This window comes from Filomicrobium sp. (assembly GCF_025698805.1).
In the GTDB taxonomy this organism is placed as follows: domain Bacteria; phylum Pseudomonadota; class Alphaproteobacteria; order Rhizobiales; family Hyphomicrobiaceae; genus Filomicrobium; species Filomicrobium insigne.
This window is the reverse complement of sequence record NZ_JAILWT010000001.1, coordinates 1-57671: the sequence shown is the minus strand read 5'-3', so window position 1 is coordinate 57671 and position 57671 is coordinate 1. Positions and strand designations below refer to the sequence as shown.

General features: G+C 58.8%; 49 protein-coding genes, 2 tRNA genes and 1 pseudogene (1 of these 52 running past the window's edge). 22 read left to right on the top strand and 30 right to left on the bottom strand.

Translation table 11 applies throughout. The annotated features are described in order from the left end of the window. Nucleotides 1–330, bottom strand: the 5' portion of a protein-coding gene (locus K5845_RS00260) for a hypothetical protein (RefSeq protein WP_046477920.1). The gene continues 1557 nt to the left of window position 1, outside the view; the window shows 330 of its 1887 coding nt (coding positions 1–330); its start codon is at nucleotides 328–330; its stop codon lies beyond the left edge, outside the window. 753 nt (nucleotides 331–1083) lie between these two features. Between K5845_RS00260 and K5845_RS00255 the strand changes: the two genes are divergently transcribed. Beyond that, complete coding sequence (locus tag K5845_RS00255) at nucleotides 1084–2676, top strand: BCCT family transporter (RefSeq protein ID WP_046477921.1); 1593 nt, start codon at nucleotides 1084–1086, stop codon at nucleotides 2674–2676. Between the two features lie 16 nt (nucleotides 2677–2692). After that, complete coding sequence (locus tag K5845_RS00250; protein ID WP_046477922.1) at nucleotides 2693–3619, top strand: diacylglycerol/lipid kinase family protein; 927 nt, start codon at nucleotides 2693–2695, stop codon at nucleotides 3617–3619. A 28-nt stretch (nucleotides 3620–3647) separates the two neighbouring features. On the opposite strand, the gene K5845_RS00245 is transcribed toward K5845_RS00250, so the two are convergent. The 3 genes from K5845_RS00245 to K5845_RS00235 form a co-directional block, all read right to left on the bottom strand. After that, the gene (locus K5845_RS00245; protein WP_090226326.1) at nucleotides 3648–4709 is read right to left on the bottom strand and encodes a glycosyltransferase family 4 protein; all 1062 of its coding nucleotides are present in this window, start codon (nucleotides 4707–4709) and stop codon (nucleotides 3648–3650) included. Further along, entirely contained in the window at nucleotides 4710–5504 is a 795-nt protein-coding gene (locus K5845_RS00240; RefSeq protein ID WP_287957948.1) for a UDP-2,3-diacylglucosamine diphosphatase, read from the bottom strand. A 172-nt stretch (nucleotides 5505–5676) separates the two neighbouring features. Then, complete coding sequence (locus K5845_RS00235; protein WP_082101071.1) at nucleotides 5677–6534, bottom strand: ABC transporter substrate-binding protein; 858 nt, start codon at nucleotides 6532–6534, stop codon at nucleotides 5677–5679. Nucleotides 6535–6834: 300 nt separating this feature from the next. Between K5845_RS00235 and K5845_RS00230 the strand changes: the two genes are divergently transcribed. Then, nucleotides 6835–8862 (top strand): putative bifunctional diguanylate cyclase/phosphodiesterase, encoded by a 2028-nt coding sequence (locus K5845_RS00230; RefSeq protein ID WP_046477925.1) that lies wholly within the window; start codon nucleotides 6835–6837, stop codon nucleotides 8860–8862. Between the two features lie 210 nt (nucleotides 8863–9072). After that, the gene (locus K5845_RS00225) at nucleotides 9073–10608 is read left to right on the top strand and encodes a glycosyltransferase (protein ID WP_287957947.1); all 1536 of its coding nucleotides are present in this window, start codon (nucleotides 9073–9075) and stop codon (nucleotides 10606–10608) included. On the opposite strand, the gene K5845_RS00220 is transcribed toward K5845_RS00225, so the two are convergent. From K5845_RS00220 to exbB, 3 genes are read right to left on the bottom strand one after another with little or no spacing between them, the layout of a single operon-like run. Then, entirely contained in the window at nucleotides 10601–11419 is an 819-nt protein-coding gene (locus tag K5845_RS00220; protein ID WP_287957946.1) for an energy transducer TonB, read from the bottom strand. The genes K5845_RS00225 and K5845_RS00220 overlap by 8 nt on opposite strands. A gap of 4 nt (nucleotides 11420–11423) precedes the next feature. Beyond that, nucleotides 11424–11882 carry a TonB system transport protein ExbD gene (gene exbD / locus K5845_RS00215; RefSeq protein WP_090226316.1) on the bottom strand — a complete coding sequence of 153 codons (459 nt, stop codon included), beginning with the start codon at nucleotides 11880–11882 and terminating at the stop codon, nucleotides 11424–11426. A 3-nt stretch (nucleotides 11883–11885) separates the two neighbouring features. Next, complete coding sequence (gene exbB, locus K5845_RS00210; RefSeq protein WP_287957944.1) at nucleotides 11886–13091, bottom strand: tonB-system energizer ExbB; 1206 nt, start codon at nucleotides 13089–13091, stop codon at nucleotides 11886–11888. A gap of 638 nt (nucleotides 13092–13729) precedes the next feature. Between exbB and K5845_RS00205 the strand changes: the two genes are divergently transcribed. Further along, nucleotides 13730–15079, top strand: coding sequence for a globin-coupled sensor protein (locus tag K5845_RS00205; protein ID WP_287957943.1), 1350 nt, complete (start codon nucleotides 13730–13732; stop codon nucleotides 15077–15079). Between the two features lie 213 nt (nucleotides 15080–15292). Here K5845_RS00205 and K5845_RS00200 read toward each other — a convergent pair. Next, nucleotides 15293–15367, bottom strand: a tRNA-Gly gene (locus K5845_RS00200). A gap of 209 nt (nucleotides 15368–15576) precedes the next feature. Here K5845_RS00200 and K5845_RS00195 point away from each other — a divergent pair. Then, entirely contained in the window at nucleotides 15577–16557 is a 981-nt protein-coding gene (locus K5845_RS00195; protein WP_287957942.1) for a radical SAM protein, read from the top strand. 3 nt (nucleotides 16558–16560) lie between these two features. Here K5845_RS00195 and mscL read toward each other — a convergent pair whose 3' ends face one another. After that, nucleotides 16561–16971, bottom strand: a complete 411-nt coding sequence (gene mscL / locus K5845_RS00190; protein WP_287957940.1) for a large-conductance mechanosensitive channel protein MscL — start codon at nucleotides 16969–16971, stop codon at nucleotides 16561–16563. 387 nt (nucleotides 16972–17358) lie between these two features. On the opposite strand from mscL, the gene K5845_RS00185 reads away from it, so the two are divergent. Then, the gene (locus tag K5845_RS00185) at nucleotides 17359–20898 is read left to right on the top strand and encodes a hybrid sensor histidine kinase/response regulator (protein ID WP_287957939.1); all 3540 of its coding nucleotides are present in this window, start codon (nucleotides 17359–17361) and stop codon (nucleotides 20896–20898) included. Between the two features lie 23 nt (nucleotides 20899–20921). Here the strand turns inward: K5845_RS00185 and K5845_RS00180 are convergent, their stop codons facing one another. After that, the gene (locus K5845_RS00180) at nucleotides 20922–21578 is read right to left on the bottom strand and encodes a response regulator (RefSeq protein WP_046480147.1); all 657 of its coding nucleotides are present in this window, start codon (nucleotides 21576–21578) and stop codon (nucleotides 20922–20924) included. A gap of 274 nt (nucleotides 21579–21852) precedes the next feature. Between K5845_RS00180 and K5845_RS00175 the strand changes: the two genes are divergently transcribed. Together K5845_RS00175 and K5845_RS00170 are read left to right on the top strand one after the other, a co-directional pair. After that, nucleotides 21853–22113: a DUF4212 domain-containing protein gene (locus K5845_RS00175; RefSeq protein WP_046477934.1), complete on the top strand. Its 261-nt coding sequence runs from the start codon at nucleotides 21853–21855 to the stop codon at nucleotides 22111–22113. Between the two features lie 66 nt (nucleotides 22114–22179). Then, a complete protein-coding gene (locus K5845_RS00170; RefSeq protein ID WP_090226303.1) occupies nucleotides 22180–24012 on the top strand; it encodes a solute symporter family protein in 1833 nt (610 codons plus the stop codon). Here K5845_RS00170 and K5845_RS00165 read toward each other — a convergent pair. Further along, a complete protein-coding gene (locus tag K5845_RS00165; RefSeq protein ID WP_287957936.1) occupies nucleotides 24006–24479 on the bottom strand; it encodes a secondary thiamine-phosphate synthase enzyme YjbQ in 474 nt (157 codons plus the stop codon). The genes K5845_RS00170 and K5845_RS00165 overlap by 7 nt on opposite strands. A gap of 22 nt (nucleotides 24480–24501) precedes the next feature. Continuing rightward, nucleotides 24502–25050, bottom strand: coding sequence for a hypothetical protein (locus K5845_RS00160; RefSeq protein WP_287957934.1), 549 nt, complete (start codon nucleotides 25048–25050; stop codon nucleotides 24502–24504). Between the two features lie 412 nt (nucleotides 25051–25462). Between K5845_RS00160 and K5845_RS00155 the strand changes: the two genes are divergently transcribed. The 3 genes from K5845_RS00155 (at nucleotide 25463) to K5845_RS00145 (ending at nucleotide 30512) form a co-directional block, all read left to right on the top strand. After that, nucleotides 25463–28300: an SEL1-like repeat protein gene (locus K5845_RS00155; protein ID WP_170832392.1), complete on the top strand. Its 2838-nt coding sequence runs from the start codon at nucleotides 25463–25465 to the stop codon at nucleotides 28298–28300. A gap of 233 nt (nucleotides 28301–28533) precedes the next feature. Next, a complete protein-coding gene (locus K5845_RS00150) occupies nucleotides 28534–29466 on the top strand; it encodes a sulfite exporter TauE/SafE family protein (protein ID WP_046477939.1) in 933 nt (310 codons plus the stop codon). Further along, nucleotides 29466–30512 (top strand): TIGR02186 family protein, encoded by a 1047-nt coding sequence (locus K5845_RS00145; protein WP_082101074.1) that lies wholly within the window; start codon nucleotides 29466–29468, stop codon nucleotides 30510–30512. Before K5845_RS00150 ends, K5845_RS00145 begins: the two co-directional genes overlap by 1 nt. A 25-nt stretch (nucleotides 30513–30537) precedes the next feature. On the opposite strand, the gene pdeM is transcribed toward K5845_RS00145, so the two are convergent. Beyond that, on the bottom strand, nucleotides 30538–31266 hold the full coding sequence (gene pdeM / locus K5845_RS00140) for a ligase-associated DNA damage response endonuclease PdeM (RefSeq protein ID WP_287957932.1): 729 nt from the start codon (nucleotides 31264–31266) through the stop codon (nucleotides 30538–30540). A 96-nt stretch (nucleotides 31267–31362) separates the two neighbouring features. Continuing rightward, entirely contained in the window at nucleotides 31363–33975 is a 2613-nt protein-coding gene (locus tag K5845_RS00135; protein WP_287957930.1) for a ligase-associated DNA damage response DEXH box helicase, read from the bottom strand. Nucleotides 33976–34122: 147 nt separating this feature from the next. Here K5845_RS00135 and K5845_RS00130 point away from each other — a divergent pair, with 147 nt between their 5' ends. Further along, entirely contained in the window at nucleotides 34123–34410 is a 288-nt protein-coding gene (locus K5845_RS00130; RefSeq protein ID WP_046477942.1) for a DUF6460 domain-containing protein, read from the top strand. Beyond that, the gene (locus tag K5845_RS00125) at nucleotides 34394–35767 is read left to right on the top strand and encodes an MATE family efflux transporter (RefSeq protein WP_046477943.1); all 1374 of its coding nucleotides are present in this window, start codon (nucleotides 34394–34396) and stop codon (nucleotides 35765–35767) included. The genes K5845_RS00130 and K5845_RS00125 overlap by 17 nt, the downstream gene beginning before the upstream one ends. Here K5845_RS00125 and K5845_RS00120 read toward each other — a convergent pair. Together K5845_RS00120 and K5845_RS00115 are read right to left on the bottom strand one after the other, a co-directional pair. Further along, the gene (locus K5845_RS00120; RefSeq protein WP_287957926.1) at nucleotides 35764–36855 is read right to left on the bottom strand and encodes a quinone-dependent dihydroorotate dehydrogenase; all 1092 of its coding nucleotides are present in this window, start codon (nucleotides 36853–36855) and stop codon (nucleotides 35764–35766) included. The genes K5845_RS00125 and K5845_RS00120 overlap by 4 nt on opposite strands. Beyond that, the gene (locus K5845_RS00115; RefSeq protein ID WP_287957924.1) at nucleotides 36852–37223 is read right to left on the bottom strand and encodes a DUF952 domain-containing protein; all 372 of its coding nucleotides are present in this window, start codon (nucleotides 37221–37223) and stop codon (nucleotides 36852–36854) included. Before K5845_RS00115 ends, K5845_RS00120 begins: the two co-directional genes overlap by 4 nt. 386 nt (nucleotides 37224–37609) lie before the next feature. Here K5845_RS00115 and K5845_RS00110 point away from each other — a divergent pair, with 386 nt between their 5' ends. Together K5845_RS00110 and K5845_RS00105 are read left to right on the top strand one after the other, a co-directional pair. Further along, on the top strand, nucleotides 37610–39343 hold the full coding sequence (locus tag K5845_RS00110; protein WP_090226284.1) for a DUF262 domain-containing protein: 1734 nt from the start codon (nucleotides 37610–37612) through the stop codon (nucleotides 39341–39343). A gap of 77 nt (nucleotides 39344–39420) precedes the next feature. Then, on the top strand, nucleotides 39421–41340 hold the full coding sequence (locus K5845_RS00105; protein WP_287957923.1) for a DUF262 domain-containing protein: 1920 nt from the start codon (nucleotides 39421–39423) through the stop codon (nucleotides 41338–41340). A gap of 29 nt (nucleotides 41341–41369) precedes the next feature. On the opposite strand, the gene K5845_RS00100 is transcribed toward K5845_RS00105, so the two are convergent. Further along, nucleotides 41370–42986 (bottom strand): lysine--tRNA ligase, encoded by a 1617-nt coding sequence (locus K5845_RS00100; protein ID WP_090226279.1) that lies wholly within the window; start codon nucleotides 42984–42986, stop codon nucleotides 41370–41372. Nucleotides 42987–43339: 353 nt separating this feature from the next. Between K5845_RS00100 and K5845_RS00095 the strand changes: the two genes are divergently transcribed. After that, nucleotides 43340–43750, top strand: coding sequence for a tellurite resistance TerB family protein (locus tag K5845_RS00095; protein ID WP_287957922.1), 411 nt, complete (start codon nucleotides 43340–43342; stop codon nucleotides 43748–43750). A gap of 42 nt (nucleotides 43751–43792) precedes the next feature. Here K5845_RS00095 and K5845_RS00090 read toward each other — a convergent pair whose 3' ends face one another. Further along, a complete protein-coding gene (locus K5845_RS00090) occupies nucleotides 43793–44458 on the bottom strand; it encodes an alpha/beta hydrolase family protein (protein ID WP_287957920.1) in 666 nt (221 codons plus the stop codon). A gap of 129 nt (nucleotides 44459–44587) precedes the next feature. On the opposite strand from K5845_RS00090, the gene K5845_RS00085 reads away from it, so the two are divergent. Both K5845_RS00085 and mepA read left to right on the top strand, forming a co-directional pair. Then, nucleotides 44588–45457 (top strand): sterol desaturase family protein, encoded by an 870-nt coding sequence (locus K5845_RS00085; protein ID WP_287957919.1) that lies wholly within the window; start codon nucleotides 44588–44590, stop codon nucleotides 45455–45457. A gap of 92 nt (nucleotides 45458–45549) precedes the next feature. Further along, nucleotides 45550–46611 carry a penicillin-insensitive murein endopeptidase gene (gene mepA / locus K5845_RS00080; protein ID WP_287957918.1) on the top strand — a complete coding sequence of 354 codons (1062 nt, stop codon included), beginning with the start codon at nucleotides 45550–45552 and terminating at the stop codon, nucleotides 46609–46611. A gap of 31 nt (nucleotides 46612–46642) precedes the next feature. Here mepA and msrA read toward each other — a convergent pair whose 3' ends face one another. After that, complete coding sequence (msrA, locus tag K5845_RS00075) at nucleotides 46643–47305, bottom strand: peptide-methionine (S)-S-oxide reductase MsrA (RefSeq protein WP_287957917.1); 663 nt, start codon at nucleotides 47303–47305, stop codon at nucleotides 46643–46645. A gap of 189 nt (nucleotides 47306–47494) precedes the next feature. On the opposite strand from msrA, the gene K5845_RS00070 reads away from it, so the two are divergent. Then, on the top strand, nucleotides 47495–48367 hold the full coding sequence (locus K5845_RS00070) for a hypothetical protein (protein ID WP_287957916.1): 873 nt from the start codon (nucleotides 47495–47497) through the stop codon (nucleotides 48365–48367). 18 nt (nucleotides 48368–48385) lie between these two features. Here the strand turns inward: K5845_RS00070 and K5845_RS00065 are convergent, their stop codons facing one another. Then, entirely contained in the window at nucleotides 48386–48832 is a 447-nt protein-coding gene (locus tag K5845_RS00065) for a hypothetical protein (protein ID WP_287957915.1), read from the bottom strand. Nucleotides 48833–49072: 240 nt separating this feature from the next. Between K5845_RS00065 and K5845_RS00060 the strand changes: the two genes are divergently transcribed. Then, a tRNA-Ser gene (locus K5845_RS00060) sits at nucleotides 49073–49162 on the top strand. Between the two features lie 576 nt (nucleotides 49163–49738). Here K5845_RS00060 and K5845_RS00055 read toward each other — a convergent pair. The 4 genes and pseudogenes from K5845_RS00055 to K5845_RS00040 form a co-directional block, all read right to left on the bottom strand. Then, nucleotides 49739–50773 (bottom strand): annotated as a pseudogene (locus tag K5845_RS00055) (recombinase family protein); the annotation flags it as partial. A 2-nt stretch (nucleotides 50774–50775) separates the two neighbouring features. After that, nucleotides 50776–51165 carry an HVO_A0114 family putative DNA-binding protein gene (locus K5845_RS00050; protein ID WP_287957913.1) on the bottom strand — a complete coding sequence of 130 codons (390 nt, stop codon included), beginning with the start codon at nucleotides 51163–51165 and terminating at the stop codon, nucleotides 50776–50778. After that, nucleotides 51162–51515, bottom strand: a complete 354-nt coding sequence (locus K5845_RS00045) for a toxin-antitoxin system TumE family protein (RefSeq protein WP_287957912.1) — start codon at nucleotides 51513–51515, stop codon at nucleotides 51162–51164. The genes K5845_RS00050 and K5845_RS00045 overlap by 4 nt, the downstream gene beginning before the upstream one ends. Then, on the bottom strand, nucleotides 51512–51832 hold the full coding sequence (locus K5845_RS00040; protein ID WP_287957910.1) for a hypothetical protein: 321 nt from the start codon (nucleotides 51830–51832) through the stop codon (nucleotides 51512–51514). Before K5845_RS00040 ends, K5845_RS00045 begins: the two co-directional genes overlap by 4 nt. 177 nt (nucleotides 51833–52009) lie before the next feature. Between K5845_RS00040 and K5845_RS00035 the strand changes: the two genes are divergently transcribed. After that, the gene (locus K5845_RS00035; RefSeq protein ID WP_287957909.1) at nucleotides 52010–52993 is read left to right on the top strand and encodes a PDDEXK family nuclease; all 984 of its coding nucleotides are present in this window, start codon (nucleotides 52010–52012) and stop codon (nucleotides 52991–52993) included. A gap of 21 nt (nucleotides 52994–53014) precedes the next feature. Here the strand turns inward: K5845_RS00035 and K5845_RS00030 are convergent, their stop codons facing one another. The 6 genes from K5845_RS00030 to trbK-alt form a co-directional block, all read right to left on the bottom strand. Further along, complete coding sequence (locus tag K5845_RS00030) at nucleotides 53015–53230, bottom strand: DUF2274 domain-containing protein (RefSeq protein WP_287957908.1); 216 nt, start codon at nucleotides 53228–53230, stop codon at nucleotides 53015–53017. Between the two features lie 2 nt (nucleotides 53231–53232). Continuing rightward, nucleotides 53233–54369, bottom strand: a complete 1137-nt coding sequence (locus tag K5845_RS00025) for a TraB/TrbI/VirB10 family type IV secretion system protein (RefSeq protein ID WP_287957907.1) — start codon at nucleotides 54367–54369, stop codon at nucleotides 53233–53235. Continuing rightward, on the bottom strand, nucleotides 54366–55364 hold the full coding sequence (trbG, locus tag K5845_RS00020) for a P-type conjugative transfer protein TrbG (RefSeq protein ID WP_287957905.1): 999 nt from the start codon (nucleotides 55362–55364) through the stop codon (nucleotides 54366–54368). The genes K5845_RS00025 and trbG overlap by 4 nt, the downstream gene beginning before the upstream one ends. Further along, nucleotides 55361–56050, bottom strand: coding sequence for a conjugal transfer protein TrbF (gene trbF, locus K5845_RS00015; protein WP_287957904.1), 690 nt, complete (start codon nucleotides 56048–56050; stop codon nucleotides 55361–55363). Before trbF ends, trbG begins: the two co-directional genes overlap by 4 nt. Then, entirely contained in the window at nucleotides 56047–57408 is a 1362-nt protein-coding gene (gene trbL, locus K5845_RS00010; RefSeq protein WP_287957902.1) for a P-type conjugative transfer protein TrbL, read from the bottom strand. Before trbL ends, trbF begins: the two co-directional genes overlap by 4 nt. 2 nt (nucleotides 57409–57410) lie before the next feature. Further along, nucleotides 57411–57671, bottom strand: a 261-nt coding sequence (gene trbK-alt, locus K5845_RS00005; RefSeq protein ID WP_287957901.1) for a putative entry exclusion protein TrbK-alt, incomplete at its 5' end; no start/stop codon positions are given.

Genomic DNA, 57671 nt, shown 5'->3' with positions numbered 1-57671 from the left:
GGCGCTCTCCATCAGCGCTGATGCGATCACCGATCCGCCATGGCTATGTCCGATAACACAATAGGGTTCCTGGCGATCTTCCAGTTCTTTCATCTGCTTAAGCAGCCGGGTGCCAGCAGCGCGCCGCGCTAACTCACTGTTGTCGCCGCTCCAGACGAACGGTGTGAACGTGACATCGCTGGAATCACTACTGACAAGCTGCTGAGCATGCTTCGCAAATGTGCTGCCGGGTTGCCACCATTGCAGGCTGTCTGCCGCCGTCGCAGCATCATGCTCTAAGCCCGTCGTGTAATGAGCAAAGGTGCCATGCACCGTTATGATAGTGGCCATACCAACGATCCCCCCGGAACTACGGGCTAAGTCACGAGTGTTCTAAGAAAGGAAATGCTCAAATCTGTGAGGCGCGGGGCTCGAGCTGTCACGCGAGTCCAGTTTTTGCGCGTCTGAAAAAAGCGGGCATCGCACGTGCACCTCCGGCGTTGGAGTGTCAGATCCATCGATACACACGGCCCGAAAAGAGGCCCCCCGATTTATGCTGCAATCCCTGTAGCGTTATAGCTGGGCAACAAATTGAACAGACGCACATCTCACGGGACAGTGATAGGCGCTGCCCCCACCCAGCGGCAAGCGGACAGACGCGGATTTGCGGTGCGATTTTGACTGAAGCATCTGTATTTCTGATCAGAAAGAAGACAGAAGTTCAAAGTAAATGCGCAAGTTATTATGGTCGAATTGGTCGATAATCGGTGATAAAGTTATTTAAGAGAGCACTTGATACTGAAGTGAGAATCCAGAGTACGTAGATTTGATCGCATGTGCGGGAACTAAATATACATACAGAAATTGAAGATAAATTAGCCGTGCAGGGTTGCATGCTCGGTTGAATTGTTAAAAACTTCACCGGATATCGAAATTTGTTCGAGAAAGTTAGCTTCGGTCCGATCCTAGGTGGGTCGGACTCACCCTCGCCCGTCCAACGTCGCCCAATCACATGTGGACGGATGGTCCGGGCTTGGTCATGCGCACCTCGCCGGCGAGGCGAGCCTTTTGATGGAGAACCCCGCATCCATGAGCCCCGCATCCATGAGCGAAGAACTGACCGAAGACGATTCTGGCACGGTCACCTATGACACGGATTATGAGGTGGGCCAGGACAACGTCGAGGTCATGGGATTCGACGTCCATAATCCCGTTTTCTTCGTCTCGGGTGTGGTGGTTGTGGCGTTTGTTGCGTTCTCGCTGCTGTTTCCAGAACTCAGCGTGTCCGTGTTCGAAACCCTGCGCAACCGCGTTACATCGGACTTCGATTGGGTTTTCGTTTTCACGGGCAACGTTTTCGTTCTTTTTGCGCTCTATCTAATTGTTTCGCCGTTCGGGTCCATCCGCCTTGGCGGCCCGGACGCAACCCCCGATTTCTCCCGAACCGCTTGGTTTGCCATGCTGTTCGCGGCGGGCATGGGCATCGGTCTGATCTTTTTTGGTGTATTCGAACCGGTCGCTCACGCGCAAAATCCCCCGCTCAACGTCTTACCTGAAAATATCGAGGCAGCGCAAAGCGTCGCGATGGCGGCCACGATTTATCACTGGGGGCTGCATCCCTGGGCGATCTACGCCATCGTTGGCCTGTCGCTAGCGTTCTTTAGCTACAATCGACAACTCCCACTGACCGTACGCTCGGTTTTCTATCCGCTCTTTGGAGATGCCGTATGGGGGTGGCCAGGGCACATTATTGATACACTAGCGGTCTTCGCGACATTGTTCGGCCTCGCGACATCCTTGGGATTTGGTGCTGAGCAAGCTCTCGCTGGCATGAACTATCTCTTTGGAATCCCCAACACGGATCTCACGAAAGTCCTGCTGATCGCGGTTATCACCTCCGTCGCCACATTGTCAGTCGTGGCCGGCCTGGATGCCGGCGTGAAGCGGCTATCGGAAATCAATATTGTGCTTGCCGCGGCGCTACTTGTGTTCGTGATTGCGGCAGGGGCGACGGCAGAGATCTTCATCGGCTTCCTGACCAATACGATTTCTTACCTCACGTACTTGCCTGCACTTTCGAGCCCGTTTGAACGAAATCCAGAATTCCTTCACGGTTGGACAACATTCTATTGGGCGTGGTGGATCTCATGGTCACCGTTCGTCGGTATGTTCATCGCTCGCGTTTCGCGAGGAAGGACGGTGCGAGAATTTATTCTATGCGTATTGATTGTACCGACTTTGATTTCCATACTCTGGATGACCACATTTGGCGGTACGGCACTGCACCAGATCGCTGTTGACGGCTACACCGGCGTCGCCGCAACTGTCGAAAACTGGCGTCCGGAGCTGTCACTTTTCAGAATGTTGGAGCCGCTTCCATTCTCGGGAATCCTGTCCTTTCTTGGCATCGCGCTCGTGCTGATGTTTTTCGTCACTTCGTCCGATTCAGGATCGCTCGTGATCGATACCATCACCGCGGGAGGGAAACTCGATCCGCCCGTAGCACAGCGGGTCTTTTGGGCTGTCTTGGAAGGACTGGTCGCGAGCGTCCTATTGTTGGGCGGAGGATTGGGGGCGCTGCAGGCCGCGGCTGTGACAACGGGCTTCCCCTTTGCGTTTGTCCTTCTCACGATGTGTGTCTGCGTCTATCTGGGGCTGCGCCAAGAGCTCAAATTCTTACGCGCGTCGACGGTCTGATCATTAGGATCGGTCCATGACGGTCCAAGAACCCGTTCCGCATAGAAAACGTTTTCTACTGCTGCACAATCCTGTCGCGGGCGTGCGACGCCGCACGCTGGCCCGCCGCGTGGCGGTCGAACTCGAGCGGCGCGGCGCTGAGATCGTCATGTTGCGTTTTTGGGGTGCCACCTCGACAGCCCCTGGTGCCATTGCACGTGATGTCCAGCTTGACGGGTTCGATGCCGTCATTGCAGCAGGGGGTGATGGTACGGTCAGAGCGCTGGCGACAGCGCTTGGCGAGAATACCACCATACCGATCGGCATCATCGCCACGGGCACAGGCAACGTTCTAGCGAACGAAATCGCAATGCCAAAGAAGCCTACGGAAATTGCCGAAGTTTTGATGACAGGCCCTGTCGTCAACGTCGCCGGAGCCCTTGCAAACAAAGACCCTTTCTTCCTGATGGCCGGAGCGGGCTTCGATGGCGAGATCGTTGCTGGCCTCGACCTCAGCCTCAAACGGCGTATCGGCAAACTCGCTTACGCCATGCCGATCCTTAAGGCGCTGGCGAAAAGGCCGAAAATGTTCTCCCTAACTGTTGATGGAAAAGCCTTTGAAGCCTCATGGCTCGTTGTCGCCAACGGTCGCAATTACGCCGGAACGTACGTTATTGCCCCGGAAGCCAGCCTTTCTGAAACCGGCTTTCAAGCGCTCTTGTTCGCGGCGCGAACCCGCCGCGGACGCTTGCTCGAGCTACTGTCAGTCGCTGCTGGGCTGCACATGCGTTTGCCGAGCGTCAAGATCATCCCGTGCCAGCACTTGACCGTTGCTGGCTCCGATATTGCTGTACAGGCTGATGGGGATCAGATCGCAGATAGCCCGTTGACTGTGACGTCCGCAGGGCCTCGTCTGCGCCTGATCGCGCCGCCTGCATTTGCAAATGGTCTGGTTGTCGCTTGAAGCGTATCGGGAAAAAAGAAACGAAAGATCAGGCGGAACTTGCTGGCCGCGCTAGGGTAACGCGTCGCTTGGGTGTGCCTTGCCCCAGTCGCGCAAAGAGCGCTGTTTCGATGTTCGCGATGAAGAGCCGAGCCGCGGCTTCCCAACTGTAGTCGAGCGCGCGCTTTCTGATGATGTCACGATCCAGTGACATGGCAGCCTTAGCAGCGGCAGCTAGATCCTCTGACAAAAATCCCGTCTCCGCTTGGCGAACAAGGTCGAGCGGACCCGTGACAGGATAAGCGGCAACAGGCAGCCCCGAAGCCATCGCCTCCAGCAATACGATACCGAAGGTTTCAGTCTGGCTTGGCATGACGAAGACGTCTGCCGAGGCGTAGCACTCCGCCAAATCCTCACCGATCTGTTTGCCGGTAAAGGTAACGTCAGGATACTTGACCCGTAGTTCTGCAAACTGCGGTCCGGACCCAACCACAACCTTTTTACCAGGTAGGTCCGTCCTCAAAAACGCTTCGATATTCTTTTCGACAGCAACCCGCCCAACGTAAAGGAAAACAGGCCCCTCTCCGAAGCGGCGCACGTTGCGTGGTCGGAAAACATGCGTATCGACGCCCCGCGTCCAGGGCATGATGCGGTCAAAGCCCCGTGAGTCGAGTTCCGTTGCGAGGCTCGGCGTCGCGACCATGATACCCGCGCCCGCATTGTGAAACCGACGCAGGATTGACCAGATCCAGCTCTCAGGAATGCCAAAGCGCCGGGACAGATAGTCGGGAAACCGCGTGTGGAAGCTGGTCGTAAAGGGAACACCGCGCCGGATGCAGTGTGAGCGCGTCATCCAGCCCAGCGGTCCTTCGGTCGCGATGTGAACAGCGTCCGGTCGGATCAGATTCATGCGTTCGATAATGTAGGCATAGCCCGGGAGAGCCAGACGGATCTCCGGATACGTGGGGCACGGCCATGTCTGGAATTCCGCCGGCGTCAAGAACGTGAGCTCGACGTCCAACTGCGCAGCTTCCTCCGCCAGACGCTCGTAGGTTCGCACAACACCGTTGACTTGCGGTCTCCAAGCGTCGGTGGCGATGAGGATCTTCATTTACGCCGCCTTTAAGTCTTCCTTCACGAGGCTCGCTTCCGATGCGGCTGTCCGTGCCTGTACGACATCCATCCACCGAATAAGCTCGAAACGGCCATCTTCTGTTTCACCGATCGCCGTGCAACTCTCGACCCAATCACCTGTATTCAGATAATGGATATCGCCAAAGTTTCTTGAGGCGGCATGGTGAATATGTCCGCATATCACCCCGTCCGCATCTCGCCGCTGTGCCTCGCTTGAAAGCTTGCGTTCAAATTCTCCGATGAAATTGACAGCGGATTTAACGCGCAATTTCAGATAGTTGGAGAGGGACCAGTATTCGAGCCCTAGGCGCCGACGTACGAAATTCACCGGGGCATTAGTCCACAGGGCGAGCTGGTAGCTGCGATCCCCGAGAAACGCCAGCCATTTAGCATAGCGCACCACGACATCGAATTCGTCGCCATGCATGACGATGTAGCGTTTGCCGTCCGCCGTTTCGTGGATGAACTGCCGCTCGATCTCAATGCCGCCGAAGCGCTGTCCGCAATACTGTCGCAGGCCATCGTCGTGGTTGCCGGGAATGAATACAATCCGGGCGCCCTTGCGTGCCTTGCGCAAAAGCTTTTGCAATACGTCATTGTGTGACTGAGGCCATACTGCACCGCGCTTGATGCGCCAGAAGTCAACAATATCGCCGACGAGGTAGATCGTATCGGCGTCATGTTCCCGAAGAAAATCGAGTAACTGCCCAGCTTGGCACGCTCGAGTGCCGAGATGGACATCAGAAATAAACATTGCGCGGTATCTGGTCATCCTCAGCTTTCCTGCAGACCGGTGGCCGATAGACTAGTGTATCCCCCGATCGCACCATGAGAAGATTCAAGTTTCAGGAGTATGACATTTTAGAGCTTGATAACCGCGCAAGGCGATCATCGTAGGGCAAAGTTGTGTATCTGAACCGTTTGTGCTCATGCAACCTGCGGTGTCAATAGATACGGAACGGGAAATAGCGTGTGACAAGTTCGACAAATCGTCCGCTCGAGCGAACCTGCTTCAAGGCGTCATCGAGTTCAGCCTTAAGCTGACGATCCCCTTTCGCAACCGCTATCGCGACGCCATCCCCAAAGAACTTGGGCTCGAGAAACGCCTCTCCTTTGAATTCACAGCACTGGTTGGAGGCGGTACCGTTCAACCAGAAGGACAAACTGATAGCGTCACCAAATATGGCGTTGACGTCCCCCTTTTTGAGGGCCTCACGCGCGGCATCCGCATCCTTGAACGTGACGATCTGACTGCCCCGGAAAAATTGCCGGATGAACGCCTCGTGCGTGGTGCCTTGCGCTACACCGACCTTCCGCCCCGATAAAGCTTCGGGCGTAGCTTCCAGCCCTGTGGCATCACGACGTCCAGCAAAGCGACCCGGGGTGTGAAAGTATCGGTCGGTGAAGTCATAATTGGTGAGCGCTTGAGCTGTCACCATCTGCGAGGCGATAACTGCATCACCTTCCTTCCGAAGGAGGGAGGGCAGCAAATTCTCCCAGGGCTCGACCTTGATCTCGCATGTAACGTCCAGATCCAGGCATATGGCGCGCGCCAAGTCGACATTAAAGCCTGTTAGCACGCCGTCTTCGTCATAAAAGTTAAACGGGGGAAAGTCGCTGGTCGTGAGAAAGCGCAACACGACCCGGCGCGCTGCTTCACGTTCTGCTGCAGCGGGTTGTTCCTGCGCCTGAGTCCCTTCGTATGAACCCAGCAGAACCAAACTCAGGCAAAGCCACAGCGCAAACACAGCCAAGTGCGACCGAGGTCGGACCTGGCACCATATCGCCGTATCTATTCTCATCTGGATTCTCAACTTCCAGTTGTTTTAGCAGGGCCACAAAAGGCAGTGCCTTGAAATCAGATTCTTTCAGCGGATCGCAAAACCCAAACTTTGCCGGTATTGCCATTTCCGCAACACAACTCAAAAATTGTGTGGATTTTATCTAACGGGTGCCTACCTGCGGGGGAGGCCAGCACAACTCTACAACTGCGCACCGTGCTTGTGATCCTGATTTAGCGTGCATTTTCAGAGAAATACACACGTTTTTAATGGGTTCTCTCTATCCAGGCATACCAACTTTTGTCCTGGAAATTATCGTACATGTATAGCGTTCTCTCGTGCATCGTCGGCCAGCACAATGTCTGGCTCGTCGGATTGGCTTCGTTGGTGTGTCTAGCCGGCGTGGGCGTCACCTTGAGCCTCCTTCACCGGGCCGCAACCACCGGGGGATTGCAGCGGTACGGCTGGAACTTCCTGACCGGCGTTGCTGCAGGCGCTGCCATCTGGTGTACGCATTTCATCGCAATGCTCGCCTATAATCCAGGCGTCCCCGTGACGTTTATGCCGGTCTTGACGGTCGTCTCACTGCTTGTCGCGGTTACGGGGGCTGGATTGGGGTTCGCCTTCGCGACCAGCGGCCTGACCAGTGCAGCACCTGTGATTGGTGGCAGTGCGGTGGGACTAGCGGTCGCAGCCATGCATTATACGGGCATGCTGGCTTACCGTATCGATGGTATCGTTGCCTGGGATGAAACCTACCTCCTCACTTCAATTGCATTATCGATCATTTTCGCTGGCGCTGCGACTCGCTCCGCTTTGCGCGCAGACACGATGACGGGACATTTATCAGCTGCTGCGCTTTTCGTGGTTGCCATCGTGAGTCTACATTTTACGGGCATGACGGCGCTACAAATCACTCCCCTCAATGGAGCGGTAGAAGTTGCAGACGATCCGTCGACAGCCATGGCGCTTGCTGTTGCCGGCATGGCTTTGGTCATTATTGGAGCTGGTATCTCCAGCTATCTCATCGACGATCGCGCCCGTTATGATAGCTATCAACGCTTGCAGCACATGGCTTTGCATGACCCCCTGACGGGGCTGCCGAATCGCACGAGCTTCACGAATTATCTCGAATTCGAACTCGACCGGGCGGAAGGCGCAAAGCGGAAAGTTGCGGTCCTTGAGATTGACCTTGATCGGTTTAAAGAGGTCAATGACCTTAGAGGTCACCAAGCCGGTGATGAAGTTCTCAAAGTTATCGCAGACAGAATGTCCAATCTTCTCCGAGAAGGCGAAATGGTCGCTCGCGTCGGTGGAGACGAGTTCACGGCCGTCAAAACGTTTATAGATCCGGTGACGCTCGTGGAGTTTCTAGAGCGGCTTCAGAAGGTCATCTTCGAACCAATAGAGATATCCGATTTCGAGGTGTCGATAGGTGCCAGCATCGGGGTGGCGATTTATCCTGATGATGCAAGGGACCGCGAAAATTTATTGAGCAATGCGGACTTGGCGATGTACCGGGCCAAGGCAAGCGCGACGGAAGACATCTGCTTTTATGAGTCCTCGATGGACGAACGCGTGCGGGCACGCCGGGTTCTGGCGAGCGATCTTCGCGATGCCGTTAAAAAGAATGAGCTTTCCCTGCATTATCAAGTTCAGACGTCGATCTCGACGGGAGAGGTCATTGGCTACGAGGCCCTTCTGCGTTGGCATCATCCTGTGCGTGGGGCCGTTCCTCCCGTAGAATTCATACCCATTGCTGAAGAAACAGGGCTCATTCTGGAGCTGGGCGAGTGGGTGTTGAAAACGGCGTGTGCCGCCGCCGCAAAGTGGTCACAGCCGTTGAAGATCGCGATCAACCTTTCTCCCGTTCAGTTCATCCATAGCGATCTGCCAAAGCTTGTGGAGGATGCTCTTAAAGAGAGCGGCTTGGATGCCAAAAGGCTTGAGCTTGAACTGACGGAGTCGACCATTGTCGAAAATAAGGAACGCACACTCGCGATCCTGCAAAAGATCAAGGAGCTCGGTGTCTCGATCGCTTTGGACGACTTTGGAACTGGATATTCGTCTCTCGAAACTCTGCGATCTTTCCCGTTTGATAAAATAAAACTCGATCGCTGCTTCATGCAGGATATCGAGGTGAGCCCTCAATCTAAGGCGATTATTCGCGCCGTCCTTGCACTAGGAAAAAGCCTTTCAATTCCGATCCTCGCTGAAGGCATAGAAACGAACTGCCAGTTTATGATCCTCAAGGATGAGGGCTGCGACGCGGCTCAGGGTTATTATATTGGTCGGCCAGGTCCCTCCATCTCCATAGAGACCGAGCAAGAAGACCTTCTCACGGCTTAGTTTGGAAGGAGCATGCGGTATATTGCGCCGTGGCAACACCGTTGGCGCAATATGCGTTAATCCCCTGGAGACGAGACGTATACTGTATTTCAGACGGCGTATTTGATTTACGATAATCGTCGCTTTGTCGAAGGTGCCTTGCGACGGGCTCGCGTAGCTTAAGCTTCGTCGAATGTTGACCGGCCTTGCTGGTCACGGATGACATGAGCGATGGATTGGCAGCGCGAGCATTCTGCAGAGGCGATACGCCAAGACGTGTCGCAATGCCCTGGTGGAACCGACACAGGTCGGCCTGATGCTGAACCAGAGCTTCAACGGCTAGACCATGCCGTCAATCATCTGCGGCGAACAAGACCTGAGCTGTCATCTGCCTACAGTGTTGTGGGATGGCAAGCCGCCACGCTTGTCGTGCTGACGGTAGCATTGGTCATCGGCGCGGCCGTGATGCCGTCGGTAACGCACACCGTTGTCTTCGCGACAATGGCGCTGTCTTTCTTTTGTATCGTAGCCATCCGTATTCTGGCGATCGCGACCCTGCTCAGCGTACGCGCGCCTGCACCTGAATCCCCTAACGAAAAATCCGGGCTCGACGAGGTGTTTCCGCGTTATGCCATCCTGGTGCCCCTCTACAAAGAAGCGGAAGTTGTCCCGGCCTTGATTGAGGCCCTGTCGGCGCTCGACTATCCGACCGATTGCCTGGAAATCTCGCTTATAGTCGAACGCGAAGACCGCACGACGCGAATGGCGCTTGAGGCGCAAGTACTACCAACGCACATGCGCATTGTCGAAGTTCCGGAAGGCCAGCCTCGCACGAAACCCCGCGCCCTGAACTACGCGCTGGCCAGTGCCCGCGGCGATTACGTCGTGGTCTACGATGCAGAGGATATGCCCGAACCTGACCAACTGCGCCGGGCGCTCAAAGCATTTCGTTCCGCCGGCCCCGAACTCGGCTGCGTTCAGGCTTGCCTCAATACGTACAATCCGGAAGAGACGTTTTTCACGCGACAGTTCACGATCGAATATACCGCTTTGTTCGACGCTATCGTGCCGACGTTGGCGCGGCTCGATCTACCAGTCCCGCTCGGCGGAACATCCAACCATTTCCCGCGCCGTATTCTGGAAACCTCTGGCGGCTGGGATCCCTTCAATGTCACCGAAGATGCAGACCTTGGTATTCGCCTCGCGCGACAAGGTGCGCGCGTCGCAGGTTTGGCGTCCACGACATGGGAGGAGGCGCCCGAAACCTTTCGGATTTGGCTGGGCCAGCGTACGCGCTGGCTGAAGGGCTGGATGCAAACTTACATCGTGCACATGCGTGAACCTACCCGCCTTCTGCGAGATCTGGGGTTGAAGCGTTTCGCAGGCCTGCAGGTGCTCATGGGAGGAATGATCCTCTCGTGCTTGGTTCATCCCTGGTTCTATGTCGTCCTAGGGGCCAGCCTGCTCTCTGGCCGTTCCGATCTGCTTGTTCCTTCGGACGAGTGGCACGTTCTCTATTGGGCTGGATTGTTCAACCTGTTCGCCGGATATGTCTCGGCGATCGCGCTGGGCGCGATCGCTGTCGCACGCCGTGGCCGCCCGGAACTTGCCATATCGGTCTTAGCAGTGCCGATCTATTGGCTGCTGATTTCCTGGGCCGCATATCGAGCACTATGGGAACTGGTATCGGCCCCGCACCACTGGGAAAAGACGCAGCATCACGCGAGAAACGTTGTGGCCAACAGCAACCCGCCCCTTGTTACTTGACCTGATAATGGATCGGCAGGGTGAATTCGAACGCGTTCCCAACGAGCTGAGACGGCGGCGTCGGAAGTGGTGACGCGCGCTCAAGAATATCGAGGGCAGCATCATCGAGAATCTTTGCGCCCGAGCCGTTGACTACGGCGTGCGCTACGACGCGGCCTTCGCGGTCAATGCTGAAGCTCACGATGACCTTGCCCTCAATGCGTTTCCGTCTCGCAGCAGAGGGATAGCGTTTATGACGATGGAGGTGGTGAGCGACTTTCTTCTGCCAAGTCGCAATCGTCTTTTTATCGGCTTCGGAGAGCCCGGGCGTGGGGGCAGCGGCCTTCTCAGCGCGCGGAGCCTTGATTGGCGGAGGAGCCATCTCCGGCGCAGCCTTAGCTGCCGGAGTGGGTTCCTGTTCCGCTTCCTCGACTTCTTTCTCCGGCTCTTCCTTTTCCTCTTTTTCCTCGACCTTTTCTTCGGGTTTGTTTTCCGGCAACTTCAGGTCGGGGTCTTCCGGTTCATGCTCAGTTTTTTCGACTTTCGGCGTTTCTTCTGCAGCAGTCGGTTTGGCTTTTTCCTGCGTCTCCATCATCTCCGGAGTCGCGTCAGAACGAGGGCCGATGATGGGAGCTTTTGTGTCCTTGGGAGGAGCAACAGCAAGCGGAGCAAGGTCGAACAAGAGAGGCCCGGAATCGGCGGTCTCTTCTTCGTGGGGCTCAGGCTGCATCAGGACGAGACTGGCGGCGCTCGCGTGCAGCACAACCCCGAAGAATATAGCGACAGCCCATCTGCTGGTGCGCGTAAGGCGCGACTCGAAAGTGTATGACATACGGCTAAGGCCCCGCGGCGGGAGAAGCTGATGCCGGAAGAGCGTTGGTATCCGCAGACTCCAAACCCACGAGCCCAACCTTCAAGTACCCCCCGATGCGCAGCGCGTTCATGAGCTTCATCAGCTCACCGTAGGGCACATCCTTATCCGCCCGTACGTAAAGCCGCGTGTCTCTCTTCGACTCCGTGACGTCATCCAGGGCCGACACAAGTGCGTCGCGCGAAATCGTCTTTTCGCCGATCGAAAGCGTCGTGTCGGACTGCAGAGTCAGAAAGACGGGTTTGGAAGGGCGAGGCTGCGGCTTCGCGACGGCGACGGGCAATTCAACGGGAACATCGACCGTCGACAGAGGGGCGGCAACCATGAAGATGATGAGAAGAACCAACATGACGTCGATGAACGGCGTGATGTTGATCTCATGGTTGTCCGAAAGATCGTCGTCGTCACGAATTCGGCCGGCCATGACCTACTCTCCCGCTTTCAGATAAGGTGTTCTCGCGGCTTGGCGATCGAGATCGCGCGATACGAGCCGCTCCACCATCGCAGCACCATCTGCGAGTTTCGCTTTGTAGCCCGATATCGAACGCGCAAGTTGATTGTAGAAAATGACGGCTGGAATAGCGGCCACCAGACCGATGCCGGTGGCGAGCAGCGCCTCCGCGATACCCGGCGCAACGACAGCAAGGTTTGTGGTCTGGGCTTTCGAGATGCCGATGAAGCTGTTCATAATGCCCCATACCGTGCCGAAAAGGCCGACAAACGGAGCCGTCGCACCAATCGTAGCGAGAAGGCCGGTGCCGGATGACATCGCGCGACCAGCGGTTGCCTCGATACGCGCAAGGTGTGATGTGACGCGCTCCTTGATGCCGTCAGCTGGCAAGAGGCCATTGTCAGAACGGATAACTTCATCGCGCGCCGCCGTGACCATTAAAGAGAGCGGATCAGAGGACGTCTGCCGTCGATCGGCTGCAGCCGCGAGGCTGGCGTCTCGCTGCAGGCGGGACATTTCACGCCGAAGGCGACCGGAGGCGAAGCCGAGGTGCGCCAGTTTGGCAAACCAGATTGTCCAGGAGAGCACGGATGCAATGGCAAGCAAGATCATCACGCCTTTGACGATGATGTCGGCGTTGAGAAACATATTCAGCGGCGACAGATCGTGCGGAAGATCCTGCCTGTCGTCCTCACTCGCCGGGGCTGCGGCAGCGGTTGCTGGATTTTGACCCACCGCAGTCGGCACGTCGATTGGAGCTTGATCTGCACCGGCAGATTGGTTCCCCGCCGGAGGAACATCGTCATTCGCAGGTGCGCCCGGGGACTCTGAGGCTGGCGCCGTAATAGTGCTGTCCGTCGCAGAGGGCGAAAGTGCCGGTGAGGTCTGCTGGGCTAGGCCTTGAGCCGGGGACATGGATGGCTGAGCCGTCGCCGGCGGCGTGTTGTCAATTGTTGGAGCAGCCGGAGATTGCGGCTCAACGGCTAAGGGAGCAGGCTGATTTGGCTCGACTGGTGGTGTTGGCGCAGAGTCCACAGCAGGGGGATTGGCGGGCGTCTGAGACGTGCTAGCCGGAGCTTCTTGGCTTAAAGCCGAGGGAGCGAGGCCTGCCGCAACAATGCAGATAGCCGCGAAAAGCGGCCACGTGCGCGCGGCAAACATCGAAGAACGGCTCAATCTCATCTGTATCATCGTCCGCCTTTTGCTTTGCGGTCAGAGTTGGCGGAAAGAATCCGCGGGGGGGCGCGTGTCGCGCCAGTCTGCTGCGTGAGTTGGCAAAGTCTCGTTGCGAAGGGCCACGGCACGCTGCGGGAACGTGGTCACGAACGCAGGCCACGAACATGAGCGACACCGCGCGCTCTCAAGTGGCCACGATTGACATCCGTATAAGTATAGCCCCCGTAGCCGGTCCTCACATCTACAATGATGATTTTTTCTGTCAAGAATTAAGCCGGGAGTGTCCTCGAACGATGAAAGGTTTTTTGCGCGACAATATGTGGGATGCGGAGCAAGAATTGCGGCGTTTCGCCACGCAAAGCTCAACCGTAGGACCTCGTCGCATCCCTTCAATGACACTTCTCTGACGTTAACACGAACCATCCGCAGGCCATTGGGAAGTCGGTAATGACGGCCTTCAGGCAACGCCCCAGACGGGCAATCTGAAATATCGTGCAGTCGCTAAATGGCAGTGCAGCCCGACCTGAGAGATTGATTCTGCTAAAAGAATCGTTGCCGATTGCCGCATGATTGAGCACGCCATTCTACGCGAATCAGATAACCACAGAGCCTGTGGACAAATATATTCGCAGGCGAGCTATCCAATGACCGGCAGCATCTCAATCAAGTCGCGCTTGGCGTTTAATCAGATCGACGACGCGACCGCCACGCTCCTTCGAGAGAATAAGGAGTTGATTATGGGGGCGCTGCCCGGGGCTCTTGACGCGTTCTACGCCCATCTCAGTAGGTTTCCTGAGACGGCAGCATTTTTCAAGACCTCGGATGTCTCGGCACGGGCCAAAGCGGGTCAGATCCGGCATTGGTCTGTTCTACTCGATGGACGCTTCGATGACGCCTATGTGGCATCGACGGATCGCATCGGGCAAACCCACCACAAAATCGGCCTCGATCCCAAATGGCATATCGGCGGCTATAGCGTTCTGATTTCTAATCTTTTGGGCGAGCTCTCGAGTCGGATGACGCCGCAGGGATCCACGGTAGTCAGCTATCGCGGCGCGTCCAAGCCAGCCGAACGCAGAGCTCCGCTTGAAGCCGCGATCTTCAAGGTGGTAATGCTGGACCTTGAACTCTCGATCGCTATGTATCTTGAGGCAGGCCGCCGAGACACCCAAAGTCTCGCCTCCACCGTTGTCGAAACGGCAAAATCCGTTGCCCGGACCGCTGACGAACTTCGGACCGCCGCTGAAACGGTAGCGTCCGCGGCGGATACCTCGAGCAGCCAGACCGCCACCGTTGCCGCCGCAGCCGAGCAGGCCTCGGCCAATGTCCGGACAGTTGCCATGGCGGCCGATGAACTAAGCGCTTCGGTCAAGGAGATCGGACGGCAGGTGGCAAGCTCAACGGAGATCAGCCGCAAGGCAGTCAAAACCGCCGATCAGACTTCGGACAAGGTGCGTCAACTTACGCATGCGTCGCAGAAGGTTGGTGATATCATCGAGATTATCAGCAACATTGCACGTCAGACAAACCTGCTGGCGCTGAACGCCACCATCGAAGCCGCGCGTGCCGGTGAGGCTGGCAAAGGCTTCGCGGTTGTCGCGCAAGAGGTGAAGTCGCTCGCGAACCAGACTGCAAAAGCGACCAGCGAGATCAGCGCGCAGATTGCGGACATCCAGAGTTCTACGGCCGACGCCGTAACCTCGATCGCATCGATCGGAGACATCATCAAGTCGATGGACGAGGTCGCAACCATTATCTCGTCCACCACCGATGAGCAGAACGCAGCGACGATGGAAATCGCCCGCAACGTTCAGGAAGCCGCTCAAGGTACGACGGATGTCGCTGCGAACACCGTGGGGCTTAGCCAATCTGCGGCATCGGCGGAAATGGCAGCGAGCCAGATGCTGAATGCTGTTCTCGAACTTGGGGCCAAGGCAGACGAACTTCGCAAAAACGCTGAAGGGTTCTTGGCGAAAACACGCAGCGCAGCCTGACGGAGACTAACTCCGCCAATGACTTGAGCTGCGCCAGACCTCGATGAGCTGGTCACCACGGTGATGCGGATTCCGATCCGCGTCAGCGGCTCTTCGCAGACACGCATAACGAAGCCAGAAAGCGTTCCGGGACCGTCCTGGTGTCGTTGTCCGTTCGTTCGCGCTATGTCTGATTTTCGACCGGCTGAAAAATGCTCGCAGAGCACTAAAGTATGGAGCGGGCGAGGAGAATCGAACTCCCGACATACAGCTTGGGAAGCTGTCGTTCTACCACTGAACTACGCCCGCATCGCCAAGAGCGTTGATCTAGCACGCCGGCCCGAACTGGAAAAGAGGCCGTTGCAAGTCAGCCGGGTGCAGTTCACTTCGCCCTGATGCTTTTGTGACTTAGGTTCCGGCAGAACGGCGTGATAGGTTGTCTCCAACTGCGTACCCCACAGATGAGCCCCTGAGATCACCGTGGAAACGCGCCCGGATGACGACGAGGACGCCGAATTTTGTCGACGACATTTGCTACGCCATCGGCGACAGAGCCACTGGCCAAGTTTACCGATCCCGATGTGACCGCGACCGGCGAACCCCGCGCGCGTGTCGCACTCAGGCAGCTTGAAACGCTTTGGTTCAATACGGGCACGCTCTGCAACATCACGTGCCGCAACTGTTATATTGAATCGAGCCCGACCAACGATGCACTGGTCTATCTGACGGCGGCAGAAGTCTCGCGCTTCTTGAACGAGGCAAAGCAACTCGGAACACGTGAAATCGGCTTCACGGGCGGTGAGCCGTTTATGAATCCGGAAATCCTGGCGATGCTGGGCGAAGCTCTCGCGATGGGCTTCGACGTCCTGGTTCTGACCAATGCAATGACACCGATGCAACGCCCTCGCATCAAGGAAGGGCTGATGGAACTCCATCGGCGTTTCGGCAGCAAGCTGTGTTTGCGCGTCAGTCTCGATCACCACACGCAGGCTCGCCACGAGGAAGAGCGCGGATTGAACACATGGCAGCCAGCCATTCTCGGCCTGGACTGGCTCTGCGCGTCCGGCTTCCGCACGGCGATTGCCGGGCGAACGTGTTGGCACGAAACCGCAGACATGGCACGTCAGGGTTACGCGCAATTGTTCAAGGAGCGTGGCTGGTCGATCGATGCCGATGACGCGGGCCAGTTGATGTTGTTTCCCGAGATGGCGGGAAGCGACACAGTCCCGGAAATCACTACCCGTTGCTGGTCCATTCTCGGCAAGTCACCGGACGAAATGATGTGCGCGTCTTCGCGGATGGTGGTGAAGCGCAATGGCGCCGTCGCACCCGTTGTGTTGCCCTGTACGCTGCTGCCGTATGATACGGCGTTTGAAATGGGAACGACTCTTGCCGACGCCGGAAAGGCAGATGGCGGCATGTTTGACAGCGGAGCGGTCAAACTCTGCCACCGCCATTGCGCGGAATTCTGCGTGCTCGGCGGTGGCAGCTGCTCATAGTCTTTACGCGCTCTTCTTACGCAGTTCGTCGCGAATTTCGGTCAGCAGTGCTTCCGTTGCCGTCGGAGCTGCCGGGGCGGCTTCCTCCTGCTTCTCGAAACGCTTGCGCAGCTCATTGACGGCTTTGACAAGCATGAACACCGCGAAGGCCACGATCAGAAAACTGATCATATTGTTGATGAACAGCCCAATGTTCATGGATACCGGTTCGCTTCCAGCTTCAGCGGCTTTAAGCGGAATCTTGATATCGGAAAAATCAACACCGCCGAGCAGGAGCCCGATCGGGGGCATAATGATATCGTTAACCAGAGACGTTACGATCGTGCCGAACGCGCCACCGATTATTATGCCGACGGCCATGTCGATCATGTTGCCCTTAATGGCGAATTCGCGAAATTCTTGGATAATTCCCATTTTTCAAAGTCCTCTTCGCCGCATCGCTGAGGGCCATTCAGAATGCGGAAATCTTGAGTGGTCAGCGCTCTGAACAACCGAATTTAATCTATACGGTAGGCCATACGTGCCAGCAACGGTGCGATGTGCCAGACAAGCGCCACTTAGAGGGCTTTCCCCATTTTACGGCGGTCTTTGCCGGACATAGAATAGCGCTGCCGGTACTTTAGTTCCTGTGCGCCATATTCAAGACCGACACCATGCCTGTCGGAGCTTATGGACAAATCCGCTCAAGGCTGGCCAAAGTAGGTTTCCGTCTCGCGAAATTGGCATGTTGCAAGGGCGCTCCGGTACTCGATGCCCACTTCGCCAGCGGCGTATTCTTCGTTTCGGAGTGTTCGACCGTCGATGCTTGATGCCACGATGCTCATCATTATTGCGCTGGCTTACGTCGGCGGCTTGTTCGTGATCGCCTGGATCGGTGATCGCGTCCTGCTGCGTTCTCCGCCCGGCAGCGGCGGGCGACCACTTATTTATTCGCTTTCGATCGCTGTCTACTGCACGTCGTGGACGTACTTCGGCAGCGTTGGCCTGTCGGCGCGGACCGGCTACGATTTCATACCGGTGTATCTCGGTCCCATCCTGATGTTCACCCTCGGCCTGCCTGTGCTTATGCGCATCGTCCGGGTCGCTAAAGGTCAGAACATCACGTCGGTCGCCGACTTCATTGCCGCGCGATACGGCAAGAGCCAGACCGTCGCCGCGCTTGTCACGGTCGTTGCCGTGGTCGGTTCACTCCCCTACATCGCGCTACAACTTAAAGCGATCGCCGTAACGATGGAAACGCTGATCGGCAACCACGCGCTGCTGCCGGTTGATCTGCCGCGGTCAATCTTCAACGACACGGCGTTCCTGATCACGGTGGCGCTGTCCGCATTCGCCATTTTGTTCGGGACCCGCCATGGTGATGCGACGGAACACCAGCAAGGTTTGATCCTCGCGATTGCGACCGAATCCCTCGTGAAACTGGCGGCGTTCTTGGCGGTCGGTCTCTTTGTCACGTTTGCGATGGCCGGTGGACCTCAAGCTCTGCTAGCTCAGGCTGCCGCGCATGAAGAAATAGCAAAGATCTTCGGGCAGTCATTTCATGGCGGCACGTGGTTGACGGTCGGTTTGCTAAGCGCGGTATGTATCGTGCTCCTGCCGCGCCAATTCCATGTCGCGATCGTCGAGAACAACTCCGAGTCCGAATTGCGCCGCGCGGCTTGGATGTTCCCGCTCTATCTTGTGCTCATCAATATTTTCGTAGTGCCACTGGCAGCGGCCGGATTGTTGTTTGTCGGATCCCAGGGCAACGACCCTGACTTTTATGTGCTGACGCTGCCAGTGAGCGCCGGCGCGGAATGGATGTCGCTGGTAGCTTTTATCGGCGGGCTATCGGCGGCAACTGCGATGGTCATCGTCGAATCTATTGCGCTCGCGATCATGTTGTCGAACGGCGTCATCATCCCGCTGCTTGTGAGGTATCACGTTGCGGATATCGTTGCGCATGGAGACATGGCGCGGCTGTTGCTGACGATACGCCGCGTCGCGATCGTTGGCGTCCTTTTTCTCGCCTACCTCGTCTTTAGCGCCCTCGGAGAATCTCAGGGGCTGGCCGCCATCGGTCTGGTGTCATTTGCCGCCATTGCCCAGCTTGCGCCCGCTTTCTTCGGAGGTCTTTTCTGGGGCAAAGGGACCAGTAGCGGTGCTCTCGCCGGCATCTCTATCGGCTTTCTCGTCTGGGGCTATACCTTATTATTGCCTTGGGTCGCGAAGGCTGGACTGATCTCGCACGGCATCGTTGAGAATGGCCCGTTCGGGTTTACGTTCCTGCGTCCGCAGGCACTGTTTTTTCTGGAGTTCGAACCGCTCACACACGGCGTTTTGTGGAGCATCGGCGCGAATATCATCGCTTACGTTATGGTATCGTTGGTGCGCGCGCCCACACCGATCGAACGTATCCAGGCCCAGCAATTCCTAAGCGACGAGCAATTTCGTTCGACGCTGCATTCTTCACCGTCGCTGCGTATGTGGCGCTCCCCCATAACGATCGATGATCTCCAGTCCACGGTCGCCCGCTATCTGGGAGAGGAACGTACCGTACGTTCGTTTAGCGACTATGCATCCGCAAACGGCGTGATGCTAATCCCGTCGGCCAAGGCTGATATTCAGATTATGCGTTTTGCCGAACGGCTTCTTGCGAGTTCCATCGGGGCGGCGTCATCCCGTCTTGTGCTCGCGCTTCTCCTGGCGCGCGCGAATGCGACTGGGCCGAACGCGTTGCGTCTTCTTGATGATGCCTCCGAGGCGCTTCACTACAACCGTGACCTGCTGCAATCCGCGATTGACCAGGTTCGCCAAGGGCTGAGCGTCTTCGATAAGGATATGCGTCTGATCTGCTGGAACAGACAATTCCGCGAGATGTTGGATCTCCCCGCGGATCTTGCCCAGGTCGGCATCCCCCTCGATCGTATTCTGGAAGTCCTGGCAGAGCGCGGAGACTTCGGCCAAGGCAATGTCAAGGATCTGGTGAGCCAGCGTCTCATTCGGCTGGCGGTGACCCGGGAAACCTTCCAGGAGCAGGTTGATGGCGGGCGCCGCATCGTCGAGATCCGCACGAGTACGATGCCGCAGGGCGGTATCGTGACGACATACTCCGACGTGACGGATCGGATCGCCGCAGCCTCTGCGTTGGCGCGCGCAAACGAAACCCTGGAACGGCGCGTGCGCGAACGGACAGCCGAGCTTCTGGACGTCAACGCAGCTCTAGCGGTGGCCAAGACCAAGGCTGACGAGGCCAATCTCGACAAGACGCGCTTCCTGGCGGCAGCAAGCCACGACATCATGCAGCCTCTGAACGCGGCACGCCTCTATGTCCAGAGTTTGTCCGAAAGCTCTATCGATCCTCAGTCAATGAAACTTGTGAGGAACGTTGATGCATCCCTGAATGCTGTCGAGGAAATCTTCTCCACCCTTATCGAGATCTCGCGAATGGACGCGCGTCGCGTTGATGTCGACATTACGGATTTCCCGCTCTCCGATATCTTCGAGCAGCTTAAGCTTGAGTTCGAACCTGTCGCGCGCGAGCGAGGGCTGGCGTTTACGGTTTTACCGACCAACGTTTGGGTCCGCTCCGACCGGCGCCTGCTGCGGCGCGTCCTGCAGAATCTCGTTTCAAACGCCGTGAAATATACGCGCACGGGTAAGGTCGTTTTGGGGCTGCGCCGGCGTGGTGAAGTTGTGAGTTTGCAGGTTCTCGATACCGGTCCGGGCATTCCGGAAGACAAACGCCGCCTGATTTTTCACGAGTTCCAGCGCATCGAGGGCGCGGGCAGCCGCGAGCATGGTCTCGGGTTGGGCCTGTCCATCGTCGAACGCATCTGCTTGATGCTCGGTCATCCGTTGGAGCTGAATTCCGAAGCGGGCAAAGGGTCAATGTTCTCCGTGGTCGTTCCGCTGGCGGTGCCGGTGAAAGAGACGAGAACGACTGTCGTTCCAGCCCGCAAACTGGGATCGCCTAAAGGAAGTTACGTCCTGTGCATCGACAATGAGCCGGCGGTCCTCGCAGGAATGGAAGCGCTGCTGGGAGGTTGGGGGTGCAAGGTGACCACGGCGACCAGCATCCCGACATCTGTTCAGGCCGCGTCGTCCATGCCGGCCTTGCCGGACGTGATCCTTGCCGACTACCATCTGGATCTTGGCACGGGCTTGGCTGCGATCGCGGCCGTGCGGGACAAGCTGAAGGTGGATATTCCAGCCGTCATAATCACTGCCGATCACTCGGCAGAGGTCGAACGCCATGTCCGCGAGGCGGGGCACGCGATTCTGCGCAAGCCGTTGAAAGCAGCGGCACTGCGCGCACTGATGACTCGCCTGCTCATGCAGACGCCAACAGCGGCGCAGTAAGAGAGCCGAGAGCGAAAGGCGAACTATCGGGTCGCCGGCTGGCGCCAACCGTCGTCGATCTTGTTGATCGCGATCACTGCTTGAGTGCGGCTGTCCACGCCAAGTTTCTGCAGGATTGCCGAGACGTGTGCCTTGATGGTGGCTTCGGACACCGAAAGCTTATAAGCGATCTGCTTGTTCAGCAGTCCCTCCCCAAGCATCATCAACACGCGCACCTGCTGCGGCGTTAGTGTGGAAAGCCGCGCCGAAAGCTCTGACGTATCGTCGTCCGCCCCGACGGAAAGATCTGTGCCAGAGGGCATGTAGATTTCACCGCCCAAAACTTGGCCGATGGCCTTGCGAATAGCTTCAGCCGAATGTGATTTCGGAATGAAACCCGAGGCACCGAACTCGATACAGCGCCGTATGGTCGTGGGTTCTTCGCTGGCCGAACAGACAACGACCGGTATCTCTGGGAATTGAGCCCTCAGGAACAAAAGGCCGGACAACCCCTGAACTCCAGGCATGGAAAGGTCCAGCAAAATCAGGTCGATCGCCCGATTGGGCATCAGGCGCATATTAAGTTCGTCGAGGGATCCCGCTTCGTCGATTGTACAGTTAAAGGCTGCGCTCAGCGACTCGCGCAGCGCACCCCGAAACAGCGGATGATCGTCAACGATTATGAAGCTATAGGCTGACATGCGGATTTCAAATACTACCTGCAGCGATTTTGAGCAAACACCAATCGTCGGCGGGTCAGCTATTTGGTCTAGCCGCCAGCCTTGGCCTTTGATCAAACTGAAGTTTCCATTCTGGTCTTAGATCTGACACATGCCGCTATTTAAGCAAGCACGGGTTAAATCAGGCAACGATCTTGTGGGGACTGCCGCACGATAGACGGGCCCCGGGCGTCCATTGCCTCGATTTTCCTGTAGACTGGTTAATGACTGAAAGACGGGAGAGGGGTGAACAGCCATGATGGAACGTAAGGAACGCAAGCCGTACTGGCGCCATACCAAATGGCAGATGCTGGCTAGCCTGGTTCCGTTCCTGTTCGTGATCATCGTGCTTCCACTTTACGCCGAGGGGCTCAATCACAACAAATTCCTTGGTTTCCCACTGGGATATTTCCTGACAGCCCATGGGCTCGTTGTCATTGCTTTGGTGACTGTTGCCAGCTTCGTTAATCGACAAGACGCCATTGACCACTGGCACGGCGCTCATGAGGACAGCTGACGTGCAGCCTTATTCAGCCGTCGGCGCGGTGATGCAGCAACTTTATAGTTTCGCACGGGGTTGCCCATGAGCTTCACACCGCGCGCACGCCTCATAAACCCGCGCCTCGGGACGTACTTCGCCATCTTCGCGAGCGCTTTTGCCGCTCTGGTTCTGATGCTGCTGATGCTCGAGCAGCTTGGCGCCGACGATGGATTGACGCGAGCTGCGCTGCTCTTCGGTATGCTGACAATGGTTGTCGGCATCGGTTTGCTCAGCTTTACGCGCGATCCCTTGGAATATTTCGCTTCAGGACGCCGTGTGCCGGCCGTGTACTGTGGAATTGGTCTGGCGATCTCTACGTTCGGGGCAACGGGTATAGCCTGCTTGACCGGTGTGCTTTTCATCATCGGGTACGATGGCCTCTGGATAATCAATGGGGCGATCGCGGGATTTGTGGTTACCGCCGTGCTGTTGGCGCCGTTTCTCCGTAAGTTCGGTACCTTCACGATTCCCACATACCTCGGTCGACGCTTCGACAGCCGCATGTTGCGCATTGTGTCGGCGGCCCTGTTGGCCGTTCCGACGCTCCTGATGTTTGCTGCCGAACTGAGTATGGGATCGCGGGCCGTCGCGTGGCTTTCGGGGGGAGGCCAAACTCTCGCGATGCTTGTAATGGTACTCGCCGTTTTTATCGGGCTCGTGCTGGGAGGTATGCGTTCGCTCACCTGGAGCAATGTCGCGACTGCCATTGTGGCCGGCGCAGCGCTGTTCGTACCTGTGGCCATTATCGCCGTGTTGCTCGGCTACCTGCCTTTACCCCAGTTGAGTCACGGGCCGGTGATCCGAGGGGTGGGGCGCGTAGAGGCCATCCAGGGGCTGCCAATTGTCGCTCAGTCGTTCTTGACCCTGAACCTTCCGCCCGATGCGATGCAGCCGATTGCAAAACGATTTTCGGAGCCGTTCGGAGCCATATCTCCGCTGGCGTTCGTGCTGGCAACCCTGACCACGATGGCGGGCGTCGCGGCGGCGCCGTGGCTGTTGCCGCGCATGGCAACAGCGCCGGGTGTCTACGAAGCGCGGAAATCTCTCGGCTGGGCGACATTCTTCTTCGGCGCCATCATGCTGACGTGCGCGACCATTGCCGTATTCATGCGGCACTACCTCCTTGATGTCACCGGGGCGTCGCTAGCGAGCCCGCCCGAATGGTTGCGGACGTTGAGTGCGGAAGGCTTTGCCGAAATCAGCACGCGCGGCACTCAACTGGCCATGACAAGCGTCAACTTCGATCGAGACAGCATTCTTCTCGCCCTCCCGATGGCCGCCGGCTTGCCCATGGTATTCGCCTATCTTGCTGCAGCGGGCATCGTAGCTGCGGCATTCGCCGCCGCAACAGCAACAGCGCTAACGCTGGCAAACTTGCTGTCGGAGGATATCGTCAGCGGCCTCAGCTGGAAGCCGCCCGGCGATGCCTTTCGGCTTGGGGCGGGCCGCATCATGTTGGCTTTGGTCATGACGTTTGGCGGGGTGGTCGCGGTTGTTGCGAATAGCGACGCTCTAAAGCTTTTGATGTGGGCACTCGCACTAACGGGAGCCAGCGCATTTCCGGTTCTGATCGCGTCGATCTGGTGGAAGCGCATCAATGAGTTCGGCGCCTTTGCCGGACTCGTCACAGGTTTCGCCGTCGGCGTGTTGATTATTTTGGCGGGCGAAGCGGGGCTGATTTCTGTGTCCAGCGCCCTGGCTGCGGTCTTCGCACTGCCCTCTAGCGTTCTCGCCATGGTCGTCGTCTCGCTTACGACCACGCCACCGTCTCGTCACGTGATGGAGCTTGTATTGGACCTGCGTGTTCCGGGCGGAGAGCTACTTTATGATCGCGAGATGCGGATCATGAAGCAGAAAGAACGCAAGCGTCACTGAACACCCGCGTCCGAGAAAAACGTTCCGAGATAATGTAAAGCAATCTCGCGGCTATGAGGCCGCGATCGATGCTCAATGACGTAAAGTCCTTGCCACGTGCCAAGGACCATGCTGCCGCCCACCACGGGAATGCCGAGTGACGTCGACGTCAACATCGATTTGGTGTGGGCGGGCATGTCATCAGGCCCTTCGGTATCATGGACGTAGTGGGGCCCCTGCGGTGCTAGTTGATCGAGCGATCGAAGCAGATCCACTTGCACGTTGGGATCTGCGTTTTCCTGGATCGTCAACGAGGCTGAGGTGTGCCGTATGAAGGCCGTCAATAAGCCGTTCTCAGCCCCGATCTCCGTGAGCCAGTTCGCGACGCGCCGGGTCACATCCTGAAACCCCGCACCATTCGTTTCGACAACGATATGGCCGTGGGCTTGCGACAGCGGGTGGCGAACGGTGTCCTGGGTTGCCAGCATCGTGACTGCTCTAAAGCTGTTCTTACAACGGGGTGCCGCCAGGCTTCGCGCCAGGGAGCGAGTTAGGTGTCGGCGCCGGCGTGGAATCTGGAGACGGCGTTGTGTCGGGCGTAGAGTTGGGGGGCCTATGGTCTGGTTGGGTTTTGTCACCGAAGTGTTCGAACCGTTCCCGAAACTTTTTGATCATGCCCTCTAGATAATCGACGGCCTGATCGACTTCCTCTTCGCTGGGGAGCTGAAATTCCGGCTTCGGTGCGCCGCTGAGCCCGCGTTTCCCGTCGATGAATTCATCCTCCAGGCGCCGCAATTCTGCGCGAAGCTCAGCGTTTTCCGATTTCAATTTATCGATGTCGCTTTGCGGGTCTTTGCCGCTGTTCTCCATGGGCTTGCAGGACCAGCCTGCATCTCCTTTTGAACAGAGCGACATGGCACCCGTAACCGTGTCCAGGCGCACAAAACCGTCGTCTGTCGGCGCCATAGTGTAACGAGTGGAATCCGATTGGGCGAAAACCGCTGGTGCGGTAAGCGCGACGAGGGATATGGCCCCTGCCCGAAGAATAGCTCTGTGCACGGCCAACCTCCTTTGTGAGAGCAACAATAAAACGGCGGCTAAGAGCTTTCACGCACGGCCTTCGCCGGTCCGCCGTGTGGGCCGTCATGCCCACCTTTAGGTGCGATAGCACGGGCTGCGTTCGTACTTATGGCAATTCGCGCAGATGCCCGCTCGTTCCGCCCGGAGAGTACGGAAACGGCTGCGATTTTATGGTGCGCCAGAGCAATGTCCAAGTTTAATCCGATATTTAACCGAACATTTACTGGGGGATGAGAATTTTAGTCTGAACGGTTCCCAACTTGTGCCGATTTTTGGACCGGCTCGCGCTCGCCCCTTGCAGATTATCGAAGGATGGCTGCACCCATCGGCCATTCGCCGCAGTAGTCGGGCGCGCGAGCGCTTCTTGATTAGCCAAGTGAATGGATGTGAGATGTCGAACCGCGAACAGCGAATCCCGTCGCCTGTGAACCAGCAGGGTGGCCGGTCGTCTACGCACCCAGCAGGTTTGACCGAAGAGCTGACGGCGGTCCTCAAGCTCATCGCAACGCAGAACGCCAAGGCGCGCGACGCAGAAGGCCGAATTCCGCCGTCAGACAAAGACGAGCGCGGCTCCGAAGGCGCGGCGCACGCACCCGCTGCCTGGGATCATTCGTCGGCGATCGACCGGATACAGGACGAAATTGGCGCACTAAGCGAACGGTTTGCGGGCGCAGGGCCCGATACCGCTGGCTTTGACGAACCGCTTGCGCAAGACAACCGACAGGTGGCCCCAAAAGTTGCCGAACCTTCGGCGGATGACGAGCCGTGGGACCTAGCCACGGCTGAAGCGCTGACGCGCGTCTACGAAGTCGCGGCACTCGCCGGGGCACCGGCTACGCACGGTGACGCCATAACCAATCATCCCGCAGCGGTAAGCGATACGACGAGCGAAACCAACCGCGCAAAGCGAGATTGGTTGGAAGAACGCTTTGCAGGCATCGCTGCAAAATTGGAAAGCTCGCTGGCGGACGAGCATGAGAATAAGACCGTTGAACATCTCGACAGCCGGCTCGAGCATCTCGAAATTCGAATCTGCAAAGCCCTCGAAGGCCTAGTGACCCGATCTGATATCGAGCACCTACGTCCAGCTAGTGCACAATTCGAAACGGTTGCGGATCACTTGGACCGCACGACCGTCCAACTTTCGCGGCTCGACACAATCGAAGGCAATCTCAAAGCCATATTGGATCGTCTCGCCAATGAACGCTTCGACAACGAAGGCGCGGTAGCGAGCGAGCCCGTTGATATCCAGGCCGTTGCTGATGCGACGGCGAACAACATTGTCGCGCGCCTGTCCGACATGGGGCTCGGTCATGTCAACAGCAAAGAGCTTGCGGAAATCCGTCAGTCTATTGATTTGCTGATCGAAGAGCGCCGCCGTCACGACGAAGAGGCGGTCACGATTCTCGATACGTTGCAACAGGCGATGATTGGCGTGATTGATCGCGTTGATGCGCTCGCTCAATTGCAGAACACAATTGCTGAATTCGAAGATCCTCTGCCCGCCTATCCCGATAAGCTTATGGACGGCGACGAAGACGCACAGTACGGCGAAGCGGCAGGCATGGTGGATCCATACGCCGCTATGCCCGAACGGGAGAGCGACCTATCGCATTCGGCCAACTCGCTGCATGCAGCTTCGTCCTTCACCGACGTGCCAATGCAGCAGGCATCCTCAGCGTCCCAGGAACGTCTGCCGTCCCAGTCGGGTCCCCACACGTTTGAAGACGCGGACGACACCAGGTTCAGTGATGCAGCTCCTTCTGACGTGAGTCCTGTCGATCGTATTCGTCAGGAACTAATCGCGGACGCAAAGCGCGCCCGGCAGCAGGCGAGCGAACAGGCATCGAAGTCGACGATGGCGGGCATTGTCGATAAGATTCAGAAAACGGCCAACGCTCGCATCAAGCGCGGTGATGGCGATAAGCATGAAGCGAATGCCAAACTCGCGGCTCCCAAGGCGGTAAAGCGCAGCAAGAAGCCCGCCTCGGCTGCCGCTAGCGGAGCGTTGTTCGGTCGGCGGCGCAAGCTTCTGGTCGGCGCCGTTATCATTCTATTTGCCACGGCCGGTGCGCTGATGATGTTGCGCGCGACGAAAACCGATGCCCCTAAGGCTCCAGCTGTGAGCATTGAGCAGAATACGGGGTCTGCGCTTTTTTCAGCTCCAGAAGCATCAGCTCTGAACGAGAGCGATTTGGAAACCGATCGCGCTCAGCATGAACTGGAAAGTCCCGCTTCAGTGCCGGGTCAAACGGGCGAACTCGAAACGGCACCGCTTGAATATGATGGTCTCGCGGCTGATCCGGCCCGCCCTGTCGCGTCCAGCCTGCACGGAATCAAAATCCAGAATTCGGCCCGCGCTTTGACGCCAGACCAGATGGCGCAGCTCGATGAAAAGCGAGCCATGGCGCAACTCTCAACCAAACTTGGCGAAGCTGCCGCCCACGCCGTTCCGGCCGCGCTCTTTCCCGGTTCGGGAACGAGCACCGCCGCCGTGGCACCGATTACGAAAGCCCAAACGGCAAATGCATCCGGCGGAATGGTCAAGCGCACGCCTCTGAACCTGCCTCCGGCAACCGTTGGGCCGATGTCTCTCCGGATGGCCGCAGCCAATGGCGATGCGTCAGCCGAATTCGAGGTCGGAGCTCGTTTGGCCGAGGGTAACGGGACCGATCAGAATTTCGAAGAAGCAGCCCGCTGGTATCAGCGCTCCGCTGCGCAAGGTTTCGCGCAGGCGCAATATCGTTTGGGCACGTTCTATGAGCGCGGCCTCGGCATGAAGAAAGATCTGGCGCGTGCCCAAATCTGGTATCAGCGCGCCGCCGAGACCGGCAACATCAAGGCGATGCACAACCTAGCGGTTTTGAGCACCGGAGGGGACACAGGAACGCCGGATTACAAAACGGCAGCCAAATGGTTTTCTGAAGCGGCCGAACGTGGTCTCTCTGATAGTCAGTACAATCTCGCTGTTTTGCATGAGAATGGCTTAGGGACGGAAAAGGATTTGCGTCTCGCCTATCTTTATTTCTCGCTAGCCGAAAAATCTGGTGATGGAGAAGCGAAACGCCGTCTTGAGATACTCCGCCCACAACTTTCGCCAGATCAATTGGAAGTGGCTGAAGGGATGGTGAAATCGTGGCGCCGCAAGCCGACGGATCGTCTCGCCAATGATGCACGTGCGGCCGGTGAAGATTGGAAATCACGTGCTGATGTAGGCTACGGGGGTTAACCTGGAAAATTCAGGTTAGCCGATTTTCGTCGCTGATTTTTGCTGCGCTCATCGCTTCAATTTTAATGCGAGAAATTCGAAAAGATGTGCTCAAAAAATTTGCCTGTTCCGATTGGTCGCACGTCTTCCTACCGTTTAGTCGGGGAATGCGTCTAGCCAACGCGGTTGCGATGTCTTATTCAGACGGCCCAGCATAATTAGCTCAACAAAAATAACGAACTCGATCGGCGGGAATGGATCTCTATCTGCCTATTGCCGAGTTATCGGTAAACGTATTCGTATTTCTCGCCATGGGGGCCGCAGTTGGGTTCCTGTCGGGGATGTTTGGGGTTGGCGGCGGGTTCCTAATTACACCGCTCTTGATATTTTCCGGGATACCGTCAGCCGTTGCGGTTGGCACAGGAGCTGCTCAGACAGTCGCCTCATCCGTATCCGGTGCGATCGCTCAATATCGCCGTAATAACGTAGACGTGAAGATGGGCTTCCTCCTCCTTATGGGAGGTATCGTCGGTGCAGTCATCGGTGTGCAGGTCGTGAAGCTGCTACGCCAGATTGGCCAGTTCGACCTGTTCATTTCGCTGGCTTACGTGTTCTTCCTCGGAAGTATTGGCACCTTGATGATGATCGAGAGCCTGAATGCTGTCCGTCGCTCATTTAGTGCGAACCAGGCCACAACGGCCATTAGGCGAAGCCACCACAACTGGATTCACGGGCTGCCGCTGAAGATGCGCTTTCATCGCTCGCGGCTTTACATCAGCGCCATACCGCCCGTAATGATCGGCGCCTTCGTGGGGCTGCTGGGTGCTATTATGGGCGTCGGTGGCGGGTTTATCATGGTGCCCGCGATGATCTACCTGCTGCGTATGCGCACCGGGCTTGTCATTGGCACTTCGTTGTTTCAAATTTTATTCGTTACAGCGGCCACAACCGTTCTTCAAACGACGCAGAACTATAACGTAGATATCGTCCTTGCCTTAATTTTGATGGTTGGAGGCGTGATAGGAGCTCAGTTTGGCGCAGTGGCTGGTGAGAAGCTCAAAGGCGAGCAGCTCCGCTTTCTGCTCGCGGGACTTGTCATACTTGTCTGTCTGCGCATGGGCTGGGATCTTGTCGTGATGCCGACCGAATTATTTTCCATTAGCGGCATCACGGGAGGGAGTCACTGATGGGGTTGAGGGAGCTGAACGAGAGCGTACGCGTTTGGTGGACGGAAGTCCGTGCAAGCGAGGTCGGCCGCATTTTTACAGTACGTAATATCGCGCTGGCCGTCGCCGCGGTTTTGATCGTTCTCGCCATTGCGTTCAGCTGGCCCAAGAGCGAAAAAGCTCCCCAACCTAAATCTCCAAGTGAGAGTGCGGCGAAGGCACCTGCCAAACCGCAGCCTGCACCCGAAACGCAACCTAAAGCCAAATCCGAGCCCGGTACCATCACGACGACGCCACCGCTGGCAACTGCGCCAGCCCGTCGTGGAACTTCGGTGGGGCGTGAAACGGTTGAGGCTGACGTCTCGACTCGGTCGGTATCGATTACCTCGAACTTCTCCGGCACGGAAATCGTGGTGTTCGGCGCAGTTGACGACTCGCATCAAGAGACGGCCGAGGCAGGCATCTACGATGTGGTCGTGGTGGTCGAAGGCACCCAGGTTCCACTCGTTGCACGTCGCAAATCCAACGTCGCCGGTATCTGGATCAACACTGAGTCGGTGAAGTTTGAGAGAGTGCCGAGCTACTACGCAATTGCGTCGACACGGCCGATCGAAGAGATCGCCGATGAGCGGGTTTTGCGAACCCAGCAGATCGGCTTCACGCACGTGCCGATGATGCCGGATCCGACCACAAAATCGCAGCTCAAGGAGAAAGAGCTTGAGCAATTCCGGGATGCGGTCATTCGCCTGAAGAAAGACGACGGCCTGTTTATCAAGAAGCCCTATGGCGTGGCCTTTATCGGAAAAGCGCTCTTCCGGACGAGTATCGATCTTCCGGCAAACGTGCCGGTCGGACCGTTGACCACGAAGGTTTATCTGTTCCGCGATGGGAGCCTTCTGGCCGATTACGAGGCGCATGTAACGCTGCAACGTGAGGGCATGGAAGCGTTCCTGCACTCGTTCGCCTTTGACCGTCCTTTTCTATACGGCTTGTTTGCGGTTTTCCTCGCGGTGACGGCCGGCTTAGCGGCTTCCGCATTCTTCCGGAGGCGTGGAGGTGCACACTAGGGGGCAATCGGCGGGTGCACCGCGATCAATCTTCGCGAAGCATGGCCACCGGAACGGGATAAACCCCATCCTGACCCAGCATCCAAACGCTAAAGCCTGCCTCTTCGGTCCACAGCGGTAGAAACGCCGGATCGAGGACGTTGAGACCACCCGTATACGCGCCGAAAGCTGGAAGGACAAGCCGCGATCGGTCGCCGACAAAGCAGGGGCGGCGGATCGAGCATCCATGCTGTACAATTCTCGCGGCAGGATGCAGATGCCCGGCGATTTCGTAAAAATCACGCGCTGGGGAGGGTTCGTGACGGAGCACCAGTCCGCCGATCTCCACAACATCGGTGACCCGCCCGCCCAGGCTGATATCGACGACCGGGTCGTGGTTTCCACACACCCATATCCAGTCGCACACGGCCTGCAATTCGCGCAGCATTGCGAGATCGTCAGGGGCCAAACGTTGATGTGCCGAACGGTCATGTAAGCTATCGCCGAGGGCGATGAGCGTGCGCGCGTCGTTGTAGCGCTTAAGGAGAGCTGCTAGACGTTGAAGGGTGTCGCGAGTGTCGTAGGGCGGCAGAAATTGGCCATGCCGGGCGTAGGACGACCCTTTCTCAAAATGAAGGTCGGCGACAATAAGTATTTGGCGAGCAGGCCAGTAGAGTGCCCCGGAAAGGTCTGCGATCAAGGTCTCACTGCCGATCACGATCGGTTGCCTCCCGAACGCATCCGCGCTTGCATTCCGTGCCGCCACCCCAGGCATGCTCCCCCTCCAAAACTAAGTTCGTCCGCGCGATACTGTTAGGCTGCCAAGCAATGCCGCCTGAATTCAAGCGATATTGAGGATCGCGAGGTCGGGCTAGTCGCGGGCCGGTCCTTCTTTCGCCTCGCGGATCAAGGCTTCCGCAGCATCGCGCAGTATATCCTCCCGTCCAGCTTGTCCGGCAGGCTCCCGGCCGATTTCCAAAAGAATTGGTACGGACAGCGGCGACACGCCCCCCAGCGAGCGATGGACGATATGCCCGCGTACCCGTTGCAGGAAAGCCCCGAGACGCGCAATGTCGAGAAGCCCTGAGGCGGCATCGGCCCATGCCGCTTCCAGTAGAACATGGCCAGGCTCGAACTTGCGCAAAACATCATAAATCAGATCGGTCGACATCGTAACTTGTCGTCCTGATTTTTTGTGTCCAGGATGGTGTCGTTCGATAAGTCCGGCAATCACGGCGCACATGCGGAAGGTGCGCTTCATGAGACTGGATTCTGCGAGCCACGCCTCCAGATCATCTCCGAGCATGTCTTGCTCAAACAGCTGGTCCAGGCTGAGCTTGCCGGCCTCAATCATTTGGGAAAGCTCGCCAAGTCCCCATACGGCTAACCCGTAGTCGTTCGCCACAAAGCCAAGGGGACGCGCACCGGCACGCTCGAGCCGCCGTGTGAGCAACATGCCGAGCGTCTGATGGGCCAGTCGTCCCTCGAAGGGGTAGGCAACGAGATAATGGCGGCTTCCGCGCGGAAAGGTCTCGACCAGCACTTCATCGGGGCTGGGGATCAAGGAGTGAAGATCCTGGAGGCCCAGCCATTCTGCTACAGGAAGCGGTAAGTCAGCCCACGCGCGTCTGTCATGGAGCATCGCACGCACGCGCTTCGCAAGGTGTGTCGAAAGTGGAAATTTACCGCCAGGGTAGCTGGGTATCATGGCATCTGTTGCGGTGGCGCGTGATACGAAGGCTTCCGTGTCGCGCAGTCCCTCAAAGCGCACGATCTCGCCAGCGAACACGAAGGTTTGGCCAGGGCTCAACTGGTCGATGAAGTCTTCATCCACCTCGCCGAGGACGCGCCCGCCCATGAGGGCGCGCTCTCCGCCGGGCCGACCGGTTTTGCCAGCCCGGGGCGTACGTCCGCGCCCAACGAGGCGAACTGTTATCAGTGGGCTTTCAACGATGGTGCCGACGTTGAGGCGGTAGGCCTGCGCAACGCGGCCGTTGGCGATGCGCCAGCGGCCGTCCCCCGTTGGGCGCAACTTTGCAAAACGCTCGTAGGCTGCCAGAGCGTAGCCACCCATTGAGACGAAGCTGAGGACGCGATCGAAGGTCTCCCGTTTGAGCCCGCTGTAAGGAGATGCCGACCGCACTTCGCGATAGAGGTCATCGGGGGCAAAGGGCGCCTGGCAGGCCATCCCCAGAACGTGCTGCGCCAGAACATCCAGCCCTCCCGTTCGCGCTAGAACCACATCCTGCTCCCCCGCCAGGGCGGCGTCGAGCGCGGCGCGGCATTCGAGAACCTCGAACCGGTTCGAGGGAACCAGAAGCGCATGCGAAGGTTCATCGAGCCGGTGGTTCGCGCGTCCGATCCGCTGCGCTAGCCGACTTGCTCCTTTGGGGGCGCCGACGTTGATAACGAGATCAATATCGCCCCAGTCGATGCCGAGATCGAGCGTGGAGGTCGCGACAACCGCATCGAGACGTCCTGCCGCCATCGCAGCTTCCACCTTGCGCCGTTGCCCGACGTCCAGCGAACCATGGTGGAGCGCGATGCGCAGGTTGCCTTCGTTGATCCGCCAGAGTTCCTGGAAAACGAGTTCGGCCTGCATGCGCGTGTTGACGAACACGAGTGTCAGCCGGTGCTGTGCAATCGCGTCGTAGACAGCCGTCATTGCATAGCGCGTGGTGTGGCCCGACCAGGGGACCGGGGTTTCGAGTTCCAGAATTTCAATCTGCGGTTCAGCGCCTCCTGCCGCGACGACGAGATCTGCAAGCTCTAGACGCGCGTCGGGTTTATGCTGGCCCGTTAGATAAGCTCTAAGTTCACTGGGCCTGGCTACCGTCGCTGAGAGCCCCAGGGCAACAAGATCCGGAGCGAGCGAACGCAGGCGCGCGAGATCAAGGCTGAGCAAATCCCCGCGTTTGGAACCGCAGAGTGCGTGCAACTCATCCAGTATGACGGTTTTCAGATCTGCAAAGAGAAAGCCAGCATCCGGGTGCGCGAGCAAAAGAGCCACTTGCTCAGGTGTCGTCAAAAGAATGCTGGGTGGTCGGCTGCGCTGCCGTGCGCGGCGGCTGGCTGGGGTATCTCCTGTGCGGGTTTCAGCAACAATGTCGAGCCCCATTTCCGCAATGGGAGTCCCGAGATTTCGCGCGATATCGACGGCGAGCGCTTTGAGCGGTGAGATGTAAAGGGTATGCAACCCTGAACCCTTCACGTCTTCCGGTGTCCGCTGGGAAAGTTCGACGAGGCTGGGCAGAAAGCCCGCCAGGGTTTTGCCTGCGCCGGTTGGGGCAATCAGGAGCGTCGAAGTACGGGCGCGCGCCTTTTTGAGTAGAGCGAGCTGATGGGGCCGGGGCGTCCATCCGCGTGTCTTAAACCACGTTTGAAAAACTTGAGGTAGTGAGACGTCGCAGCGTGTTCGTCCGCGGCGGGCCGGGGGCTTCGAAGAACGCTTGAGAACTCGGCTGGGTTTCCGCTTGTCGTTCATTGATCACTATAAGGCGGTGGACCAGAACCAAGCAGTCGCTTAACCAGGACAAGTATGCTAGAGGCGGCCCGGTAGCTGAAGCCGATGCTGCGTTGAGCCTGTTCGTCTGATAAGGCACCCGTTTTATCGAGAAGTGAGACCAAGATCATGGACCGTAATACGCTTTTCGGGGGCAACCCGATCAGTGTCATCATCCGGCTCGTTGTACTGTCGATCGTGGTAGGCATTGTCCTATCGGCCATGGGCATTACCCCACAGAACTTTCTCGCGCGCCTCGACGCATTGATCCGCCACATTTATGACCTCGGGTTCGGCGCCATCGACTGGATCCTGGGCTACTTGCTCCTCGGTGCGCTTGTCGTTGTGCCGATCTGGCTGATTGCGCGTGTGTTCGGCCTCCTGGGTACGCGCTCGTCAGATGACCGCAACCCCTAAGGCGGCGCAAGCGTCGATCAACGTAACGCATACCAGCGTATTAGCGATTGCGCTGCCGATTATCGCGTCCAACGTCTCGACCCCGCTCATAGGTCTCGTCGATACGGCCGTCGTCGGTCAGCTTCCTGCGCCCCATTACATCGGTGCTGTCGCACTCAGTTCAACGATATTTACTTTTCTGTACTGGGCGTTCGGTTTCCTGCGGATGGGCACGACGGGGCTGACGGCTCAGGCTGATGGTGCTGGCGATTCCGTCGAGGTAGGCGCAGCCTTAGGCCGCGCGCTGCTAATCGCTGCGGTCGCGGGCAGCGCGCTGATCCTGCTTCAGGCGCCGCTTTCCTGGTTCGCGTTCCTGATGGTGGAGGGGTCCAAGGCCGTAGAGGGCGAAGCCCACAATTATTTCGCCATCCGCATCTGGAGCGCGCCGGCTGCCCTGGCAAACTATGCGCTACTTGGTTGGTTTATCGGCCTTGGTCGCGCCCGTATCGCTTTGTTGCTTCAGGTGCTCTTGAACGGGCTCAACGCCATCCTCGACGCGTGGTTCGTACTCGGGCTTGGCTGGAATGTAGCTGGCGTTGCGCTGGGCACGGTCATCGCCGAAATCGCAGCGGCTGTCGTCGGATTGGTCATCGCGACGCGGGTATTGGCACGTATTGGCGGATTTCCGGATTTCACCGCTGTGTTGGCTCCAGAACACTTGCGTCGTGCGATTGCGGTCAACACCGACATCATGATCCGCACGCTTTGCTTGCTGACGGCGTTCACCTGGTTTGTCTTTCAGTCCGCAGCGTCTGGTGACGTAGTCCTCGCCGCGAACGCCGTACTCATGCAGTTCGTGAGCTTTATGGCCTACTTTCTGGATGGCTTCGCTTTTGCCGCGGAATCGTTGGTCGGTCGTGCGATCGGAGCGCGCAATCGCTCTCAGTTCGACGCTGCTGTCAGGCTGTCGAGCCTATGGGCCGGACTGATCAGTCTGGCTCTTGGCACGGCTCTGATGCTTTTGGGCGGAACGCTCATTGATCTCTTGACGATCAGTCCCGACGTACGTGCGGCGGCGCGGGTTTACCTGCACTGGGCAGCGCTCGTTCCGGTCGTCGGTGTCGTCTGTTTTCAGCTTGACGGCATCTTTATCGGAGCCACGCGTTCTGTCGATATGCGCAACATGGCTTTAATCAGCCTCGTCGTGTTCATGGCGGCTTGGGCGATATTGCATCCAGCCTTCGGCAACGACGGGCTATGGCTGGCGCTTATCATTTTGAACGTCACGCGCGCGATTACGCTAGCAGCGCGTTACCGGTCCCTCGTCGACGATGCGTTTCCCGTCGAACGTGCGGCGCGTCAAGCGATCCCAAGCTAAGCGTCGAGTGGTCGGTTAGCCCACGTTTCCGCCTCTATTCCAACAAGCCCTTGGATCGAACTGACCTGCGCTGCCTCGCACGCCCGCGCCAACCGCTGCGTGATGCTTTTGATCAGTCCTGGGCCGTTGAATATCAATCCGGTGTAGAGCTGAATGAGCGTGGCGCCGGCACGTATCTTGGTGAGAGCCCGTTCTCCGCTGTCGATTCCGCCGATTCCTATAAGCGGAATTTTGCCTTCAGTCGCAACGTAGACACGCCCGAGCATAGCCGTCGACCGGTCGAAAAGAGGTCGCCCCGAAAGCCCCCCGCCCTGGCGCGCGATCGCACCGGAAATGCCAGGTCTTGCGAGCGTGGTGTTGGAGACGGCGATGCCATCCACATGGTGTCGGACAAGCTGATCGCAAATTCCGGCGATATCTTCTTCTGCGATGTCTGGCGCGATTTTTACAATCACCGGTCGTCGCGGCTTTCCTTGAGCGATGAGCTTGGCCCGCATGTCCATGACGCGCCCGACAAGGTCGTCGAGAGCCGCCGGGGCCTGCAATTCGCGTAAGCCCGGCGTGTTGGGGGACGAGATGTTGACCGTGAAATAGCTCGCCACATCATAGAATTTTTCAATTCCTGCGACGTAATCTTCGGCGCGGTCCTTCGTGTCCTTGTTGGCACCGATGTTTACGCCAACGATGCCGCCATCCCGCCGTTGCTGCAGACGCTTCAATGCCGCGTCGTGACCGCCATTGTTGAAACCCAGGCGATTGATAACGGCACCTTCTCTCGGCAGCCTGAACAATCGCGGTGTCGGATTTCCTGACTGTGGTTTTGGAGTTACCGTGCCCACCTCCGCAAAACCGCAGCCCATAGCCAACACGGCGTCAACGACGCGGGCATCCTTGTCGAATCCGGCGGCGATCCCCAACGGGTTGGGAAATTTCATTCCCCAAACTGTTTGTTCCAGTTTTGGATGCACATGGGCGACATGACGGGGGTAGCACCCCATCTCCAACGCCCGAAGCGTCGTTTCATGAGCGACCTCAGGCGGTAGTGCCAGCAAAAGCGACTGGCCGGCACCGAACAGAGTTTCCATCATGATACAACGACCTCCGGCAAAACAGGGATGCCGTCGGCATCGAGCGGCAATGCATTCTGCTCCCGCGCAAGAACCGTCGGCAGAGAGCCGTAAAAATGCGGGAACAATTCTCCGCCCCGTGACGTTTCCCATCGCAATCCCGTGCCGAGATCGCTGGCCTGGAAACGCACAAGTATCAAATTACGCTGATCCTTAAAGTGCTTGCGGGCTGTATCCGACAATTGGTGGGCTGCGGAAAGATGAATGAACCCATCGCGCTTATCGTCCGCGGATCCCAGATAGACACCGGCGCGGCATGCCGCTGCCCAGTCATCCTCTCGGACAATCTTGTAAACCGGGTCGGTCTGCTGATGATCGTGCGACTGCATGTCTCTGCCTCTTGTTCTCGCCGGCGTCACAATTCCGATGTGTCCAATCCGCAATCCTTCGTGGATATTCAAACTCGCACATCGCGGACGTCAGGACAAAAGATTTGGGGGCCATCAAAGGGGGCACTATGCTACATTACGGAACGGTCCGTGAACCTCGCCGATCTAAGGGATCCGGCTTACGGAGAAATTGCCTCGGACGGGGACGACCTAATCGCCAGGAGGCTTTCGTTCGATGTTGATATGGCAGAATACTCCACCTGCGTCGCTACGCCGTTAGGGAATTGTCTACCTTGACATTGTGATTTGGTGTTTTGTCGCGTGCCCCTTTTAGGGTGCTGTCGGCCCGCGTTACTTGTATGGCGTGACGGTAAAAGGAAAAATTGATGAGTTCGACGCCGAGTGGTCCGGCGGATGCTTTAAGCGACCCGTTCCCCCATCCACGATCCGCATCGAGCGACCCTCCCGTGCGCGTTGAGCTGCTGGCCGTAAGCGAGTTGCTGTCGGGCCGCTACACATTTCGCCTGCCTTGGTTTCAGCGCGCTTATGCATGGCAGACGCAGCATATCAGCCGTCTGCTAGCCAACGTCGTCGCTGCAATGCGTGGAGGGGCGAGCCACTACATGCTCGGCAAAGTGATGTTAGCGACCAGCGGAACGGGCACCGACACCGCGTTGGTTGACGGTCAGCAACGGCTCTTGTCTCTGACGATCTTGTTTGCAGTACTCCGCGATCTTGAAGCCGATGCTAACGAGCAAGAATGGCTGCAGGCTCTGATCGCCGATCCGATATCTGATGCGGATATGACGCGTCCGGCGTACCGGCTTGCGCCGCAGGCTGCGTTGTCTGAGTTTCTGGAAGCTCATGTCCAATGTCCTGGCTCAACCTCCGTTGAGCCCGAAGAAGACCGCATGAGCCTCTCCGAAACCGAACAGAACGTTGTCGAAAACCGAGACCATCTGAGGTCGGAATTGACTTCAGGCGATGTGTCGGATGCTGAGCGGCGGGACTTGGCAAGATTTCTAGCCAGCAAGTGCTATGTCGTTGTCTCCACGACCGATGGCGAAGAACAAGCCTGGGAAATGCTCCGCGTCGAGGAAGAGACGCGTCTCGCATTTAATGAAACCGCATACGCTAAAGCATCGTTGCTTGGCGTCATGCCGGCCGATCAGCGGACGCGCTCCAGCGTTCTTTGGGATGAATGCGAACATATTCTTGGATCGGCTGACACACACGCGCTCCTGGGTCACGTTCGTACGCTCCATATGCGCAAACGCTCAAGTGCGCCCCTGGAGACCGACATCTGCCGGAACTTTGCGCTGAATCGTGCAGGCGCGGCGTTTATGGAAGATGTGTTCCTGCCGCACGCACGTAGCCTTGCTGCGATAAGGCTGCCGAATGCGGCCGCGCAGGCCCTGGCGCCAAAAATCGTTGCCGCGATTACGAAGATGTCGTGGGTCAATGATCAGGTGTGGGTGCCGGCGGCGTTACATTGGATGTCGACACGGGGCGTTGATGATCCGGCGGCAGAACTATTCTTCCGGCGTCTTGAGCGTCTCGTCTGGGTTATGCGTCTGGCAGGCGTCGATCCTGATCGGCAGGAAAATCGAATAATCCGCCTCCTCAGGCAGATAGATACCGTCGCCGATGTGACCGCGATGCGCGAATTGGATATTGAAGGGAGGTTACGGAACCCGGCGCTCAAGGCTCTGCGTAGCGTGAGCTTCCGCGCTAAGAAATTTTCTCCCGTCGTGCTGCGTCGTCTCAGCGTCGAACTAGGTGACGACATTGTTGAGCTGTCTAACGATGAGACGCTGACGATAGAGCACATCCTGCCACTCAGTCCGCCACCGGATCGGCTGTGGCATCAGGATTTTCGCTCGCGGGCATTCGTAAAGGCTTACACGAACAGGCTTGGAAACCTCACTCTGCTGACATTCGATGAAAATCAGCAGGCGGGCTCGTCGGATTGGGACGTGAAGCGGACGGTTCTGGCAAACTCTCGCGTCGCGTTGTCCCGCCAGGCGGCTGAGCAAGCGCAATGGCGGATTGCCGAGATTGATGCGCGCACAGAGCGCCTGATAGCGACACTGTTCACAGCTTGGGAACTCCCATTTTGACCTGTTATGCTTGACACATCGCATGCATCGCCGCACCCATGCAGAATGGCGGGGCTGCGAACTGCGATTCTCCAAGCATGAGCTACACGCTTAAGTCAGAAGATACGGCCATTGGCCGATTGCTGAGCGGTCATTCTGCTTTTCAGATTCCCGCCTTCCAGCGCGATTATTCCTGGCGCGAGGAACAAGCGGATCGGCTTCTCGACGACATCATCGCCGCTGCGGAAAATGCTGCGGAGGTACAACCCGCGCTGCCGCTATTCCTTGGCACCATGCTGTTTGTCGGCTCGGATGATCCGGAAGCGTCTGTGCGCACGAGCCTCGTCGTTGATGGCCAACAGCGTTTGCTGACACTCACGATCCTGATCGCGGTCCTGCGAGACTTTGCTCCGCTTGAAGAGCAGCCTGAACTACACCGGCGCATTGCATTGCTCCCGGGTGTCGGGCGATTGCAGACCGATACGTTCCACGTCACGCCGCGTGAGGCTGATGCAGCGTTCTTCCGCCGCGCCATTCAAAGACCGGGCGCAACGCGCAGCCCGCGAGGACGCCCCGTCCTCGAGCCAGGCAATGAAGCGCAATCGAATATGGAGGAAATACGCAGCTTCTTTGTTCGGCGCATCCGGCCAATGTCGGCTGAGCGACGTGCAGGCATCGCCGAGTTTCTATTTGAAAGCTGTAGAGTTCTGACTCTCTGGACGCACGATATTGACTATGCGCACGGGATATTCCTCAGCATCAACAAACCCGGCCTTCCGCTTACCGAAGAGGATGTCATCCTCGCGGAAGTCATTGGGCCCCTCCATGCTGAGCAACGCCGCCGCTATCAGCCAATCATCGCTCAGATGTCGCGTTATCGCGAACCGCGCAAAGCTGGTCGTCGTCAGGGCAAGACGTTCTTTACACACCTAGGGCTCGCGCAGGAATGGTCTAACGACCGCATGATCACGCAGTTGCGCCGAGCGGTCGCGCGCGCTGGAGGTCCGCAGCGTTTCGCGCAGTCAATCTTTGAGCCGATGGCCGACGCCTACGTTGTGACCCGGGGTCGTGAGGACGGACATAATACAATGCGCGAGGCTGGCGAATTGTTGGGCCGTCTGCGCGTGTTGGAGCGTTTCTGCGATGACGAATGGGTCCCCGTCGCAATGCTGGCATTGATCCGCTTCAAGGAGGATCAGACGGCCCTATGCGCATTTCTGAAAGCCCTCGATCGTTATGCCCTGGCGCTCTCCGTGCTGCGCCCCATCCAGAGTGAGCGACGCGCGTCTTACCGGCGGATTATCGCAGAACTGCATGCCAGCGACAGCGTCCGCGATCCCGAAAGTCTGTTTGCGCTGGACGACCATCAACAAGCCGCGCTTTTGCGGCGCGCGGCTCTGAGACTCAAGGATGCAGCCAATGGTGCGTCGAAGGCCATCCTGATACGCCTTGATGCGCATTTCAGCGGTCTGCCGATTTCGCATTATCTTGGCTTGCTCGAAAACACTGCGTACACCGTCGAGCATGTCTTGCCGAAAGGCGAACGTTTGGCGCGTGCGAGTGGCTGGAATCAGGCTTTTCCGGGTGCGGAAAATCGTCAGGCATGCGCCTGGTCCATTGGGAACCTTCTCCTGATGGAGGAAAGCCGCAATGCCGATGCGCGCCAGCATGACTTCAGGGCCAAGCATGACATCTATTTCCCCGACGCGGAGGCGCATGCACTGCATCTGACTGAAGAGTTTCGCAGTCTGGAGGATTGGACGCGGGCGACGCTTGAAGCGCGCCATATTCGATTGATGGAGGCGTTCAAAACAATTTGGCGGATTGACGGACCGATCCCAGAACTCCCCGAGCGTGGCCCGTCGATCCAACGCATCCGTGCGGCACGTGTACGTCTACCTCAAGCGAATGCCGAATACGATGAAGACACCGCCGTGGGCGATGACACGGCTGAACATGACCCCCAGACATCTGCAGACCGGCCCGATACCACAAGACCGTCCTCGGACAATTCGTGAGGTAAAGGGGACGGCATTGTCCTGAAATCTTATTTGATCAGTTCGCCGTTGAGGCCTTTCGCGATCAGAGTACGGGTGTTGTCGATCCCGTAGAGTTCGACAAACGAACCGAAGCGCGGTCCCTGTGATGAGCCCAGCAGGACTTCATAGATCGCCTTGAACCACTCGCGCAGCGTTTCCTTCGTGTAGCCGTTTGATTTGCCCGCCTCGTAAACGAGATTTTGCAAATCGGCCCCGCTGGCATCGGCAGGGGCAGCTGCCAACGCAGCATCGAGAGCACTGAGCGCTTGCCGTTCCTGCTCGTTGGCCGCTCGGAACTGCTTGGTCGGCGCAACAAAATCTCGATAGTAGGTGAGCGCATAGTCCGCGAGCTCGTCGAGTAGAGGATGGTTTTCAGCCGTCGCCCCGGGGGCGCGCCGCCGGATAAATCCCCAGAGCACCTGTTTATCCTCGGCATTGGAAGCGGACACAAGATTGAGCAACAGCGCGAAGCTGATCGGCAGTTCTGCTGCTGGCGGATGCCCGTCGTGCAGGTGCCAGACCGGGTTTTCAAGTTTCTGCTTCGCGTCCTGTCCTTCGTAGGACGCGAGAAACTGCAGATACTCATCCACTGTCTTCGGAATGATATCGAAGTAGAGCCGCTTTGCGGTCTTCGGCTTCTGGAACATGAACAACGCCAGACTCGCTGGCGATGCGTAAGTAAGCCATTCATCAATCGTCAGGCCATTCCCCTTGGACTTGGAGATCTTCTCTCCCTTCTCGTCCAGGAACAGCTCGTAGTTGAAGCCCTCTGGCGGCGTGCCACCGAGTGCGCGTGCGATCTTGGACGATAACGTGACCGAGTCGATGAGGTCCTTCCCTGCCATTTCGTAGTCGACGCCAAGCGCGACCCATCGCATCGCCCAATCTGCCTTCCACTGACACTTGACCGCGCCGCCGGTGACCTTGGTTTCAACATTCTCCCCAGTCTCGGGATCGACGTATGTGACTGTGCCCGCTTCGACGTTGCGCGCGATCATCGGCACCTGCAGGACTTTTCCGGTACGAGGACACACAGGCAGAAATGGTGAGTACGTTGCCCGACGTTCTGCCCCGAGTGTTGGCAGGATGATGTTCATCACGTCGTCATAGGCGGCGAGCATGCGCAGCAGTGTCGCATCCATCATGCCGCTCGTGTAGCATTCGGTCGCAGAGTAGAATTCGTAGTCAAAGCCGAAGCTGTCGAGAAAGGCTCTGAGCCGCGCGTTATTGTGCGCGGCAAAGCTTGGATGCTCACTCGAAAATGGATCGGGCACACGCGACAACGGCTTATCCAGATACTCTTTCAGCATCTCCTGGTTCGGCACGTTGCTGGGGACCTTCCGCAAACCGTCCATGTCGTCCGAAAAGCAAATCAGGCGGGTCTTGCGGCGCCCCTCTGTCAGCACGTTGAAAGCATGCCGCACCATGGACGTGCGTGCAACCTCACCGAACGTGCCGATGTGCGGCAGGCCCGAGGGACCATAGCCGGTCTCGAAGATGACCGTTTTTTCTTGCCCGTCCTTATTCCGCTCAAGCCGTTTGATCAGGCGGCGCGCTTCTTCAAATGGCCACGCCTTAGCGGTACTGGCGGCTGCCAGCAGATCCGGGTCAATGTCGATGCTCATAGTTCGCTCTGGTAGGTTTTGGTCCGGGTGAAGAGGCGCGCTGGGCTGTCGCGCAAGACGTCTGATACGTAGGGTATTAAGCCACCGAAACGTTCGCCGGAACCGGAAAGAACACGAAGTCAGCGGCAACCTAGAGTGCTTCCGGAAAAGTGGAAACCGGTTTTCCGATGAGAAGCACGATAAAAACAAACAACTAGGGTCATTCCGTCATTCAACGAAAAGCGGAATGACCCTAGTTGCCAGCGATCGTATTCGTCAACGCATCTAGCATCAGCCCATGCAACTTTAGACATTCTTTGCGATAACGAGCCGGTCAGCTACATAGAGCCCGTCGGGGAACAAGAGGGATAACCATGAGCCAAAAAATTTCGCCCCAAGCCGCATTGATCTACACGATGATTACCACCTCGGCGGTGGATAATCTTATGTCGGACCCCGAATTGAGACGCATCGGCTGGATCGTCAAGGAGTTGCCAGTTTTCCGCGATTTCGACGAGACGAACCTGATTGAGCACGCTCAGGCCTGCGGCAAGTTAATGTCAGGCCCGGATGGGTTGATCGCAACACTCGAAACAATCGCTTCGGCGCTCCCCGAGCATCTTCGCGAAACGGCGTATGCGCTTGCATGCGAGGTTGCTGTAACCGACGACGTCGTAATTGAGGAGCGTCGCTTCCTGCAATTGCTCCGTCAGCATCTGCATCTCGACAAGCTAACGACATCCGCGATCGAACGCGGAGCCCTTGCGCGCCACCAGCCGCTGTGACGTTTAGTCTGGTCGCACACAGGTGAACCGGCCGGTCGTGGTTCACTTGCTGAGACACGCTAGGAACGAATGCATGGCTTCGGCGGCGGTCTCCAGATTGCCTGTTCGCGTGAACCCGGATTTGACTCGGGGCGAGAGGTCATGATCGCCGTCGCCCATCCACGCGATCTGGATCGCCGGCGATAGGGAATAGCTTGAGACGTCCTCACGCGTCCCGAATGGATCGCGCTCGCCCTGCACAATGAGTCCGGGCGTTTGTAAGTGTACGAGGTGAGCGGTGCGCAGCGTGTCGGGCTTCTTCGGCGGGTGAAAAGGATAGCCCATACACACTAGGCCGGCGATGGCGCCCTTAGTGAAAAGATCATCTGCGATCATGCAGGCGGCGCGTCCACCCATCGACTTGCCGCCAATAACGATGTGTGGCTTGGAACCAAGGATCTCGCGCAACGTGGCTACGGCGACGCGGTATTCATCCAGAAGTACCGGCATCCGGGGCGGCGGTCGTCGTTTGCCATCCTGCTGGCGCGCCGCCATATAAGCAAACTCGAAGCGGGTAACGCCGACCCCGCGCGACACAAGCAGGCCAGTGAGCGTTTCGAAGAACGGGCTTGCCATGCCTTGCCCCGCTCCGTGTGCCAGTAATAGATGCGGCAGTGCGGAACGAGACTTGCTCGATTTTTCCGGGGCACAGGTCAGTAGATTGATCATGGTATTTCCTGTTGGCCGAAGTGACACGCGCACCATCCCCGAAAGGCTTTTCACAAAGCTTCGTGAGGGAATGTGCGCAATGGGGTGCGCCAGTGTAGTCTCAACACTCATTCGAGCGAGGCAAAGCCAGTGGACGTTTTTCCCGGCATTTCTGAACCAATATTTCGCCTTTCGGCATTCATTTCGATCCTTGTCGTGCTGGCAGCTTGCGAGCTATGGGCGCCGCGCCGGAAGCTGGTGGCCTCGAAGGCTCGGCGCTGGCTGACCAATATCTCGATCGTTGCTCTCGGTAGCCTCGTCGTACGCGCGATGGGAGCCTTGGCCGTTCCGCTTGTTGCGGTTGCCGCGGCGATATTCGCGGCCAGTCATGGCTGGGGCATCCTGAACATGGTTGCGTTGCCGGGATGGCTTGAGATCGTGATTGCCCTTCTGGTGCTTGATCTGGCGATCTGGTTCCAGCACTTGATGTCGCACAAAATCCCCGTGTTCTGGCGCCTGCATCGCATGCACCACGCGGACCGAGACATAGATGTCACGACGGCGTTGCGATTTCACCCCATCGAGATCGGCCTGTCGATGCTTTGGAAAATCGTTTGCGTCCTGGCGTTGGGCGCGGCGCCTCTGGCTGTCATCCTATTCGAGGTCATTCTCAACGGATGCGCCATGTTCAACCATGCGAATCTACGTTTGCCCGCTTCGGTTGACGGGTTTCTCCGTCTGTTTTTGGTGACACCGGACATGCACCGAGTCCACCACTCTGTGCTGAATCGCGAACACGATTCCAACTACGGCTTCAACTTGTCGATCTGGGATCGGTTGTTCGGAACTTACGTGGCACAGCCGAAAGGCGGCCATGAAGGAATGACCATTGGTCTCTCGCAGTATCAAACCGAGGATCCGACGCGGCTATGGTGGAGCCTGAGACTACCCTGGAAGCCACTTGCGCGCCGACATGAACCACCCAAAGATCAGCCAAATCCCAACGTGAAACGTGTCTGAACGAGACCACAGAAAAGGCTTGCCTCAATTTCGTCGCACCAGAGACTAGCATTTGCTAACCTCGTTCAAAATTGGCCTACGGGGGCTGAGAAATGCGAGCTTTTCTATTGACACGGCTCGTTGCAGCCGGTGCGATCGTCGTTTCCTGTGCAGCAGGTACGGCTGCATTTACGCCTGCCGCCATCGCTCAGACGGCCGTTGCAGACGTGATTGTGCCTCCGGCCCCTAAACCAGCCGTGCCGAAGCCGACACCGGCAAAACAGCTGTTTGGTTCCAAGGATCGCCCCGCTGACCTCAAGCCACGTGCCATTGGGTTTTACTCACGCGGTTGCTTAGCGGGCGGTCAGGCCTTGCCGATTGACGGGCCGGCGTGGCAGGCGATGCGTCTGTCACGCAACCGCAATTGGGGCCATCCAAATCTCATCAAGCTCATTGAAAGGTTGGCGACGGACGCCAAGCGGGAGGACGACTGGCCTGGCCTCCTTGTGGGCGATCTAACACAGCCGCGCGGCGGACCGATGCTGTCGGGTCACGCGAGCCATCAGATTGGGCTTGATGCTGATATCTGGCTGACACCGATGCCGGATCGGCGACTGAGCTGGGCGGAGCGCGAAACGACGTCAGCCGTATCAATGCTGGCCGACACCTTGTCAGTTGATCCCAAGGTATTCACAACCAAGCACGTGAAACTTATCCAACGTGCTGCTTCCTATCCCGAGGTTGAGCGGATTGGTGTGAACCCTGCCATAAAACTCGCCCTCTGCCGGGCGGAAGGCGGAGACAAGCCCTGGCTGCAAAAGATTCAAGGCTGGCCTGGGCACCATTATCATATGCACATTCGCATCAAATGCCCGGAAAATTCAGACGGATGTACCGGACAAGGGCCACCAACCCACACGAGCTGTGCGCATGCCGAAAAATGGTATCGCGACACAAAGGCGTGGCTGGAACAGCCGAAAAAGCCAAAGCCGAAGACTGAGGCCAAGAAGCCGTCGAAGCCCAAGCCCGAGGTCACGCTGACGGATCTGCCGAACGCTTGCGAGGATGTTCTCACCGCGGCATCGGCCGGTAGCCCGAAAAAACAGATCGAACATGTTCTGGCACCCGCACGGAAACCGGTGTCACGGGCTGCGGCCGTATCCCCCACGCGTTGACCGTCGTTTTTTGCCCGCGCGAAGCGCAGGTTCATGCGCCCTGCGACACCCCTGTGCCGATCGGACAGCTGACGCCCGTGCCACCCAGTCCGCAGTATCCGTGCGGAACTTTTGCTAAGTATTGCTGGTGGTCAGCTTCGGCGAAGTAGAACGCAGGCGCGTCCTTTATCTCGGTTGTAATCGGCCCGTATCCCTTCGCCTTTAGCGCGGCTTCGTACATTTTCTTCGAGGAGTCCGCCGCGTCTCGCTGCGCTGGCGTGAATGCGTAGATGCCGGAGCGATATTGCGTGCCAACGTCGTTGCCTTGTTGCATCCCCTGCGTTGGATCGTGGCTCTCCCAGAATGTCTGCAGCAGACGTTCATAGGAAATGATCTCGGGCCGATAGACAACGAGCACCACCTCGTTATGCCCGGTCAGGCCCGTACAGACTTCGTGGTAGGTCGGATTCGGCGTAAATCCGCCCGCATAACCAACCGCCGTAGCGTAAATCCCTTCGCCCAGTTCCCAGAATTTCCGTTCTGCGCCCCAAAAGCACCCCATGCCGAACAAGGCCTTCTCGGTGTCGGTAGGATAGGGCTCTTGCAGCTTCGTGCCGAGCACGTAGTGGGTTTCGGCTGTTGGGATTGGGTCGGGACGACCCGGTAAAGCCTTCGACGGCTGCGGCATTTCAATCTTCTTTGAGAACGAAAACATGATCGCAAATCACCTTCAGATTGCCTTTTCCAATGATATAGTCCGCCCGGCCACCGTGCGAAGGTCAACGTGCGTGAGAATAGTCTGTAGGACAACACGACTTCGCGAACTCGGGGCAAATGCCCCGAAAATATGGGGCATACCAGCGTCGTCAGGGGGCGTTTGAGGTAACGGTGTAGGAGGGATGTGATGGTTGAGGCGACATCCGGCGCGGAAAATGCGCCCCAGAAAGAGACTGCCATGGCGTCACGCCCAAAACCCACAGGGGCTCTGACCGAGGGGCGAGAGAGGTTCCAGGCAGGCGCTGGGCGCACGATCTCCTTCTCGTTGATCTTCCTTCTCCTTTTACCCTTCTTCGTCAGTCTCGGACCTATGCTGTTCTGGCGTGTGTCCCAAGGGCATTGGGCAGGCACTGTCGGTCTCGCCATACTTGCCGTCGCGTTCACGGCAATCATGTATTTAATCTTCGTAGAGCTGATCTTCTCGATCCGTTCACGCGTGGTGTTCGGCGAGAAGACGGTCCGACTGAGCTTGCCCCAGGGGCGGGGGCTCATGTCGCCGTTCAGCTATGAACTCCGTGACATCCCCTATGAAGATATCGCCGCGATCGAAATCAGACGCGAAGTCTACGGTGGTACTTTGGCCCCCGTTATGATGAAGGGCGCACGCATTCGATTGAAGGACGGTAGTTATTATCGTCTCGGGTATGTCAACGAAGCCAATGTGGACCCCTGCTTGCCGTTCACCGAGATCGGCGAGAAAATCGCCGCGCGAGCCGATGCGGAAATCATCGACGGCGGCGACGTACGTCGGTCGGCCATGAAGAAATTCCTTGGTTTGATGGCTGTGGGACGCGAAGTAGCGCCGATTGAGCCCGAAGAAATCAAAGCGCTCAATGCCCGCCATAACCTCATGATGACGATCATGGTCGGCAGCTTGGTACTGTTGGTTGGCCTGGGTATCGCGTCTGAGCGGGATGACAGCCATATCGGCCATGCAGCCTTGCTCGGCAGCATCTGGTCTGGCCCCGCGACCGTGCCACCACCCTCGACAGGCAGATAAGCTCCAAGAAGAGAAAGCTCAGTTGGCGTAAACGTCGATCTGTTTGCGTCGACGGCCTGCATAAGCGGCCCATGTTCCCGCGAGCCCGAAAAGCAGGAATGTTGGAAGCCCGATAAGCAGGTTTACACCGTAGGCCCAGACCCACGGATAGGTGGCTTCCGACACGGCCTTCTGGGCCGCGATCAGCGATTGTGGTGCAAGCTCGGCAATGTGCTCCGAAAATGGTGTTCCGCGGAACGCGCTGATGCCGCTCAGCGCAGGAGTCGCGTCCGCGACGAAGGCGATAGCGGCGACGAGCAGCAGAACATAGGCGAGGAATCGCAGCGCGGTACGCCCAATGTTGCCGATCAGGCGTACAAGCAGCGTTGCGAAACGCACCACGAGCCGCACAAGATTCGTCGCCACATGCACCGGGATCATCAAAATCCGCGAGATGAGGTGAGCAAGCTGGCGTATGAGCATCATTGGGCGGGCACCTGCCGACAGTTTTGTCTCCTCTTGGCTAGCGGGGAGATGCGGCGCGCGCAAGGTCAACAATGGCGAATGCTATCTTCAACACGAGAGTTCGCCATCCTGCGCCCTGTCGCCTCTGAACATTCGGATTCGACGAACCTCTAAATTCCGTTGAAATCATTGAGGCAATCAGTGTATTGCGCTCGCTCACGATCTCGCTATAGTGCGCGCCTTCTCTTGCGAGATCAGTCTGGAGGGGTGGCCGAGTGGTTGAAGGCGCACGCCTGGAACGCGTGTAGGCGGGCAACCGTCTCGAGGGTTCGAATCCCTCTCCCTCCGCCACTTCGGTATAAAACCGGGAACGCCGATTCCCGCCGTTTTCCCTCCCTTGGTAGCTACCAGCGTCCGCAACAGGACGTTTTTGCTGCCCTTGATGTAGATCGCGTCGTCCGCGACCTCGACGTGCTGGGCAAAGGCCCGGACGTGTTCCCGCCGATAGCCGCCCTTTGCAAGCCGCAGTCGCGTGCGTGCTTCGCTCGCCAGTTCCCGCACGGCTGCCCCTGTGAGGCGCTGGTGGGTGGAGCTTGCGAGCATGGCTTCGATCCGCGTGGCGTCGGCGCGCGCTTGATCCCGAAGTGCCGTGAGGCCCGCGATGCGCTCGCCAAGCGAGGATTCGGCCGGGTCGAGCGAACCGGCTTCAATGGCGTCGTAGAGGCGCTTGAGGCGATTGTCGGCCTCGGCCGCGCGATGGTTCAGCTCCGCGATATGCTGGCTTCGCCGCTCGACGCCCTCTTGCCGACGATCCAGCAGCGAGGCGAGCACGTCTTCGATCCGCTCGGGGTCGAGCAGCCTTTCCTCGATATGGCTGACCACAATGCGGTCGAGCTTGTCCATGGGGATCGCCCGGCCCTTGCAGCCGGTTTCGCCCTGCCGCGCCCGGATCGAACAGGCATAGTAGCGATAGCGGCCGTTCTTGCCGGTGCGCAGCGTCATCGCGCCTCCGCAATTGCCGCAATGGCAAATGCCGGTCAGCAGGTTCGGGCCACTGACGACGCGCGGCGGCGTCACCTTCGGGTTGTTCACCTTCAAGCGGTTCTGCACGGCCTCGAATATCTCAAGGTCGATCAGGGCCGGCACCGGGACGGTGACGATTTCTTCCTCGGGCTTCACCACGCCCTTGTTGGAGCGGCGATTGAAGCGATGTTCGCCGATATAGGTGCGCCGGGTCAGAACACGGTGAAGCTGGCCGATGCCCCAACGCCCGCCGTTGCGGGTGAACATGCGGTGCTTGTTCAGGTGGTTGACGATGTTCTTGACGCCCATGGGGCCGGACGTGCCGTTCCCCTCTGACGCAAGGCGGAAAATCAGCCGCACGGTGTCGGCATGAAGCGGGTCGATCTCCAGCTTCTTCTTCATCTTTGCGCCGCGCTGTTCTGCATCGACGACGCGGTAACCGATGGGCGGCAGCGAGCCGTTCCAGAAGCCTTGCCGGGCGTTCTCCTTCAACGCCCGCATGACGTGCTTGCCGTTCTCCTTGGACTGGTATTCATCGAACAGCGCCATGATCTGCCGCATCATGACGTGCATGGGGTCATCCCCCATTTCCTGCGTGATGGAGACCAGCTTGACGCCGTTCTTGGCGAGTTTCCTGACGTTGAACTCCAGCTCGAAGTGATCGCGGAAGAACCGGCTGAACGAATGGACCACGACAACATCGAAGGGCGCGGGCTTGGACGTGCCTGCCTCGATCATCCGTTGAAACTCGGGCCGGCGGTCGTTGGTCGCAGATGCGCCGGCTTCCACGAAGGTTTCGACAAGCTGGTAGCCGCGCGAGGCGCAATAAGCCTCACCCTGCTTGCGCTGGTCGGGGATCGACACGTCATGCTCGGCCTGCCGCGTCGTGGAGACGCGCAGGTAGAGCGCGGCGCGCAGCGCGACATGGGGACTTTGCATATTCATAGCGCGCTTCCTTTCGCGGCACGGCGCTCGATCAGCGGCAATTCCAGCGCCACGCGATCATGCAGCACCTTGGGCACGACCTTCTGGCCTTCGCCGGGGTCCATGCGGACAAGGCCGTAGTTCGCCATTGTCTTGAGGGTTCGGGACAGGCTGGGCTTCGACCGCCCGGTGATCCGCGACAATTCCTCCAGCGAGCCGGGCGACTGCTCGTCGATGACACGAAGCAACTCGCGATTCCCACTGGACAGGATTTGCGCGAAGGATTCCGTGGACGTGAACCACACCTTCGGATCGTCGGCCGCCGGCTTTTCCTCGCCCTTGGCGATCCGCATGGTGCGGGCCTTCATTTCTTCATAGTCGGCAATCCCGACTTTCAACGTGGTCATGTTACGCCTCGCTCCTTCAACACCGCGTCCACCGCCTGCCAGAAGTCGGCCAGCAGCGTGGCCGCGTCCTCGTAGGCGTAGGGCTTCACGGTCTGGAGGCGGTGCCGATGGTCCATCGGCTCGCCGCGCCTGCCCCGGCCGACCGGATGGGCGTTATCGAAGCCAACCAGCCGTTCGCCCGAAGGCCCGTGAAGCGTGAGCGAATAATCGAGGCCATGCGGCTTTTCCGGCGAGGCCGGAACGCGGGTGACGATGAACTTCACCCAATGGCCGCCCTCGGGATCGACAACGAGCACCTGTCCGTCGAGGTCCAGTAGCGTGTCGAGGCTCGGGTCACGATCCTCGCTCATGGCTTACCGTTACCATCAGTTGTTAATGGCGGCAAGCCCTGTTTGGCGGGATCGTCGATTGGGCCGAACAGCCGGTCGAGCACGTCGCCGAAATACCGCTCGAAGATTTGCAGCTCTTCCTCGGTGATCGGCACCTTCTCGGGCCAGTCGTCGAAGACCGGCAACGACTCCACATCGACGATGCGAAGCGGCGACCTGCGGCGCTCCCGGCCGTCTGGCGTGGGTTCGTCGGTATAGTCGTAGAGGTCTTCGGGCAGCGTTTCGGGGATCGGCTGTCGCGGTCGCCCTTTGCGGGCGCGGCGGCGCTCTGCGCACATGGAACCCTCCTTGGTTCTGGTGGATTCCGGGGCGATCAAGGCCCCGGAATTAAGCGAACCATGGAGGGCAGTCGGCGGCCTGTAGCGTGCCGCATTTGTGCCTATGCGCTGGCGGCACCCCCTTTTTACTTTTGCAGTGACGTTGCTGTGCTGGTTTGCTCAACGTAAGTTCAAATCATGCAGTGGAAGAATCGAAATCTCCGAGCGTTGGCCGATATTGTGTGTGGCAATGTCGATCACTTTCCTTATCGGTCGAGCAGCTACATCACCGAGTTCTTCGAGGACTGCGACCTTGAATATGCCCACGATGGATCAACGCGCTGGGCTTGGACCGCTGCGCGCTTGGAAGAAGTGCTTGCAATGCCTCATTCGCGCCCATCGGTTCCGCCCGACGCGTTTGTGCGGATCATCCGGCGTGTGCTCGACAAGGGAGAGGCGGAAGAAGGTGACGAGGACCGGAGTAAGGCACTCGCCGCCTTGAATATAGTGCTCGCGCGTGAAGGCTGGGAGGCGTTCTATGATGAACACGGCACCGGTCAGCTTCGACATATCGCAACGAATACGGTCGCGGAGGTTGCCAACCCACATCGTCCGCTTACTCCGCAAGAGCTACAGCGCAAAGAGCTGCTAACCGCATATCTCGACAAGTGCGCGGAGGACGAGTTGATTGAGGAGGTTTTGCTACCGCTATTCCGACAACTCGGATTCCATCGCGTAACTGCTGTTGGCCACAAGGATAAGTCCCTAGAATACGGCAAGGACGTATGGATGAAGTTCACGCTGCCGACGCTCCATGTCCTCTACTTTGGCATCCAAGCTAAGAAAGGGAAGCTGGATTCGGCGGGCATGAGCAAGGGCGGGTCGAACAACATTGGCGAGATACTGAATCAAGTAACGATGATGCTCGGACACGAGATATTCGACCCGGAGGTGAACAGGCGCGTGCTGGTCGATCACGCATTCATCGTTGCCGGGGGCGAGATAACCAAGCAGGCGAAAAACTGGCTAGGTGAGCGGCTGGACGCGACTAAGCGTTCGCAGGTCATGTTTATGGACCGCGAAGATATACTCAATCTTTTCATCGTGACGAACCTGCCGCTGCCGAAGGGTGCGCTTCCCCCTTCACCGGCAGCGGACGATTCGGACGAGATACCATTCTAGCAGAACACGAGGCGCGAGAATCTAAGTTCGCCGTGCCTTTGCGAAGCCGCGATCCGTGGCGATAAACCGCTCCAGCATGGGCACGATCAGCCTGACGGGATCGGCGGCGGGCTGGCCGGTTTCGCGGGCCAGCACCTCGGCATAGGCGACCAGATCGCGGTGAAGTGGCGCAGGTAGCTCCACCGTCACCTTGACCGGCTTATCGTCGGGCAGCGGGCCGAGTTTCAGCCTGGTCATGGTCAACCTCCTGCCGGCTCGAACACAAGGTCGCGGGTCACGATGATCCTGACCGGGAAACCGGGCCTGATGGTCAGCGTGGGCGCGACCTGCAACTGGCGCTGGACGATCTGCTGGCCGGCCTGATTGACGGTATCCTGCGCCCCGTCGCGGATAGCCCGGATCAGCCTGTCCTCGTCACTGGTCGCCAGCTCCGTGCCGACTGCGAGCAATGTGGACAGCCCGGCCGCCTTCATCAGATCCCACCAATGATAATCGACGCCATCCTCAAGGCCGGCATAGCCGCTGGCGTCCGCGCCCGGCAGGCGTTCAAGGACAATGGATCGGCCGCCCGGCAGGATCAGCCGGTTCCATACAAGCAAAACCCTGCGCTGTCCGAAGGTCACGCCGTCATCATATTGGCCGATGATGCGCGTGCCCTGCGGGATCAGGAGCAGCGAGCCGGTCGGGCTGTCATAGACGTTTTCCGTCACCTGCGCCGTGATCTGGCCCGGAAGGTCGGAACGGATGCCGGTGATGAGTGCGGCCGGGATCACGGCCCCCGCCTGAAGGATGTAGGGCGAAGCTGGCGGCGTGACCCGATCCGGCGTGACGGTCTGCCGGTCCACGGGTCCATTGAGGAAAGCCGCGTGCCGGTCCTGCGTGCCGGCCTGTCCTCCAAGATCGAGACCGGCAAGGCCGGGCATGGCCGTTCCTGCCGGGGCTGCCGTGCGCGGGCCAGACTGGAAGAACACGTTGCTCAAGCGCGCGGCTTCTTCCTCGGCACGGCGGCGTTCTTCTGCGGGATCGACGGCGGGCGTCGTCATGACGGGCGGCGCGACCGGCTGGCCCCTGTTCTGCGCGTCGAGGATCGGACGGCCAAGGTCGCCCGGCAGCGCCGGCCCAAGAACGGGGCCAGTATAGTCGCGCGGCAGGCCGGACAAGCCGTCCGCCGTGGGGCGGTTCTCGGTCGAATAGAGTTCTTCGCCTCCCGGCCCCGCATCGCGGGTCTGGAGCGCGTAGATCAGCGCGCCGCCGATGCCGAGCAGCGCGACAGCGCCGACGCCTGCCAGCATCTTGCGGGACAGGCGCGTGACGCGGGGCGGCTCGGCGCGCAGCCGCATGGGCGCGGCGGTATCGGTGATGGTGTTGTCTGTCATGACGGGGAATCTCCGGTCGCGCTGGCGGGCTGCACGGCGGCGGCCTGCGTCGGATTGATGCGGACGATCCTGACGACCTGTTGGCGGTTGCCAGAGCCAAGGCGCAGCTCGGCAGCGCCGAACAGGCGGTCCACGATCAGGATGTTCTGGTGGACCCGGCTGTTGACGATCTGCGGTTCGCCGTTCGATCCGAGCACGAAAATCGGCGGCATCTCGCCTTGCACGATCCCGGCCGGGAAGATGACATAGACGCGGCGGCCATCGTCGAAGACGGAAATGGGCCGCCATGGCGGGCTGTCGCCCTGCACCTGCAAGGCGTAGCGGTAATTCCTCGCGGTCTCGGTCGGGATAATCGGCGCGGCCGGGACGGTGTGACGCTGGCCGGGCGTTGCGGGATAGGCCCAAGCCACGGCGGGCATGTAAAGCGATTCCCGCGCGCGCAACTCGATCATGTAGGTGCGGCGGTCGGTGGTGACGACAAGGTTGGTGGAAATGTCGGGGCGCGTCGGTTTGACAAGTATATGGACGCGGCGGTTTGCGCCGCTGCCGCTCTCGGTGTCGCCGATGATCCAGCGGGCGGTGTCGCCGGCCGCGATCGGCCCTGCACCAGTCAGGCTCTCGCCCGGCTCCAGGGCGATGCTGGTGATCTGCCCGACTGCGGCATAAACTTGATAGAGCGCGCCTTCGCTCCACGGAAAAATCTGGATGGCGTTATAGTAACCTTCCCGGCGCGGCTCGACGCGGGCGGCTGCGTTGGCGTTCTCGACGCGGCCGGTCGGTGTGCCAGCAGCCTGCCCGCCCCGCGCCACGGTCCATGCCGGGGGCACATGCAACGGCCGGGGCGTGTCGTCGGTGGCGGCCGCCTGCACGGTGGGCAGCGGCGGCACCTCGGCGTCATAGCTCCATTGCTGGGTGCGATTGGTGGCGCAGCCTGCGAGCATGGTGGCTGAAAGCAGCACGGCTGCGATTGTCGGGGTGCGGGTGATCATCCTCATTGGCTCATCTCCCGCGACCACGAGATTGCATTGACGTAGATGCCGAGCGGATTGGCGCGCAGGCGTTCGGCGTCGCGTGGCGTCTGGATCACGATGGTCAGGATCGCGGTCCATCGCTCGGTCGTGGAAAGCTGGCCGTTCTCGAAATGGCGTTCGGTCCACGCCACGCGGAAGCTGTCGGGCGACGCCCGGATGACGCTCGAGACCTCGACGGCGATCTGCTGACGGCCGACGCGCGTGAACGGGTCGTTGGCGCGAGCGTAGTCGTTCAAGGCCGCCGCGCCGCGATCTGTGGTGAACTCGTAGGCGCGAAGCCAGTTCTGGCGGACAATGATGGCGTCTGCCGGGATCGCCCGGACCTGCTCAATGAAGCGGCCGAGATGGAAAGCGATCTGCGGGTCAGTCGGGCGATAGTCGGTGGCGGCCGGAGCGACGGTCTGCGCCTGTCCGAGATTATCGACCTGCACCACCCATGGCACCACGGTCCCTCGTGCCGACTGCCAGACCAGCGCCGAGGCGAAGCCTGCGGAAAGAATCAAGGAGCCGAAGGCCATGAGCCGCCAGTTGCGAGCCTGCACGCGGGCCGAGCCGATACGCTCGTCCCATGCCTGCGCGGCCTTCTGATAGGGCGTCTCGGGTTCCGGCGATTTGCCGTAGTGGGTTGCTGGTCGTTTGAAGATGCTCATGAGCGGTCACTTTCGGAAAGGTTGATGGAGGGACCGGAGCCGTGGCTGTCGCCGGAGCGCACCGCATGGGCTGCCATGGTGGTGCCGTGGTTCATGGCCTGCGAGCGACGCATCCGCTGCGCCCATGCGGGCGGGCTGCCGGTCGGGCCGGATGCAGCTGCGATAGGATCGGCGTTTGCGCCGCCAACCGTGCCTGCGGTGGATGAACCGCCGGTCACACCGAAAGCCGCGCGTGCGCCACCGGAAAAGCTGGATTTGACGCTTTCGCTGGCGCGGGTGGCGGCACGTTTGAGCGGCGAGATGGCGGCCGATCCAGCGGCACGGGCAACACCGCCAAGGCCGGAGGCGACACCGGCCGCACCGGATTGGCCGAGCGAGCCGACGCTATAGGCGGCGGTCGCTGCGCCCGCGGTGGCCGCACCGCCGCGGACGGCCGCGGCCCCGCCGGATAAGGCAGCAGCCCCACCCTTGGCGGCGAGCAAGGTTGCACCGCCAGCGGCGACGCCTGCACCTGCGACGGCAAGCCCGGTTCCCACGGCTGCGCCCGCGCCGAGCTGCGGGCCGCCAGAGACGATGCCGTTGGCAATGCCGGGGCCGAAGATGCCGAGGCCGAGCAGCGACAGCGCGGCGAGCACAATCGCCATGGCGTCGTCGATGCTCGGGGTCGCCCCGCCGAAACCGGCCGTGAATTGCGAAAACAGGGTGCTGCCGATGCCGATGATGACGGCGAGCACCAGAACCTTGATGCCGGACGATACCACGTTGCCAAGCACCTTCTCGGCCATGAACGCGGTCTTGCCGAAAAGGCCGAAGGGGATCAGGACGAAGCCGGCGAGCGTGGTCAGCTTGAACTCGATCAGCGTCACGAAAAGCTGGATGGCGAGGATGAAGAAGGCCAGCACCACCAGCGCCCATGCGAACAACAGGCACGCGATCTGGATGAAATTTTCAAAGAAGGCGATCCAGCCCATCAGGTCGGAAATGGAATCGAGAAGCGGACGGCCGGCGTCGAGGCCGGTCTGCGCCACGCGGCCCGGCCGCATCAGATCGGCGACGGAAAAGCCGGTGCCCGACGCCATGAGGCCGAGGCCGGCGAAGCTCTCGAAGACGATCCGGGCGAGGTTGTTCCAATTGCTGATGATGTAGGCGAAGACGCCGATGAACAGCGTCTTTTTGACCAGCCGGGCGATGACGTCGTCATCCGCGCCCCACGCCCAAAACAGCGCGGCAAGCGTCACGTCGATGACGATCAGGGTGGTGGCGATGAACGCGACCTCGCCGCCGAGCAGTCCAAAACCGCTGTCGATGTAGGAGGTGAAGACTCCGAGAAAATTGTCGATGACGCCCGTGTTGCCCATGGTCAGCGCGCCTCGCTGCGGTCACGGCCGAGGAAACGGTCGCGAGATTCTGCCCATGCGGCGAGGCAATCGGTGTCGCTCGCCGCCGCCTCGCCGAGCTGCTGGCAACGGCGCAGGGTTTCGCCCAACGGATCGGCCGGGGGCTGGAAGGCCGGCGCAGAGGGTGGCGCGGAAGGCTCGTCCTTCCGCGCCATGTCGATTGCGGTCACTGTCAAGGCAATCGCAACGAACACCACGGCCCCGAGCCGGGCCAGCAACTTGCC

Coding starts and splice junctions, on each gene's coding strand:
- K5845_RS00255 (WP_046477921.1), top strand. CDS start 1,084: ATGAGCGAAGAACTGACCGAAGACGATTCTGGCACGGTCACCTATGAC.
- K5845_RS00250 (WP_046477922.1), top strand. CDS start 2,693: ATGACGGTCCAAGAACCCGTTCCGCATAGAAAACGTTTTCTACTGCTG.
- K5845_RS00245 (WP_090226326.1), bottom strand. CDS start 4,709: ATGAAGATCCTCATCGCCACCGACGCTTGGAGACCGCAAGTCAACGGT.
- K5845_RS00240 (WP_287957948.1), bottom strand. CDS start 5,504: ATGACCAGATACCGCGCAATGTTTATTTCTGATGTCCATCTCGGCACT.
- K5845_RS00235 (WP_082101071.1), bottom strand. CDS start 6,534: ATGAGAATAGATACGGCGATATGGTGCCAGGTCCGACCTCGGTCGCAC.
- K5845_RS00230 (WP_046477925.1), top strand. CDS start 6,835: ATGTATAGCGTTCTCTCGTGCATCGTCGGCCAGCACAATGTCTGGCTC.
- K5845_RS00225 (WP_287957947.1), top strand. CDS start 9,073: ATGGATTGGCAGCGCGAGCATTCTGCAGAGGCGATACGCCAAGACGTG.
- K5845_RS00220 (WP_287957946.1), bottom strand. CDS start 11,419: ATGTCATACACTTTCGAGTCGCGCCTTACGCGCACCAGCAGATGGGCT.
- exbD (WP_090226316.1), bottom strand. CDS start 11,882: ATGGCCGGCCGAATTCGTGACGACGACGATCTTTCGGACAACCATGAG.
- exbB (WP_287957944.1), bottom strand. CDS start 13,091: ATGAGATTGAGCCGTTCTTCGATGTTTGCCGCGCGCACGTGGCCGCTT.
- K5845_RS00205 (WP_287957943.1), top strand. CDS start 13,730: ATGACCGGCAGCATCTCAATCAAGTCGCGCTTGGCGTTTAATCAGATC.
- mscL (WP_287957940.1), bottom strand. CDS start 16,971: ATGGGAATTATCCAAGAATTTCGCGAATTCGCCATTAAGGGCAACATG.
- K5845_RS00185 (WP_287957939.1), top strand. CDS start 17,359: ATGCTTGATGCCACGATGCTCATCATTATTGCGCTGGCTTACGTCGGC.
- K5845_RS00180 (WP_046480147.1), bottom strand. CDS start 21,578: ATGTCAGCCTATAGCTTCATAATCGTTGACGATCATCCGCTGTTTCGG.
- K5845_RS00175 (WP_046477934.1), top strand. CDS start 21,853: ATGATGGAACGTAAGGAACGCAAGCCGTACTGGCGCCATACCAAATGG.
- K5845_RS00170 (WP_090226303.1), top strand. CDS start 22,180: ATGAGCTTCACACCGCGCGCACGCCTCATAAACCCGCGCCTCGGGACG.
- K5845_RS00165 (WP_287957936.1), bottom strand. CDS start 24,479: ATGCTGGCAACCCAGGACACCGTTCGCCACCCGCTGTCGCAAGCCCAC.
- K5845_RS00155 (WP_170832392.1), top strand. CDS start 25,463: ATGTCGAACCGCGAACAGCGAATCCCGTCGCCTGTGAACCAGCAGGGT.
- K5845_RS00150 (WP_046477939.1), top strand. CDS start 28,534: ATGGATCTCTATCTGCCTATTGCCGAGTTATCGGTAAACGTATTCGTA.
- K5845_RS00145 (WP_082101074.1), top strand. CDS start 29,466: ATGGGGTTGAGGGAGCTGAACGAGAGCGTACGCGTTTGGTGGACGGAA.
- pdeM (WP_287957932.1), bottom strand. CDS start 31,266: ATGCCTGGGGTGGCGGCACGGAATGCAAGCGCGGATGCGTTCGGGAGG.
- K5845_RS00135 (WP_287957930.1), bottom strand. CDS start 33,975: ATGAACGACAAGCGGAAACCCAGCCGAGTTCTCAAGCGTTCTTCGAAG.
- K5845_RS00130 (WP_046477942.1), top strand. CDS start 34,123: ATGGACCGTAATACGCTTTTCGGGGGCAACCCGATCAGTGTCATCATC.
- K5845_RS00125 (WP_046477943.1), top strand. CDS start 34,394: ATGACCGCAACCCCTAAGGCGGCGCAAGCGTCGATCAACGTAACGCAT.
- K5845_RS00120 (WP_287957926.1), bottom strand. CDS start 36,855: ATGATGGAAACTCTGTTCGGTGCCGGCCAGTCGCTTTTGCTGGCACTA.
- K5845_RS00115 (WP_287957924.1), bottom strand. CDS start 37,223: ATGCAGTCGCACGATCATCAGCAGACCGACCCGGTTTACAAGATTGTC.
- K5845_RS00110 (WP_090226284.1), top strand. CDS start 37,610: ATGAGTTCGACGCCGAGTGGTCCGGCGGATGCTTTAAGCGACCCGTTC.
- K5845_RS00105 (WP_287957923.1), top strand. CDS start 39,421: ATGAGCTACACGCTTAAGTCAGAAGATACGGCCATTGGCCGATTGCTG.
- K5845_RS00100 (WP_090226279.1), bottom strand. CDS start 42,986: ATGAGCATCGACATTGACCCGGATCTGCTGGCAGCCGCCAGTACCGCT.
- K5845_RS00095 (WP_287957922.1), top strand. CDS start 43,340: ATGAGCCAAAAAATTTCGCCCCAAGCCGCATTGATCTACACGATGATT.
- K5845_RS00090 (WP_287957920.1), bottom strand. CDS start 44,458: ATGATCAATCTACTGACCTGTGCCCCGGAAAAATCGAGCAAGTCTCGT.
- mepA (WP_287957918.1), top strand. CDS start 45,550: ATGCGAGCTTTTCTATTGACACGGCTCGTTGCAGCCGGTGCGATCGTC.
- msrA (WP_287957917.1), bottom strand. CDS start 47,305: ATGTTTTCGTTCTCAAAGAAGATTGAAATGCCGCAGCCGTCGAAGGCT.
- K5845_RS00070 (WP_287957916.1), top strand. CDS start 47,495: ATGGTTGAGGCGACATCCGGCGCGGAAAATGCGCCCCAGAAAGAGACT.
- K5845_RS00065 (WP_287957915.1), bottom strand. CDS start 48,832: ATGATGCTCATACGCCAGCTTGCTCACCTCATCTCGCGGATTTTGATG.
- K5845_RS00050 (WP_287957913.1), bottom strand. CDS start 51,165: ATGACCACGTTGAAAGTCGGGATTGCCGACTATGAAGAAATGAAGGCC.
- K5845_RS00045 (WP_287957912.1), bottom strand. CDS start 51,515: ATGAGCGAGGATCGTGACCCGAGCCTCGACACGCTACTGGACCTCGAC.
- K5845_RS00040 (WP_287957910.1), bottom strand. CDS start 51,832: ATGTGCGCAGAGCGCCGCCGCGCCCGCAAAGGGCGACCGCGACAGCCG.
- K5845_RS00035 (WP_287957909.1), top strand. CDS start 52,010: ATGCAGTGGAAGAATCGAAATCTCCGAGCGTTGGCCGATATTGTGTGT.
- K5845_RS00030 (WP_287957908.1), bottom strand. CDS start 53,230: ATGACCAGGCTGAAACTCGGCCCGCTGCCCGACGATAAGCCGGTCAAG.
- K5845_RS00025 (WP_287957907.1), bottom strand. CDS start 54,369: ATGACAGACAACACCATCACCGATACCGCCGCGCCCATGCGGCTGCGC.
- trbG (WP_287957905.1), bottom strand. CDS start 55,364: ATGAGGATGATCACCCGCACCCCGACAATCGCAGCCGTGCTGCTTTCA.
- trbF (WP_287957904.1), bottom strand. CDS start 56,050: ATGAGCATCTTCAAACGACCAGCAACCCACTACGGCAAATCGCCGGAA.
- trbL (WP_287957902.1), bottom strand. CDS start 57,408: ATGGGCAACACGGGCGTCATCGACAATTTTCTCGGAGTCTTCACCTCC.